46 protein-coding genes and 2 pseudogenes (1 of these 48 running past the window's edge) are annotated in these 57,671 nt (G+C 57.8%); 22 read left to right on the top strand and 26 right to left on the bottom strand.

Annotated features, from left to right (window positions below):
* Window positions 1-295: pseudogene (locus RGM3321_RS03230) on the bottom strand (McrC family protein); its annotated part reaches 809 nt to the left of the window's first position; the annotation flags it as partial.
* Window positions 292-1,845, bottom strand: a complete 1,554-nt coding sequence (locus RGM3321_RS03225; protein WP_244391586.1) for an AAA family ATPase — start codon at window positions 1,843-1,845, stop codon at window positions 292-294. The gene RGM3321_RS03225 and the pseudogene RGM3321_RS03230, both read right to left, overlap by 4 nt.
* A gap of 368 nt (window positions 1,846-2,213) precedes the next feature.
* Here RGM3321_RS03225 and RGM3321_RS03220 point away from each other — a divergent pair, with 368 nt between their 5' ends.
* The 4 genes from RGM3321_RS03220 (at window position 2,214) to RGM3321_RS03205 (ending at window position 5,806) form a co-directional block, all read left to right on the top strand.
* Window positions 2,214-3,680: a DUF6861 domain-containing protein gene (locus RGM3321_RS03220; protein ID WP_244391584.1), complete on the top strand. Its 1,467-nt coding sequence runs from the start codon at window positions 2,214-2,216 to the stop codon at window positions 3,678-3,680.
* On the top strand, window positions 3,680-4,249 hold the full coding sequence (locus RGM3321_RS03215) for a hypothetical protein (RefSeq protein ID WP_244391583.1): 570 nt from the start codon (window positions 3,680-3,682) through the stop codon (window positions 4,247-4,249). The genes RGM3321_RS03220 and RGM3321_RS03215 overlap by 1 nt, the downstream gene beginning before the upstream one ends.
* A gap of 116 nt (window positions 4,250-4,365) precedes the next feature.
* Window positions 4,366-4,926: a hypothetical protein gene (locus tag RGM3321_RS03210; protein WP_244391582.1), complete on the top strand. Its 561-nt coding sequence runs from the start codon at window positions 4,366-4,368 to the stop codon at window positions 4,924-4,926.
* 325 nt (window positions 4,927-5,251) lie between these two features.
* Window positions 5,252-5,806, top strand: a complete 555-nt coding sequence (locus RGM3321_RS03205; protein ID WP_244391581.1) for a Bro-N domain-containing protein — start codon at window positions 5,252-5,254, stop codon at window positions 5,804-5,806.
* A gap of 52 nt (window positions 5,807-5,858) precedes the next feature.
* On the opposite strand, the gene RGM3321_RS03200 is transcribed toward RGM3321_RS03205, so the two are convergent.
* From RGM3321_RS03200 to RGM3321_RS03185, 4 genes are all read right to left on the bottom strand, one after another.
* Window positions 5,859-6,149 carry a hypothetical protein gene (locus RGM3321_RS03200; RefSeq protein WP_024658640.1) on the bottom strand — a complete coding sequence of 97 codons (291 nt, stop codon included), beginning with the start codon at window positions 6,147-6,149 and terminating at the stop codon, window positions 5,859-5,861.
* 387 nt (window positions 6,150-6,536) lie between these two features.
* Window positions 6,537-9,653, bottom strand: coding sequence for an autotransporter serine protease (locus RGM3321_RS03195; protein WP_244391580.1), 3,117 nt, complete (start codon window positions 9,651-9,653; stop codon window positions 6,537-6,539).
* A gap of 106 nt (window positions 9,654-9,759) precedes the next feature.
* Window positions 9,760-12,765 (bottom strand): autotransporter serine protease, encoded by a 3,006-nt coding sequence (locus RGM3321_RS03190; protein ID WP_244391579.1) that lies wholly within the window; start codon window positions 12,763-12,765, stop codon window positions 9,760-9,762.
* 522 nt (window positions 12,766-13,287) lie between these two features.
* On the bottom strand, window positions 13,288-14,853 hold the full coding sequence (locus RGM3321_RS03185) for a PAS domain-containing methyl-accepting chemotaxis protein (protein ID WP_244391578.1): 1,566 nt from the start codon (window positions 14,851-14,853) through the stop codon (window positions 13,288-13,290).
* 249 nt (window positions 14,854-15,102) lie between these two features.
* Here RGM3321_RS03185 and RGM3321_RS03180 point away from each other — a divergent pair, with 249 nt between their 5' ends.
* Window positions 15,103-15,453, top strand: a complete 351-nt coding sequence (locus RGM3321_RS03180; protein WP_244391576.1) for a topoisomerase DNA-binding C4 zinc finger domain-containing protein — start codon at window positions 15,103-15,105, stop codon at window positions 15,451-15,453.
* 39 nt (window positions 15,454-15,492) lie between these two features.
* On the opposite strand, the gene RGM3321_RS03175 is transcribed toward RGM3321_RS03180, so the two are convergent.
* The 3 genes from RGM3321_RS03175 to recQ form a co-directional block, all read right to left on the bottom strand.
* Entirely contained in the window at window positions 15,493-17,706 is a 2,214-nt protein-coding gene (locus RGM3321_RS03175; protein WP_244391575.1) for a FimV/HubP family polar landmark protein, read from the bottom strand.
* Window positions 17,707-17,801: 95 nt separating this feature from the next.
* Entirely contained in the window at window positions 17,802-18,236 is a 435-nt protein-coding gene (locus tag RGM3321_RS03170; RefSeq protein WP_002552570.1) for a MarR family transcriptional regulator, read from the bottom strand.
* 93 nt (window positions 18,237-18,329) lie between these two features.
* Window positions 18,330-20,459 (bottom strand): DNA helicase RecQ, encoded by a 2,130-nt coding sequence (gene recQ, locus RGM3321_RS03165; RefSeq protein WP_005746239.1) that lies wholly within the window; start codon window positions 20,457-20,459, stop codon window positions 18,330-18,332.
* Between the two features lie 176 nt (window positions 20,460-20,635).
* Here recQ and RGM3321_RS03160 point away from each other — a divergent pair, with 176 nt between their 5' ends.
* Window positions 20,636-21,223, top strand: a complete 588-nt coding sequence (locus RGM3321_RS03160) for a YecA family protein (RefSeq protein WP_002552569.1) — start codon at window positions 20,636-20,638, stop codon at window positions 21,221-21,223.
* A gap of 10 nt (window positions 21,224-21,233) precedes the next feature.
* On the top strand, window positions 21,234-21,638 hold the full coding sequence (locus RGM3321_RS03155) for a YbaN family protein (RefSeq protein WP_244391573.1): 405 nt from the start codon (window positions 21,234-21,236) through the stop codon (window positions 21,636-21,638).
* Between the two features lie 52 nt (window positions 21,639-21,690).
* Here the strand turns inward: RGM3321_RS03155 and pap are convergent, their stop codons facing one another.
* Window positions 21,691-23,187, bottom strand: coding sequence for a polyphosphate:AMP phosphotransferase (gene pap / locus RGM3321_RS03150; RefSeq protein ID WP_004664251.1), 1,497 nt, complete (start codon window positions 23,185-23,187; stop codon window positions 21,691-21,693).
* Between the two features lie 162 nt (window positions 23,188-23,349).
* Between pap and mnmC the strand changes: the two genes are divergently transcribed.
* From mnmC to RGM3321_RS03130, 4 genes are all read left to right on the top strand, one after another.
* Window positions 23,350-25,332: a bifunctional tRNA (5-methylaminomethyl-2-thiouridine)(34)-methyltransferase MnmD/FAD-dependent 5-carboxymethylaminomethyl-2-thiouridine(34) oxidoreductase MnmC gene (mnmC, locus tag RGM3321_RS03145; protein ID WP_244391571.1), complete on the top strand. Its 1,983-nt coding sequence runs from the start codon at window positions 23,350-23,352 to the stop codon at window positions 25,330-25,332.
* 173 nt (window positions 25,333-25,505) lie between these two features.
* The gene (locus RGM3321_RS03140) at window positions 25,506-26,174 is read left to right on the top strand and encodes an ABC transporter ATP-binding protein (RefSeq protein WP_244391569.1); all 669 of its coding nucleotides are present in this window, start codon (window positions 25,506-25,508) and stop codon (window positions 26,172-26,174) included.
* Window positions 26,174-28,651: an FtsX-like permease family protein gene (locus tag RGM3321_RS03135; RefSeq protein ID WP_244391568.1), complete on the top strand. Its 2,478-nt coding sequence runs from the start codon at window positions 26,174-26,176 to the stop codon at window positions 28,649-28,651. The genes RGM3321_RS03140 and RGM3321_RS03135 overlap by 1 nt, the downstream gene beginning before the upstream one ends.
* Entirely contained in the window at window positions 28,641-29,720 is a 1,080-nt protein-coding gene (locus tag RGM3321_RS03130; protein WP_244391566.1) for a lipocalin-like domain-containing protein, read from the top strand. Before RGM3321_RS03135 ends, RGM3321_RS03130 begins: the two co-directional genes overlap by 11 nt.
* Window positions 29,721-29,736: 16 nt before the next feature.
* Here the strand turns inward: RGM3321_RS03130 and RGM3321_RS03125 are convergent, their stop codons facing one another.
* Window positions 29,737-30,141 (bottom strand): type II toxin-antitoxin system HicB family antitoxin, encoded by a 405-nt coding sequence (locus RGM3321_RS03125; protein ID WP_244391564.1) that lies wholly within the window; start codon window positions 30,139-30,141, stop codon window positions 29,737-29,739.
* Window positions 30,142-30,176: 35 nt separating this feature from the next.
* A pseudogene (locus RGM3321_RS03120) lies at window positions 30,177-30,360 on the bottom strand (type II toxin-antitoxin system HicA family toxin).
* Between the two features lie 283 nt (window positions 30,361-30,643).
* Here RGM3321_RS03120 and RGM3321_RS03115 point away from each other — a divergent pair.
* The 4 genes from RGM3321_RS03115 to RGM3321_RS03100 all read left to right on the top strand — a co-directional run bounded on the left by RGM3321_RS03115 (window position 30,644) and on the right by RGM3321_RS03100 (window position 35,740).
* Complete coding sequence (locus RGM3321_RS03115) at window positions 30,644-32,416, top strand: N-acetylglutaminylglutamine amidotransferase (RefSeq protein ID WP_244391562.1); 1,773 nt, start codon at window positions 30,644-30,646, stop codon at window positions 32,414-32,416.
* 3 nt (window positions 32,417-32,419) lie between these two features.
* The gene (gene ngg / locus RGM3321_RS03110; protein ID WP_244391560.1) at window positions 32,420-34,168 is read left to right on the top strand and encodes an N-acetylglutaminylglutamine synthetase; all 1,749 of its coding nucleotides are present in this window, start codon (window positions 32,420-32,422) and stop codon (window positions 34,166-34,168) included.
* 80 nt (window positions 34,169-34,248) lie between these two features.
* On the top strand, window positions 34,249-35,445 hold the full coding sequence (locus RGM3321_RS03105) for an osmoprotectant NAGGN system M42 family peptidase (protein WP_244391559.1): 1,197 nt from the start codon (window positions 34,249-34,251) through the stop codon (window positions 35,443-35,445).
* 67 nt (window positions 35,446-35,512) lie between these two features.
* Entirely contained in the window at window positions 35,513-35,740 is a 228-nt protein-coding gene (locus tag RGM3321_RS03100) for a YheU family protein (protein ID WP_003314533.1), read from the top strand.
* A gap of 47 nt (window positions 35,741-35,787) precedes the next feature.
* Here the strand turns inward: RGM3321_RS03100 and csrA are convergent, their stop codons facing one another.
* The 4 genes from csrA to RGM3321_RS03080 all read right to left on the bottom strand — a co-directional run bounded on the left by csrA (window position 35,788) and on the right by RGM3321_RS03080 (window position 37,966).
* Window positions 35,788-35,982 carry a carbon storage regulator CsrA gene (gene csrA / locus RGM3321_RS03095; protein ID WP_244391557.1) on the bottom strand — a complete coding sequence of 65 codons (195 nt, stop codon included), beginning with the start codon at window positions 35,980-35,982 and terminating at the stop codon, window positions 35,788-35,790.
* A 170-nt stretch (window positions 35,983-36,152) separates the two neighbouring features.
* Window positions 36,153-36,485 carry a YnfA family protein gene (locus RGM3321_RS03090; RefSeq protein WP_011168084.1) on the bottom strand — a complete coding sequence of 111 codons (333 nt, stop codon included), beginning with the start codon at window positions 36,483-36,485 and terminating at the stop codon, window positions 36,153-36,155.
* Between the two features lie 184 nt (window positions 36,486-36,669).
* Window positions 36,670-37,485, bottom strand: a complete 816-nt coding sequence (locus RGM3321_RS03085; protein WP_244391556.1) for an SDR family oxidoreductase — start codon at window positions 37,483-37,485, stop codon at window positions 36,670-36,672.
* A gap of 103 nt (window positions 37,486-37,588) precedes the next feature.
* On the bottom strand, window positions 37,589-37,966 hold the full coding sequence (locus RGM3321_RS03080) for a DUF2784 domain-containing protein (protein ID WP_244391554.1): 378 nt from the start codon (window positions 37,964-37,966) through the stop codon (window positions 37,589-37,591).
* Window positions 37,967-38,280: 314 nt separating this feature from the next.
* Between RGM3321_RS03080 and RGM3321_RS03075 the strand changes: the two genes are divergently transcribed.
* Window positions 38,281-38,439 carry a DUF3309 family protein gene (locus RGM3321_RS03075; protein ID WP_002552554.1) on the top strand — a complete coding sequence of 53 codons (159 nt, stop codon included), beginning with the start codon at window positions 38,281-38,283 and terminating at the stop codon, window positions 38,437-38,439.
* Between the two features lie 106 nt (window positions 38,440-38,545).
* Here RGM3321_RS03075 and RGM3321_RS03070 read toward each other — a convergent pair whose 3' ends face one another.
* From RGM3321_RS03070 to RGM3321_RS03060, 3 genes are all read right to left on the bottom strand, one after another.
* On the bottom strand, window positions 38,546-40,204 hold the full coding sequence (locus RGM3321_RS03070) for a cation acetate symporter (protein WP_244391553.1): 1,659 nt from the start codon (window positions 40,202-40,204) through the stop codon (window positions 38,546-38,548).
* The gene (locus RGM3321_RS03065) at window positions 40,201-40,512 is read right to left on the bottom strand and encodes a DUF485 domain-containing protein (RefSeq protein WP_002552552.1); all 312 of its coding nucleotides are present in this window, start codon (window positions 40,510-40,512) and stop codon (window positions 40,201-40,203) included. The genes RGM3321_RS03070 and RGM3321_RS03065 overlap by 4 nt, the downstream gene beginning before the upstream one ends.
* A gap of 234 nt (window positions 40,513-40,746) precedes the next feature.
* Complete coding sequence (locus RGM3321_RS03060; RefSeq protein WP_244391551.1) at window positions 40,747-41,601, bottom strand: glycine betaine ABC transporter substrate-binding protein; 855 nt, start codon at window positions 41,599-41,601, stop codon at window positions 40,747-40,749.
* A 1,173-nt stretch (window positions 41,602-42,774) separates the two neighbouring features.
* On the opposite strand from RGM3321_RS03060, the gene RGM3321_RS03055 reads away from it, so the two are divergent.
* The 3 genes from RGM3321_RS03055 to RGM3321_RS03045 all read left to right on the top strand — a co-directional run bounded on the left by RGM3321_RS03055 (window position 42,775) and on the right by RGM3321_RS03045 (window position 45,619).
* Window positions 42,775-44,073, top strand: a complete 1,299-nt coding sequence (locus tag RGM3321_RS03055) for a serine protein kinase PrkA (protein ID WP_005733991.1) — start codon at window positions 42,775-42,777, stop codon at window positions 44,071-44,073.
* On the top strand, window positions 44,066-44,878 hold the full coding sequence (locus RGM3321_RS03050) for a VacJ family lipoprotein (protein WP_244391549.1): 813 nt from the start codon (window positions 44,066-44,068) through the stop codon (window positions 44,876-44,878). The genes RGM3321_RS03055 and RGM3321_RS03050 overlap by 8 nt, the downstream gene beginning before the upstream one ends.
* 150 nt (window positions 44,879-45,028) lie before the next feature.
* Window positions 45,029-45,619, top strand: coding sequence for a polyribonucleotide nucleotidyltransferase (locus RGM3321_RS03045; RefSeq protein ID WP_244391547.1), 591 nt, complete (start codon window positions 45,029-45,031; stop codon window positions 45,617-45,619).
* 32 nt (window positions 45,620-45,651) lie between these two features.
* On the opposite strand, the gene RGM3321_RS03040 is transcribed toward RGM3321_RS03045, so the two are convergent.
* Entirely contained in the window at window positions 45,652-46,560 is a 909-nt protein-coding gene (locus RGM3321_RS03040; protein WP_244391545.1) for a LysR family transcriptional regulator, read from the bottom strand.
* Window positions 46,561-46,670: 110 nt separating this feature from the next.
* Here RGM3321_RS03040 and RGM3321_RS03035 point away from each other — a divergent pair, with 110 nt between their 5' ends.
* Window positions 46,671-47,873: an MFS transporter gene (locus RGM3321_RS03035; protein ID WP_244391543.1), complete on the top strand. Its 1,203-nt coding sequence runs from the start codon at window positions 46,671-46,673 to the stop codon at window positions 47,871-47,873.
* Window positions 47,874-48,158: 285 nt separating this feature from the next.
* Window positions 48,159-49,235 carry a diguanylate cyclase gene (locus RGM3321_RS03030; RefSeq protein ID WP_244391541.1) on the top strand — a complete coding sequence of 359 codons (1,077 nt, stop codon included), beginning with the start codon at window positions 48,159-48,161 and terminating at the stop codon, window positions 49,233-49,235.
* Window positions 49,236-49,239: 4 nt separating this feature from the next.
* On the opposite strand, the gene RGM3321_RS03025 is transcribed toward RGM3321_RS03030, so the two are convergent.
* The 5 genes from RGM3321_RS03025 to RGM3321_RS03005 all read right to left on the bottom strand — a co-directional run bounded on the left by RGM3321_RS03025 (window position 49,240) and on the right by RGM3321_RS03005 (window position 56,878).
* On the bottom strand, window positions 49,240-50,112 hold the full coding sequence (locus RGM3321_RS03025; protein ID WP_244391539.1) for a hypothetical protein: 873 nt from the start codon (window positions 50,110-50,112) through the stop codon (window positions 49,240-49,242).
* 1,133 nt (window positions 50,113-51,245) lie between these two features.
* Window positions 51,246-51,965, bottom strand: coding sequence for a hypothetical protein (locus tag RGM3321_RS03020; RefSeq protein WP_244391537.1), 720 nt, complete (start codon window positions 51,963-51,965; stop codon window positions 51,246-51,248).
* Between the two features lie 182 nt (window positions 51,966-52,147).
* On the bottom strand, window positions 52,148-52,417 hold the full coding sequence (locus RGM3321_RS03015; protein ID WP_122269164.1) for a LuxR C-terminal-related transcriptional regulator: 270 nt from the start codon (window positions 52,415-52,417) through the stop codon (window positions 52,148-52,150).
* Between the two features lie 473 nt (window positions 52,418-52,890).
* Window positions 52,891-54,207 (bottom strand): MFS transporter, encoded by a 1,317-nt coding sequence (locus RGM3321_RS03010; protein ID WP_244391535.1) that lies wholly within the window; start codon window positions 54,205-54,207, stop codon window positions 52,891-52,893.
* Between the two features lie 496 nt (window positions 54,208-54,703).
* Window positions 54,704-56,878, bottom strand: a complete 2,175-nt coding sequence (locus RGM3321_RS03005) for a TonB-dependent siderophore receptor (protein WP_244391533.1) — start codon at window positions 56,876-56,878, stop codon at window positions 54,704-54,706.
* 301 nt (window positions 56,879-57,179) lie between these two features.
* Here RGM3321_RS03005 and RGM3321_RS03000 point away from each other — a divergent pair, with 301 nt between their 5' ends.
* Window positions 57,180-57,488 (top strand): PepSY domain-containing protein, encoded by a 309-nt coding sequence (locus tag RGM3321_RS03000; RefSeq protein ID WP_244391531.1) that lies wholly within the window; start codon window positions 57,180-57,182, stop codon window positions 57,486-57,488.
* Between the two features lie 84 nt (window positions 57,489-57,572).
* On the opposite strand, the gene RGM3321_RS02995 is transcribed toward RGM3321_RS03000, so the two are convergent.
* On the bottom strand, window positions 57,573-57,671 hold a 99-nt coding region (locus RGM3321_RS02995), incomplete at its 5' end, for an IS3 family transposase (protein WP_244391585.1).

The raw sequence follows: 57,671 nt of genomic DNA, 5'->3' as shown, positions 1-57,671 counted from the left end.
TGCGTCTCAGCAAAGCTCGGCTTTGCTGGATGCAGTCACCTTGTTCGAAGTACTTGGGTAAGATTTCGATCCGCGTGCCGCAGGGTGTTTCCAGCGCGCCAACGTAGTTGTCGAGTTTAAGCCAGCGGCGGCCTTCGACTTGAACCAGTGCCGCACCCGCTTTGCTAAAGCGGGAACTGGCTTCGCAGAGCCAGTCGAAAGCAGTGGTAGACACTTGGGCTACATCGAGCGTCGGGTTGGGAATATTGCTGGTGGTTAGTCGAGCATATTCACGGACCGTGACAGTGGTTTTCACCCCTGATGCTCGCTGAGAAACTTAACGATCTTGCGTCCGAGGCTTCGCGTATTCAGCTCGCTACCCGACGCGGACGTAATGGAGATGCCGTGCTTGCTCGCAAGTTCGCGCAACAGCGGCTTTGCGGGCTTAATGTGCTGACCTCCGCGATACACATCGATACGACCATCGGCAGACTGCCTTATATCGATCCCGTCTGTTCTGACGTTTTTTGCTTCCAGCGGCGCACCGACTTTCAGGTTGTGATCAATCACACCCAGGTACGATTCAATCTTCTGGAACGCTGGCAAATTCAACTCCCAACGCTCATTGCTCTGGCCAACCGTGACCGTATCCCCAAACAACGCAATGAGGTCTTGGCCCGGCTGAATCAGAAAACTATTCTCTGGAGCCTTGCGCTGATCGTTGAGAACCCACTGAATGCGCTGCCAATCTTCGAAGAAATATTCCTGAAGCAGCGGCAGGATTTGCTCACGGAAGATGCCTTCCAACCGCTCCAACGTAGGCTCATCCTTGAGCCGCATAAAGTACGCGTGGCCAAGGCAGTGGTCTCGATCAAGCAGGGCCGCTATGCGTTGATTCATCACGCTGAGCAATTCGTCGATGGCGATGCCATCAACTTCTACTTCATCAAGCAACTCGGGATTAGGCGGGACTTCGATGAAGGTGAAGCGACGACGCAGGGCGATATCCAGCGCGGCCAAGGATCGGTCAGCGGTGTTCATGGTGCCGATCAGGTGAATGTTGCTGGGGATGCTGAAACGTTCTTTTGAGTAAGGCAGCGTGACTTCTAAAGCCTCGTCTGCGCCTGCTCGCTTGGAGGGTTCGATGAGCGTAATCAGCTCACCAAAGATGCGCGAGACGTTGCCTCGGTTTATCTCATCGATGATCAGCACCTTGGCGTCGCTATGTTGAACGGGGGCAGGCTCAAATAAGCCCTCCTCGTTTTTGCCCAGCATGTGCTCGACCATAGATGGCAGGAAGTTCTTATAGCCATTCACCAAAAAAGGATCAAGGACGGAGCCCGGCACTTTCTTGTCCCAGCGACCATTGCCCAGTTCTTCGATTGTGAAGGTGCCAGCGTCCACATAAGAAGCGAGCGTATTCAGCAAACTCATGCCGATGGGAAGGTGTTTACCTTGGGGCTTCTCTATCTCAACCACGTCAGGCGTGGCGCGGGTCACTTTGTAGCCTGTGCCGTAGCGATCACCGACCTTGAATGCACGATACTTTCCGCTCAGTTCAGTCGCAACTGACTCGCAAAGGCTCTTGAAGACGCCAGATACCACTTCGTAACGGATCTGACCTTGCTCGTCAGTTGTAGCGCGTAGGCCTTCGACAAAATCTTCATAGCTGAAGCTCTGATGAAAGGTCACAAAGCGCACGTCGCCTGCTGCGAGCAGTTCGTCGAAACGAACCTTCAGCGCTGATCGGCTACAAGCATTTTTAGCAAGAAAAGGCTGATCAAGGATCTGCAACGTCGCTTCGACTGTGGCGTAGGTTTTCCCCGTACCGGGCGGACCGAAGAAAATCTGATTGAGCGAAGGCATTGCCGAACGTCCCTGTAGGAAAAGTCCGGCAACAGTATCTAGATTGCCAGCATGGGTAAAGCGAAGTCCCGAGAACAGCCGCTCTGGATGAGGCATGCGAGCAGTCCGCCAAAGGTGCAGCACTTCTCTTTTTTGATAACCCACCGAAAATTTTTTAAAGCGTTACGCTCAGATAAAATGTAGATAAATCAAGGCACAGCGGTCGATATGTCTCTGACGATATCGAATGATGACTTATTGAGATCATTGCCGTCCGTTGTCCTGATGAGAAAAATGGTGTGGCCCGAAACCGTATCGGGCACGTTAGAATTCGATGGCTCAGGGAGCGAGGCTCGGGACTTACCTCTTTCAAGGACAGGGATGAGTGAATGGATCTTTTAGCCAATGTTCCCAGGTGGGACGATGTCGAGCGAAATCTCGAAAACAAATTCAGCCATCTGAATCAGTCTTTCGATCAAGACTGGGAAAGCGCTTACGATGGTTGGAACGGCTTCACGCGACGGGTCAGTAACGAGGCCACGCTGGCCTTCGGCAGTATCGGCGGAAACCGCATCGAGTCGGTGAGATCGGCGATGGCTAAGTCCTACCCGATCATTCAGCTGAATCTGATGCGCAAGTGGGCTTCCATTGATATCACGGAAATCCTTCCTGTCTTGCTGCAACTGGTCAAAGAGGTCGCCATGATCATGGGCGGCAGCGTGGCCGTCGGGACTCTCGTTGGTGGCGCTGCTGGATCGCTTGCATTCGGAGTGGGTGCTTTACCCGGAGCCATAGTCGGTGGTGGCATAGGCGCTCAAGTAGGCAACTTGATTCTTCTGGGCATGGGGCTTTCAGCCATCGCCGAGTATTTCTATCAAGGGCTGCCTGCTTGTCTCGCAACCATTTATGACGGCATGGTCACAGCCTGGAACGCAGAAGAAGGTGTCAAACCGCCAGGGCTTGATCCCACAGGGGCTTCTGCATGGTTGATTGATGAGCGTATAGACGCAGCCGCGCGGCAACTTGCCAGAGGTCAGGAGCAATTAGTCATGCTCTTACTGACCGCTATTGTTACCTACATCACACGAGGTCAGATCAAGGCCGGGGTCGTAGGCAGCCTGGATGGCATTGCGGCACGCAGCGCGAAGCTTCAAGCGGACATGACCAACAAGCAAATTGCAGGTTGGTTGGCTCGCAACGAGCAGAAGCTGCTGGCGCATCCAGAATTGCGGGTTACGGAATCAACGCCGCTAAAAATGGCAGAGCCCAGATCTGACAGCATTGGCCGACCGTCAAACACTAGCAACGACGCGGTCAAAAATCCCGAACCAATACCTAAACCGGTCTACGAGAAACCGAAACTTCCAGAAGAGATGCCGGATGAAATTCCGGCAACCTCCGCTCTCGCCAGAGACGGTTTGCGTGAGGACTTGGCTGAACAGGCAGGTATACCTCGAAACATCGTGGACAAACCTGAGAGTATTTGGGGAAAAACCATAGAGGATATCAAGCAGTCGTTTACGATGGATGGCGCAACAGTGACTGATGTGCCGCCTAGGGCTGGCTCATCTCAGAATGCTCAAATATTTGAAATTGAAGGCAGTGCTACAGGGATAAAGAAAATTCAATACAGCCCTTCAACTGTCGGAAAACAAATTGATTCAGACCACATTGGCGAATATTATAAAATATCTTACAACGACGGCAGCCAAATAAAAGTTGTAGAACCCAACACATATAGACCAACATTTTTCGGTAGAGGACAAGTGATCTACGATAAAAATACTGTATATTTAAATCCTAAGGGGCAAAAGGTAACTTTCAACCCTTCCAACAATACATGGATACCAGAATAATGTCAGACTCAACCTTTAAAATCTCGTGGAGCGCTCCGATCATACCTTGCAAATCACTAGCAGGCATACCACTTCACATCAGCGCAGACGTAGTAGAATCCTCTCTCGCCGAATATATAATCGACAAGCAAAATAATTTATATCAATTTGAAAACTCACCTATCCTCCGATTAACAAAGAATGAAATAGACATAGACGGCGATGGCGGTTACAAATTTTTTCTTCTTGACGATCACATTATAGATATAAGTAACAAAGTATTACCCGCCTTATCCATCGCAATAAAAAACAGAAAGGTTTTTGTCATAAAAGTGTATAACTTTAGCTTTCCTGGTGACTTAGCGGAGGATTTCATCTACAAAGGAGAGCTACCCGGCGGCCTGACTTTAGGCAGTAAAGTATCTGAATTTCTACCGCTTACAGAGTTGGAATTCGACGATGGTCTAGGATGGTTTTATACAGACAGTCACTATGGAGAAGTCGAAATAGGAGGATGGAGTGCTTCTCTTGAAGACCAACCCGATCAGATAATCACTAGCATATGCATCATACCTGCACCCGCCATATAATATGCAAATCTTTAAATCACCATTTACGCCCACTGCAAAACTATATCATGATAGTAAAAAAAGGTAAAACCACCACAAGCGCGATATTCCATTAATAGAGCAGAGACACCAATACGATGATAAATGAAGACTTTAAAATCTCATGGAAAGCGCCCATTATTCCATGTAAATCGCTGGCTGGCATCCCCATGCATGCCAGTGCAAAACTCTTGAAATCTGTGCTCGCTCGGTATGTGGTGGATGAAGAGGGCCTGCTGTATCAGTTTGGAGACTCTCCAATTCTAAAGGTGGAAATTTACGAGCCTGATTCAAATGGCGATAGTGGCTACGCATTCTCGCTTTCTGACGACACGGTAATAAACAGACTACTTAAGGGTAAGCCAGCGCTGTCCATTTCATTGAGAAGCGATAGAGTTACCTTTATAAAGATTTATAATTTTAGTTTCTCTGGAGATACAGCTCAAAACCATATTTACAAAGGAACTCTTCCTAGGGGTATAGGGCTTGGGAGTCTAGTTTCCGAGCTTCTACCCTACACCCGGCTTGAGCTCGATGAAACCGAAGAGTTCTTCTACACTGATGATAACTACGGAGCGGTCGAAATCACCGGACTGGGCGTCCCTCTTGAAGACATACCAGATCAGCACATCACAGCGATTTGCATTATACCTAACTGAAGGCGACGCCCAAAAAGCTGATGCTTCGGATATTTTCAGAAAAGTCCTACACAATTTAGCCTTCCACAACGATAAAGCGTGCCCTACCCTTACACCGCGCCTAAGAAACGCCCAAGAAACTCAAATGTAGCGGCCTGACCGCTTCCGATAAAATGCGGCTTTTTTGTACCTGCGGCTTTCGGCTGCGCGTCCTAAAATCTCTGATATGTCGGGAGTGGACCAATACAAGACCCGCAAGGGGAATACGTCCGGCCTTTTCTACATTGGGGTTTCTTAGCTCCCGACGCCTAGCTCTCAAAAAGCTAAAAATGTAGAGATTACCTAGATGCCTCACATCGCAAGCCTAAATCAGACAACGCCGCACACCCCAACCCCCTTCCACCGCCACAACCGCCAACTCCTCGCCCTCCTCCTCGAAAACCAACCCTGGTTCAGCGCCCGTGATCTCGGTCGCATGATCGGCTGGCCTTTGAACGAGCGAACGCTGCGCAAGCTAGACGCTGACCAGCACCGGATGATCACGCTCGACCTGCATGGCGAAGCTGAGCCGGAACTGATGGTCAGTGAGTCGGGCGCGTACGCGATGATGGTGCATCACTATCACGCGGAAAATCGCGGGTTGCGGCAGTGGATTACCAATGAGGTGGTGCCTGCGTTGCGGTATGGGCAGGTGCCGTTTGATGACTCTACGCCGAACCTGAGCATGTTGCAGTGGCCGGGGTTGTCGGTGAGCATGTTGCACTGGCACAGCGAGCCGTGGATACGGTTGCGGGATATGCCGATGCTGTTGGCGCACCCGCAGATGCAGGTTGATGCGCGGCCGCATCGCTTGGCGCGGTCGTGGTGGCGGGCGGTGTTACCTGCCTCTCGGTTGAGTTGAATGCGGAGTGATGGCCGTGCCGTGTGGGTGACGGCCATCCTGCCTCATCGGATCAGTCTTTCAGGCGGCGTCGGTAGTCGCTGATCATTTCTTTGGTAACGTCTTCCTTGAAGCAGGTGGGTGCCTCCCCTCCTTCACGGCTGTACGCACTGCGCTTGCCACATCGGCTGCCATTGCGGGCGGAGTTGTAGGGGCAAGGGCAGTTGCCGGAGTAGCTGTCGATGGATTCCTGGATGATGGCGTTGACGATTGAGGCGTCTGTTACCTGGGTTTCTCTGGCCTGCACGGTGAAGGCACAGAGCAATGCGAGTATGGCGAAGAGGCCTGTCCCTGTTTTTTTCATGGCTATTCCTTAGCGAGTGCAGACGGGTGTCTGTTGCAAGGTTTTACCATGATGTTATTGGGCCATCAAATTTTGTTTGTTGAGGTGGTTGTTGGGATTTGGGTTGTTTGAGAGATATTTTTGGGAGAGGTTTGAATAGCCCGACCTTGAGACTTGGTTTACAGAGGACGTACCGCATGCACCGGTTTTGCTGCCGGTTCCCGGCAGATCGCGAACAAGTTCGCTCCTACGCCCTCCGGGCAGAAGCTTGGATTCGGGTAATCTGATATTTGCCTGATGGCTTGGATGTGACGCGGAGCGTCACGAAATGCGTGCCAACGCGGAGCATTGGCACGATAGGTATTACCGAGTGCCTGCGGGGCCACTACACCCCGCAAGCATCCCCCATCAGAACTGCCAATCCAGCGACAGCCCCACGCCGTGGGTTTTATCCCGCGCACCCAGCAAACCGTTGTAGTCGAGGTTGATGCGTGCGTCCCTGCCCAGGGCCAGGCTGGCGCGGGCACCGACTACGGCGGCGTCGCGGTCCATGGAGACGCTTTGTACGTTGAAGCTGTTGCCAGCGCTGGCGAAGGCCAGGTGTTGTTCCGACGAGGTGTCGCTCAGGTTGTGCTGCCAGCCGAGGGTGGCGGAGACGTCGAGTTTTTGTGTGTCGTTGAGGTTGAAGCGGTTACCAGCGCGTATGCCCAGGGTCGAGAGCACGGTGTCGCGGGTGTCGTCGCTGCCTTTGAGGGCCGTGGCGCCGCCTTTTTCGGTGAAGCTGTCGCTGTCGAAGTGGACGTAAGCCAGGTTGGCGAATGGCTCCAGTGCCAGCGGTTGCAGGTTCAGACGGTAGGCGGCTTCGGTGAACACCTGGCTCGACTGGGCGTCGCGCTTGACTTTCTGGCGGTCGGAGAACGCGCCGAATTGCAGGTCGCGTTTCACGTCGATGCGGTGCCAGCTGTGCGATGCGCCTGCGGTGAGGCGCAAGGCGCCTTGTTCGTGACCGATGTAGGCGCCCAAGTGGTAGCTGTCTGCCGATGCACGCGAGTGGGTGTCGTCCCCGAGGCTCAGCGAGGTGTCGCTGTAACCTGCCATCGCGCCCAAACGGGTGTGCTCGCTGATCAGGCCGTCGACGCCTGCCAGCAGGCCGCCCAGCGATGAGGTCGAACTGGCGCTGTCGCTGCTGCCGCTGTTTTTGCCCCACGCGCCGAGCGCTTTGACCCACACCGAATTGTCTTCGCTGCCAGGTGCTGGCTGGTCGTACAGCCCTTCGACGCGCAGGCGATCACCTACGGCGTCGCGCAGTTGACGGCTGTCGTTGATCAATTGTGTGGCGATGGCCGGGTGCACTTCGCCGGACAGTTGGGTGAATGCGCGGCGTGCGCTGGCGGCGTCCTGGCTGAGGATGATGCTCTCATAGACGGAATTGCCCGCACTCAGTTGCTCAATGGCCTGTGCCACGCTGCGTTGATTGGACGTTTGCGCCGCGCTGGCGAAGCTGTCGCCGTTGCGCTCAAGAGCGAGTGTCACGCCGGTGCCGCTGTAGGCCAGGTTGCCGTCCAGGAATGCGTAGTTATCGGTCACAGAACCGAACTGACCCTGAACGCCGCCAGCCGCCTGCAGCACGTTGAACCGCTGACCCAGAACGCTGCGGGTCTGGTTGCTACTGAGCAGTGCGGGGTTGTCGTTTTCCAGAGACAGGGCCATGTTGGCGCCGCTCACGGTCACGGTGCCGCCGACCACGATGCGGTCGCTGGCAGTGGGCGAGAACTCAACAGCGTAGGTCGAGCCCGGTGCCAGGTTGAGGTTGCCCGCCACTTGCAGGGTGCCGATGGAGTTGCCCGGTGCAATTGTGCCGCCACGGTTGGCGGTCAACGACGCGACGCTGCCGTTGCCACCCAGTATGCCGCCGTTGTTGACGGTGACGGCAGAGGCCAGCGAGCCGTTGATGGCCAGGCGTCCTTGATTGACCAGCGTCGGGCCGCTGTAGCTGTTGGCCCCGTTCAGCACCAGGGTGCCGATGCCTTGTTTGGTCAGGCCGCCGTGACCGGAGATGCCGTTGTTCCACACATCCAGCCCGCATTGCGGCCCGGTGCAAGTGCGTTGGGTCGGTTTTCCTGCGTCGACAATCGCACCGACGCCGGGCAGGTCAGCGACGAACTGGCTGTCGCCGTAGGCGCCGTCGATGCGGAACTCGGCAGGAATATCTGCCTCGGTCACAAACATGCTCGGGCCGTTGACTGCCTTGCCGAGGTTGATCATGCCCCAGCCGTACAGCGCGTCGACACCCGGTGCGCCAAGGTCAGTGGCGGTAGTTTTCAACACGTCGGCGACCTGCGCGCCGGTCATGTACGGGAAGCGCTCCATCAGCACGGCCATGCTGCCAGCCACGTGCGGCGCGGCCATCGAGGTGCCGTTCTTGTTGGCCCAGCCGACGGTCAGGTCTGCAAGGCTGGTGCCGTTGAGCACCGAGCTGTAGATGCGCGTGCCCGGTGCCGAAACGCAGAAGCTGGCGGTGTAGCCGCAGCGCGACGAGAAGGTGCTCAGCGTGTAGGGCGTGGTTGCAGCTGCGGTGGCGTCGGGGTTTTGTTGCAGGGCGGCGACGGTCAGCCAGTTGGGGGCGATCTCCGGTACGAAATAGCCGAGCCCGGCCATTGCGTCAGGGTTGTTGAGGTTGTAGTCGTTACCTGCGGCAAAGATGGTCACCACGCCGCTGCGTGCTGCGTCGATCGCCCCCTGATACGCGCCACCCGGACGCGTGCCGAGGATCTGGCGAATCTGGTCGAACTGCACTTGCGCGTCCTGCACGGTGAAGTGCGGGAACGCCGGATCGCGACCGCCTTTGTCAAAGCGGTCGGTGATGCCGATGCCCCAGCTGTTGTTGATGACCCGTGCGCCGCTGTTGACCAGTGCGTTCCAGCCAGCCTGATACACCGCGCCGTCGTTGCCCAGCACGATGCCGTCTTCCGGGCCCGGGTCGCCGTTGTCGGCGCTGATGATTTGCGCGTTGTAAGCCACGCCATGCATCGGCCCGCCATCACGATCGCCACCGGCGATGCCGCCCACGTGGGTGCCGTGGTTACCGAGTTTGCCACCGGAGTCCAGAGTCGGTGCGCCGTCGTAGCGGAACGCGTCGCCCGCCTTCACCGGGATGTACGGGTCGGTGTATTCGCGGATGCCGCTGGTGACCAGATTGACCACCTTGTTGGGGCTGGCAAATTCCGGGTGCGGGGCATAGACCGGCTGGTCGAAGATGCCCAGTTTGATGCCCTTGCCGGAGTAGCCAGCGGCGTAGGTTTGATCGGCATTGATCGCGCCCAGCCCCCAGTCGGCGTTGAATTCGGCGCTGCGCCAGCTGGCAGCATTGCCGGCCTGACCTGCTTCCACATACGGCGCGGCATGAGCCACGCCCAAGGTCGCGAGGTAGCAGGCCAGTGCGCCGCAAGAGGCGCGGTTGATGGCGCGAATGGCCTGACCGAGGGGTTTGACAGAGGTGTGTCGGGTGATGGATGCATCTTTCATCAAGCTACCGTCCTTAGTTAACGCGCACGAATCTCCGCGCGCATGCATCTGCATGCGCGTCGTTTTTTTTGGTTTGAGGGTTGGTTTGGGTTGGGTACTGCCGGGGTTAGAACTGCCAGTTGAGGCTCAGGCCGACACCGTGGCTTTTTTCCCGGCGGGCCAGTTGGCCGCTGTAGTCGAGGCTGACCCTGGCGTCCTTGCTCAACGCAGCGCTGGCATGAGCACCGACCAGCGCTGCGTCACGGACCAGCGGTGAGCTTTCGATAGCGAAGCTACTGCCACCAGAGGCAAAGGCCAGATGCTGTTCGGAATCGGTGTTGCTCAGGTTGTGCTGCCAGCCGAGGCTGCCCGACAGGTCGATTTTCTGTCGGTCGCTGATCGCGATGGTTTTCAGCGCCCGCACGCCGAGAGTGCTCAGTACTGCATCGCGGTTATCGCTACCGGCAGACAGCGCCGCCGCGTCGCCCTTCTCGGTGAAGCTGTCGGTGTTGAGGTGGACGTAGGCCAGATTGGCGAACGGCTCAAGGGTCGCGGGTTGCAAGTGGACGCGATACGCCGCCTCGGTGAACACTTGCGTGCTCTGGGCATCGTGCTTGGTTTTCTCTTTGCCAGCAGCACCGCCGACCTGCACGTCGCGCTGTGCGTCGATACGATGCCAACTGTGTGCGCCGCCGAGTGTCAGGCGCAGTGCGCCGATTTCATGGCCGAGGTAAGCGCCCAGATGGTAGCTGTCCACCGAAGCCCGGGAGTGCGTGCCGGAGCCCATGTTCAACGAGCTGTCGCTGTAGCCCGCGACCACGCCCAGACGCGTGTCATCGGCAAGGTTGCCATCGGCACCGGCCAGCAGGCCGCCAATCGAGGTGGTGTAACCGGCGGTATCGTCACGCGAGTCGGTCTTGCCCCAGGCACCCAGGGCTTTGATCCAGACATTGTCTTGTGCGGCCGTGTTGCCATCAGTGCCGAATACGCTGGCCCCAAGACGCTCACCCACTGCATCGCGGATCTGGCGGCTGTCGTTGATCAGCACGCTGCCGATAGCCGGGTAAATTTCGCCGGACAATTGCTGGAAGCTATCGCGTGCGGAGGCAGCGCTCTGGGTAAGCAGCAGGTTTTCGTACACCGCGTTACCGGCGCCGAGTTGTTCGGCGGCAGTCGCCACGGCAGCCTGATTAGGGGTTTGCGCCACGCTGTTGAAAGCGGCGGTTTGCTCGACGTTCAGTGCCACGCCGGTGGCTGAGTAGTCGAGTCGGCCACCGAGGAAGGCGTAGTTGGAAGAGACGCTGCCAAACTGGCCGTTGATACCGTTGGCGGCTTGCAGCACGTTGTACTGGCGACCTACCACGCTTTGGATCGGTGCAGAACTCAAGGCCACTGGCGTTGTATTCTCCAGAGCCAGCGTCAGGTTCGCGCCTGATACGGTAGCGCTTCCGGTGGCAACGATGCGGTCACTGGCGGTGGGCGAAAGCTCCACGGCGTAGGTCGAACCCGGTTGCAGGGTGACATCACCGTTCACCTGCAACGTACCGATGGAATTACCCGGCGCAACGATACCGCCACTGCGCGCCGTCAGCCCGCCGATCTGGCCGTTACCGCCCAGCGTGCCGCCCGCATTGACCTGCACAGCGGAAACCAGCGAGCCGTTGACCGACAGCAAGCCGCCATTGACCAGGGTATCGCCACGGTAGGTGTTGGCACCTTGCAGAATCAGTCGACCGGCACCGGATTTGACCAGGCTGCCTTGGTACTGACGCTGATCGGCTGCGGCAGCACGCGCGGTGCCGGTTGCGTAATCAGCCTGATCCTGCTGGCTGGCGGTACTGGCAACGCCGTTTTGCCAGCCTTTGCTGATCAGGGTTTGCTGCCAGGTGGCCTGCTCGGCAGTGTCTTCGGCCTGACGCTGAAGCAGCGCCTGATCGGAAATATCGTTGCTCCATACATCGCTCACACCGGACCCCAGGTTGGCATCGAAGGTGCCGAGCAATTGACCGGGACCGCGCATCGCCCGCTCAAGATTGGCCACGCCCCAGCCCACGCTGTTGGTCGGTGCCTGAGTGACCGAGCCATCGAGCTGGGTGGCGGTGGTCAGCAACACTTGCAGCGCCTGCTCGTTGGTCATGTACGGGAAGCGTTCCATCACCAGCGCCAGCGCGCCAGTGGCATGCGGCGCGGACATGGAAGTGCCGGATTTAATGCCGTAGCCACCGCCCGGCACGGTGCTGTTGACCAGCCGACCGGGCATGGTGATGCACCAGTATTTGGACAGGCCGCACTGGTTGTAGCGTTGACCGTTGGTGCTGTCGAGGCCCGACACGGCCAGCCAGTGGCCTTCGAGGTCCGGCTCGAAATACGGCAGCGACGCACGCACGCTGGCATTGGCGTAACCGCTGTTGCCGGCGCTGAACACGTTGATCACACCCTTGCGCGAGACATTCGCCGCTTCGTCCAGCCAGGTGCCGCGGTTGTAGTGCTGAGCGTAGGCAGCGCGCACACCTGCTTCGGTGGCGTAGGTCACGTCGGCCGGCTGGCTGCCCCAGCTGTTGTTGATGGCGCGCACGCCGGCATCCGCCAAGGCGCCGTACACCGCTTTGAAATACTGCGGGTCGGGGTTGGGACCGAACAGGAAGCTGTCATTCTGGTTGGTGTTGCCGACGTAGATCTGAGCGTTGTACGCCACGCCGTGCATGCCGACGCCATCGCGCGCCGCGCCCATGGTGCCGGTGACGTGCGTGCCATGGGTGTCATTGTTCGGGTTGATGGCGCCGCTGATGCTGAACGGCGAGCCGTCAACGTAAGTACCGGTAGCGGTGACTGCGTGGTAGCGGGATGGTGTGGCTTCCGGGTGGGACGGGTCGAAACCCGAGTCCAGCGCACCGATCTTGACGCCGGCCCCGGTGATGCCAGCGGCGTAAGCCTGATCAGCCTGGATACGGCCCAGCCCCCAATCGCTCTGGAATTCTGCCGACCGCCAACTGGCAGCGTCACCCGGCTTGCCCTGTTCGACATAGTCAGCATAAGCCGAGCAGCCAAACGTAAAAGACAGCGCACAAAGCGCGCCTGTTGCTACAGGCTTGAACGAATAACGGACAACACCCACGCACTTCGACTTTCGCATCCCTGCACACCTGATAGTGGTCGGCTCTTGATTGAGCGATTCCAGAACATAGTCTGCAGTTATGCACTTGGCAACAGATTTATTTCAATTCTGATACAAGTTGCAGGACATAAGAGTAATGCATCGTGGGATATATAGCTTAGTGATATCCAATTGAATCTATTGAATTTGTTTTGTTTTTTGATATGGAGATTATCGAATTTGGTAGTGGCGATTTAATTGCACACTCTCCTCTTTTCTCTAGTTTCCTGCCAATACCTTCAACAACTTCAGTTAAGCGTCTTATTTATTCGGATGAAAGAATAATTGTCCGACAATAATGGATAGTCACCCAAATGGAGCCTTCGCTACGGCAAACCGATGACGCAGAGCGTCATGAACTGCATGCCCACGCGGAGCGATGGGCACGATAGGTGGTGGGGTTAAGATTTGTGTAAACGCACCCAGGCGCAATGCCCTGACTCTCGTTACCACGCGCGCGTGGTAATGCCGTTCTGGACGCTCTGCGTCCTCTGCGTATGCTTAGCGACTGAACCGCTCGGCCAGGCTGTGCAGGTACTGCGCCATTTCTTCCAGTTCGCCGCTGATCTGCGAGCCTTGCTGCGCCTGACTGGCACTCTCGTCGCAGAGTTGCGCGATACGGGTAATCTGCTGGCTGATGTTTTCCGCAACGTGGCTCTGCTCTTCAGACGCCGAGGCCATTTGCTGACTCATACCGGTGATGCGGGTCACAGACTGGCTGATGCCGTCCAGAGCCTTTTGCACGGCTTCAACGCTGGCAACGCTTTCCTGGGAGATCTGCTCGCCTTTGTTGGCGGTCTGCACCGCACGGTCGGCACCATCACGCAGCGAGGTGATGATTTGCTGGATCTGCTCGGTCGAGGACTGCGTACGGGAAGCCAGCGAGCGAACCTCGTCGGCCACCACCGCAAAGCCACGCCCCTGCTCACCGGCACGGGCCGCTTCGATGGCTGCGTTAAGCGCCAGCAGGTTGGTTTGTTGAGCGATGGCGGTGATCACATCAACCACGCTGCCGATTGATTGCGTCGCGCTTGCCAGTTCACCCACAGCGTTGCCGATGTCGGTGACCGAGTTAGCCATGTGCCGAATCGCCAGCAGGCTTTCATCGGCCAGACCACGCCCCTGTTGCGCCAGTTTGTCGGCTTCTTCGGCGGCGTGGGCAGTGTTCTGTACGTTGTGGGTCACTTCCTGAATGGTCGCCGCCATCTGATTGATGGCCGTGGCCGACTGATCGGCCTCACTGCGCTGCTGGTCCAGCGACTCGGCCTGACGCAACGACAATTGCGCAGACCGCCCGGCGTGCTGGCGTACGCTCTCGCCGGTATCGGCCAGGCGCGTCAAAGCGGTTTGCAGGCGGGCCTCTTCGCTGAGCATGGCCAGATCGAGTTGCGCCTGCGGGCCCCGGTTGTCGCTGTAGGTCAGCGCAACCAAAGAACTGGTGAACGCTTTGGGATGTTCTTCAAGGGTGTTGCGAATGCTGCGGCGCTGACGCATTTCCAGAAAACCGCCCAACACCACCATCACAATCGGAATCATGATGATCGAAGGCAGATCGTCCAGCAGATAGACGCCGGCAGCGAGTGCCAGGGCGCAGAGGATCATCGGTAACTGGCGAATCAAGTGATAGGCCGCCGAGCTGGTCGCCGACACCGCCGATTTGCCGGCACGCAGCCGTGCATACAATGCTTCTGCCCGACGAACCTGATCGCGGGTCGGCAACGAGCGTACGGACTCATAGCCGACGATTCGACCGTTTTCATACACCGCCGTCACGTAGGCGCTGACCCAGTAATAATCACCTTGCTTGGAGCGATTCTTGACCACACCCATCCACGGCTTGCCCTGCTTGATGGTTTCCCACATATGGGCGAACACCGAAGCCGGCATATCCGGATGGCGCACAAGGTTATGCGGCTGCCCGACCAGTTCTTCGCGGGTAAAGCCGCTCAACGCGACGAAGGCGTCGTTGCAGTAGGTAATGTGGCTATTTAGGTCGGTGGTGGAGATGAGGCGTTCAGATGCCGGAAAAGTCCGTTCAGTCTGCGTGATTGGCATGTTGACGCGCATTAATAATTCACTCCGTGATAATGCTTGATATGCCGGGCGTGTGTTGAAGGTGTAGCACAACCTATCAGGGTGGCAACCGGCAGTCCCCGTGCACTGTTATCGCCCACAAAACGCAGGGCTTTAGCCACAGGCGGCAATTGCGCGTGTCGCAGAACAGCAGACGGGCATGATTGCCACGCCGAAGTTTGCGTCCTGACGAGGATGCCTGCACCATGCCGCCCCTGAACGCAACGCGACTCAAGGCACCTTATGGCACGCAACACGACATCTGCTCTGGCAGCACTGATCCGCTCGTTTCGCAGGCTACTGCGCAGGGTTGCCGGTCAGACAGCGGATCAGCAAAAGCATGTGCAGCCTGTCACACCCGCAGTTCAATCATCGCAACCGCGAAAGCCTGTCAAAACCAGCCGCGCCAAACGCCCGGAAAAGCTTCGCGAACCGGCTGCACCCAAGCCGCCAGCAAAGCCCGCAGCGCCTGCGTGTCCGCACTGTAAAAAAACCATGGTGATCAAGGTGGCCCGCACCGGCAAGAATGCCGGTGAGTTTTGGGGCTGTGTGGCGTATCCGAAATGCCGGGGCATTCGACCGATCTTTCGTTGAACGCCAGACCGGTCACGCCTGCCCAGAGAAAAAACGGGTTCAGCTGATGCCCGCCAACAGCTCCCGCGCCATGCGCCGATGCTCCTCGTCGGATTCGGCAATGACCTGTTGCAGAATTTCACGAGCCGACTCGATATCGCCCTCCTCGATCAGCACTTGCGCCTGATTAATCTGGCTAAGCGGTGGCTCTTCAAGGTCCAGCAGGTCGAAATCTGCGTCGTCGCTCATGAAACTGTCGAGAAAGTCATCGCTCAGGTCGTCAGCGGCGGCAGGTGCCACCACTTCGATGGGCTCGATGACATCGGGCTCGGAGAAATCGCTGAGAAACTGCTCATCCGAGAGCTCAAAGACTTCCGGAAGTTGAGTCAGGTCCGAAGAAAAACCAGGGTCGACGTCAGCGGGAGCTGGCGCAGCAGTCGCCGCTGCTGGCTTGATGCGCGGCGGCGGGCTGTCGAACGGATCGACCAGATCCCAGTCGGCGTCCATCGACAGGTCATCGAGGTTCAACTGAAACTCGTCAGCATGCTGCGGATTCAGCGCCGCTGCGGCGGTTTCGTCCAGCTGCGCCGCAGGTTCAGGCTCCAGATCGGGCTGCAGATAGGCCGAAGATTCTGGCTCGGGCTCGGTTTTCTCGAAAGACAGCGCGGTAGCCGCGACCGCAGCAGCGGGGATGACTGCCGCCAAAGGCGCAACTTCGGCGGCCTTGATTTGTGGAAAGCGGTCGCGGATGTCTTGGATGGTCTGCGGATCAACGCCGTGCTCCAGCGCTGATTGCTCTTCACGAACAAAACCACTGCCGTCGCCCTGCTCCGCCAGCAATTCCAGAAGGCGGATGCGAATGTCATCGCGCTCCGGCTGCTTTTCCAAGGCGCTGCGCAGAATGCCCATCGCCTCGGTGAATCGCCCGTAGGCGATGTAAATGCTGACGCCGTCCAGCGCATCCGGCGTAGAGCCAGCCGAACGCTGCGCTGCCGGTGGCTTGGTCGCTGCCGGGGTAGGTGGCGTCTGCACCGCAGGCTGTGGCGCAACGGCGGGCACTTCGAACACCGGAAGCATGGTCGCCTGAGCAGGCTTGATCAGTTGATCATCCGGTACAACAGCAGGCGCTGCGGACTGTTTGCGCTGCTGGCGTCGTTTCGAATAAGCAAACGCCACAAGCAGAAGCACAATCAACACGGCAGCAAGCAGTATCGGCAGGCTCAGGAATGAATCGGTGCTCGGCGTATCGGCAACGGCAGGCTGAACGGGAGTGGCCGGGGTTATTGCAGGTGTGGCAAGCGTGGCAGGTCGGGAAGCGGATTGCGCAACGGCAAGATCACTGCGCAACGCGGTGATTTGCTTGTCCTTGCCACTCATCTGCTCTTGCAGTTCTTGAGTCTGGGCTTTGAGCGCCTCCAGCGATTGAGCCAGTTGCTGGTTTTCGATGGCGGCCGCCGACAGTTGCTCGGCGGTGCGCTGCAGCTCGGCAGGCTTGGGTGAAGACGCCTCCGGGCTGGCGGCAGGCGCAGCGGCACTTGGCAATACCGCGGAATCGGGCAGCAACAAATCCTGGCCGACTTTAAGCGCGGAACCGGCACCCGCCGCGAATGCCTGCGGGTTGAGCAAACGAATGCCGTCTGCCAGCTGGCTTGCCGAAACCTTGTTACCTGGCCCTTGCAAACGGCTGGCAATACCATTCAGGGTATCGCCACTGGCAACCGTGTAATGCTTGCCCTGCACGGCGGCCGGTGGCGCGACCGGCATGCGGCTTTCCTGTGCCGAGGCCGTCGAACGTTGCGCGTGGCGGCTGCGCGTGGCGGCCAGACCTTGCGGTGAGGTGGCAGGATCGAGCAGCAGGGTGTATTCGTGCAGCAAATCGCCATTCGGGCGCGCCAGCTGGACGAGAAAGCTCAGGTAGGGTTCGGTGACCGGTTTACTGGAAACCACCCGGATCACGCCGCGATCGCCGCGCAGCACAGGGGTGAAGCGCAGGTCGTTGAGAAAGAACACCCGCTCTATGCCCGCCTTGGCAAAAGCCTCGGGCGACGCGAGCCTGGCAACAACGTCTTCGTTGCTCAGACCGCCAGTCTCCAGCAACTGGATCTCGGCATTCAACGGTTGGTTGAGCGCCGAGTGCAAGGTGATTTCACCCAGCCCCAACGCAGACGCCAGCGTAGAGAAGGCCAGCAATGACGCCGCTATGACGCTCTTGCAAAACACCACGCGCGCCCTGCGACCTGCACCTTCGACAGCAGCCAATGAACTCTTCAGCATGCGAACCCTTATAGAAACCACAGCAGGCTTCTCACGTAATCAGTTGGACTTCAGTATCCGTTGCACGATTATGGTTGAGAACGCCCGGCTTCGTCTCAGGATCTTTCCAGATTGGCCAGAATCTGCGAGTGCACCCGCATGCTGACGCGCAAATCTTCCTCGCTCACGCCCTCGAACAGCTCGATACGCAGCACATTGGCGATGGTTTCAATCTTTTCAATCAGTGGCAAGGCAGTATCACTGAGCAGGATCTTTTTCGCGCGTCGATCCTCGACTACCGCCTGGCGCTGAACCAGGCCCTGCTTTTCAAGACTGTCGAGCAAACGCGCCAGAGTCGGCCCTTCGACTCCCACGCTTTGCGCAAGCTCGCGCTGGGTGGGCGGCTCGGTGAAACGGGCGAGGTGCAGCAGGACCAGCCAGCGCGCCTGAGACAGGCCAAGATCGGCAAGTCGACGATCCAGTTCGGCGCGCCAGCCCCGGGTGAGATGTCCGAGTTGCATCCCGAAACGGTGTTCATCAGTCAATGGCATAAGGAAACTCATGATTCAAACTAATTATTAGCGAGCTAAGCATGGTCCTTATGTTCAGGCAAGCGCGGGACGGTGACGTTTCGTCGCACGCCGTTATACCTCAAATTCCGATTGCAACGCCGCTCGCACGCAATACAAAACGCCCTCCGGCACCCGACCGGCAAATTGCTCGGCAATCGCCGACACCGGTGGCAGTTCTCCTTCGCCATCGAGAAAGGCATCCTGAACCTCGCCCAACAAGTCTTCCGGTAAATCCAGTGCCTGCTCGATGGATAGCTGCTGCTTGCCGATGGCCTCGGCCAACAGGGTGTAGACATTCTTTTCCGAGCACTGCAACTGGCCAGCGATCTGCGTGGGGGTCATACCGGCACGCGCCAGGCTGATCAGCTCGTGGCGTACATCGGCCACCACCCGTGGTGCTTCGGCCTTGCCACTGAGCACTTCAAGAAAGGCCTCGCCGTAACGCTCCAGCTTGCGCGCGCCCACGCCGCCCACCCTGGCCATCTCGGCCATCGATCCAGGTTTGCTGCGCAGCATTTCCAGCAGGGTCGAGTCCGGGAAAATGACGTATGGCGGCACAGCATGTTCTTCGGCCAGCTTACGCCGCAAGGCACGCAAGGCTTCCCACTGCTCGCGCTCTTCGCCGCGCACCAGTTGGCTCGCCGGGCTGCCGGAACTGCTCTTTGAAGTGGTTTGTGGCTTGAGGTCGCGGCGCAGTTCCAGAGTAACTTCGCCACGCAGCAAAGGCCGGCACGTGTCGCTCAGGCGCAAGCCGCCATAGCCTTCAAGGTCGATGTCTGCCAGCCCGCGCGCCACCAGTTGGCGGAACAACGAGCGCCATTCGGCCTCGGTGCGTGCCTTGCCGACTCCGAACACCGACAGATGCTGATGGCCGAAGCTTTCTACCTTGTCGTTGGATTTGCCCAGCAGCACATCGACCAGATGACCGACGCCATAACGCTGGCCGGTGCGGTAGATGGCCGACAGCGCCTGACGCGCAGGCTCGGTGGCATCCCAGGTCTGCACGCCATCGACGCAATTGTCGCAATGCCCACACGGGTTGGGCATGTCTTCGTCGAAATAGGCCAGCAGGGTCTGCCGCCGGCAACGGGTTTCTTCGCACAGGGCTAGCATGGCGTCGAGCTTGTGCTGCTCCAGACGCTTGTGGCGCTCGTCGCCTTCGGAGTTCTGCAACATCTGCTTGAGCATCAGTACATCTTGCAGACCGTAGGCCATCCAGGCATCGGCAGGCAGACCATCACGCCCGGCCCGGCCGGTTTCCTGATAGTAGGCCTCGAGCGATTTGGGCAGGTCCATGTGCGCAACAAAACGCACGTTGGGTTTGTCGATGCCCATGCCGAACGCGATGGTCGCCACCATGATCAGCCCTTCCTCATTAAGGAAGCGTTTCTGGTTGGCAGCACGGGTTTCCGAGGGCAGCCCGGCGTGATACGGCAGCGCGGGATAGCCGTTTTCGCTCAGAAAAACGGCCACTTCATCGACTTTCTTGCGCGACAGGCAGTAGACGATACCGGCATCGCTGCGCCGTTCGGACAGAAACGCCAGCAGCTGTTTGCGCGGCTGTTCCTTGGGCACGATGCGATAGAAGATATTTGGCCGGTCGAAGCTGGACAGAAAGCGCTCGGCGTTCTGCAGGTGCAGGCGCGTGACGATTTCTTCGCGGGTACGCTTGTCGGCGGTGGCAGTCAGCGCGATGCGCGGCACATCCGGAAACAGCTCGGCCAGTTGCCCCAGTTGCAGGTACTCAGGGCGAAAATCATGACCCCACTGCGATACGCAGTGCGCTTCATCGATGGCAAACAGGGCAATTTGAAGGTTTTGCAGGAACGACAGCATGCGCGGCTGCACCAGGCGCTCCGGGGCGAGGTAGAGCATTTTCACTTCGCCCAGGCGAATGCGGTTGGCCAGCTCACGCTGTTGCTCGGCACTGAGGGTAGAGTTGAGTGCAGCAGCGGACACACCCAGTTCATCCAGTGTGGCAACCTGATCGTCCATCAGCGCGATAAGCGGCGAGACGACCACACAGAGCCCCTCACGCAACAGCCCCGGCACCTGAAAACACAGGGACTTGCCACCACCGGTCGGCATCAGCACCAGTGCATCGCCACCGTTGGCTACACGCTCGATAATGGCACCCTGGCGACCACGAAAGCTGTCGTAACCGAAGATGTCTTTAAGTACGCGTTGTGCCTGCTCAAGCATAAAAACCCCGGAATATCCTGCTGCACTGCAAAACGGGGGAGTATACCCGAGCGCTCGAGAGCAATGGATGGCTCGGACATGAGCGGTCGAAATTAACCGCAATTGGCCTGCGCGCTGGCGCCAAGGACGCTCAGGGCCTAGAATCCAGCATCGTTTATTTTCAAGGTAGCGCTTCCATGTCCTTCGCTGAGCAATTAACCCGCCTGCAAGTCTTCCTCGATGCAGATGAACTGCACGAAGAAGCACTGGACTACGTGGCCGCTCATGGCTACCTGACCGCCCTGTCCATCTGTGCCGAAGACGTGCCGGAGCGCGAGTGGATCGACGCGCTGTTCTCCGAGCCGCCGCAGTACAGCAGCGAGGCGCAACAGACAGAAGTCGAAGCCACGCTGATTGCACTCAAGGCACACATTGCCCGTCAGCTGGCGTCGGACGAAGAGTTCGAACTGCCGTGTGATCTGGATCTGGGCGACGACCCGGATGATTCGGACCTGCGTGGCTGGTGTATCGGCTTCATGGAAGGCGTGTTCCTGCGTGAAAACGCTTGGTTCGAAAGTGCCGAGGAAGAAGTCAGTGAAATGCTCCTGCCGATCATGGTCGGTTCGGGCCTGTTCGATGAACAGCCGGAGTTCGCCGACATCGCCCAGGACGCCAACCTGATGGACGATATGATCGTGCAGATCCCCGAAGCGCTGACCGCCCTGTACCTGCTCTGCCAGGCCCCGGACGAAAAGCCGGCGATCCTCAAGCCCCGCCACCACTGAGTCGGCGCCTATGGCGCAAGACCCACCGCGCACCAGCCCTCACCGCTCGGTGCGCTATCTGCTGATAGCGGTTGGTTGGCTGAGCGTGGTACTGGGCGTCGTCGGTATTTTTCTGCCGGTGCTGCCCACCACGCCCTTTCTGCTGCTGGCCGCCGCCTGCTTCGCCCGCAGCTCTCCGCGCTTCTACGACTGGCTGGTCAACCACCCGCAACTCGGTCCGTGGATTCGTGATTACCTCGAAGGCAATGGCATCCCGCTCAAGGGCAAGGTGTACGCAATCGGCCTGATGTGGCTGAGCATCGGCCTTTCGTGCTACCTGATCGCACAACCCTGGGCAAGAGCGTTCATGCTGACCAGCGCGGTGCTGGTGACCATTTACATCGTCAGGCAGAAAACGCGCCCGCCTCGCAAATGATGCCCCGCTGCGCCCGACAGTGCCGATGCAGGCAGACACGCGGTTCAGACGATCACTTCTTTTTGTCTTTACCAAACGCCTTTTCCAGCGCCTCGTTGATAGTGCGTAACACCTTTACCCTCGCCCAGCGCTTGTCGTTGGCCTCGATCAGCGTCCACGGCGCGATTTCGGTGCTGGTGCGATCCACCATGTCACCCACTGCCTGGCGGTAATCAGGCCATTTCTTGCGGTTGCGCCAGTCGTCTTCGGTGATCTTGTAACGCTTGAACGGGATCTTTTCGCGCTCTTGAAAACGTTCCAGCTGGGTCTGCTGATCGATGGCCAGCCAGAACTTGACCACCACAATGCCTGCGTCCGTGAGCTGCTCTTCGAAGTCATTGATTTCGGCGTAGGCGCGCTTCCAGTCGGACTCGCTGCAAAAGCCCTCGACCCGCTCGACCAGCACCCGGCCGTACCACGAGCGGTCAAAGATGGTGAATTTGCCGCGCGCCGGTATCTGGCGCCAGAAACGCCACAAATAGGGCTGAGCGCGTTCATCCTGAGTCGGCGCGGCAATCGGCACGATAGCGTATTGGCGCGGGTCGAGCGCCGCTGCAACACGGCGTATCGCGCCGCCTTTGCCTGCCGCGTCGTTGCCTTCGAACACGGCCACCAGCGCATGGCTTTTCATGCGTTTGTCGCGCATGTTGCCGGACAGGCGCGCCTGCTCGGTGATGAGCTGCTGCTGGTAGTCGTCCTTGCTCAGGTGCAGGCTCAGGTCGAGGCTGTCCAGCAGGGTCAGCTCGTTGTCATGGATCGCCAGCGGGCCGACGGTCAGCGCAGCGGGCTCGGGTTCGACCTTGTTCAGTGCAGCCTGCATGCCTTCCAGCAGAAGGCGGCCAACCGTCAGGCTGCGGTAGTTGGCGTCCACGCCTTCGATCACATGCCAGGGCGCATATTCGCGGCTGGTGCGACGCAACACCCGCTCACCGAAGCGCACGAACTTGTCGTAAGTCTTGGACTGCTGCCAGTCCAGCGGGCTGATGCGCCAGCTGTGCAGCGGATCATCCTTAAGGGTTTTGAGGCGCAGCTTCATCTGCTTCTTGGACAGGTGGAACCAGAATTTGAAGATCAGCGCGCCTTCGTCACAGAGCATCTTTTCCAGGCGCTCGGCGCCGCTGATGGCTTGGTCGAGCACCGCGTCCTTGAAACGCCCGTGGACCCTGCCCTGCAACATCTGGCTGTACCAGTTACCAAAGAAAATCCCCATGCGCCCCTTGGCAGGCAGTTGCCGCCAGTAACGCCAGGCGGGCGGATGGGCCAATTCTTCGTCGGTCTGCTGATCGAAGGTGCGCACCTCGATCAGTCGCGGGTCCATCCATTCGCTGAGCAGTTTGACGGTCTCGCCCTTGCCCGCGCCCTCAATGCCGTTGATCAGCACGATGATCTGCCGACCGGCCTGCTCATGCAGGTCTATCTGCGCTTCCAGCAAGGCTTCGCGTAATTCGGGCAAAGCAGCTTCGTAGGTCTCGTCGTCAATGGCATGACCGATTTCAGCGGATTCAAACATGCACAACTCCTGATTGGGGATGGCTCAGAGAACGCCCGGTGGGCAACCCTCAGTGAGCATTCTGACCACCGATTGCAGGCATCGGTCAATCGGGGCAGCAGTGATCGCACTTTTATCCTCGCACACGGCTAAAATGCGCCCACTGCCACCGCTGAGCCTGACATGACCATTACCCGCCACGCCCGGATAGACTGGGACGAACAAGGCAACCCGCGTTCCCGCGATTTCTCCGATGTCTACTTTTCCACCGAGTCCGGCCTGGACGAGACGCGCCATGTGTTTCTGGTGCAGAACGACCTGCGCCGGCGCTTCACCGAGTTGCCGGACGACGGCAGGCTGATCATTGGTGAAACCGGCTTTGGCACCGGGTTGAATTTCCTCTGTGCCTGGCAGTTGTTCGATGAATGCGCGCCCGCCAATGCGCGCCTGCAGTTCGTCAGCGTCGAGAAATACCCGTTGAGCCGTGCCGACCTGCAACGCGCGTTGGCATTGTGGCCGGAGCTGTCAACGTTCGCTCGGCAGTTGCTCGACCATTACGTAGCCGTGCATGAAGGTTTTCAGCGCCTGATATTCGATAACGGCCGCGTGACCCTGACCCTGCTGATTGGCGATGCGCTGCAGATGCTGCCGCAGTTGGATGGGCAGATTGATGCGTGGTTTCTCGACGGTTTTGCGCCAGCGAAAAACCCGGAGATGTGGACACCCGAACTGTTTGCCGAGCTGGCGCGGCTGTCTGCACCGAACGCCACGATAGGCACGTTTACCAGCACCGGTTGGGTGCGCCGCTCGCTGAACGCAGCAGGCTTCAAAATGAAGCGGGTTCCGGGCATCGGCCATAAATGGGAAGTGCTGCGCGGCGCGTTTATCGCGTGGCCAGAGGACGTGGCGCACCCGGCTGCTGCCAAGCCCTGGTTCGCCCGCCCCGCTCCGATTAGCGGCGAGCGCAAGGCGCTGGTAATCGGTGCTGGGCTGGCAGGCTGCGCCACCGCGCAGAGCCTGGCGCAGCGGGGTTGGCAGGTCAGCCTGCTGGAGCGCCACGCCGCACCCGCGCAGGAAGCATCCGGCAACCCGCAGGGCGTGCTGTACCTGAAACTATCGGCGCATGGCACAGCGCTTTCACAGTTGATCCTCAGCGGTTTTGGCCACACCAGAAGGCTGCTTGAACGCTTGCAGCGCGGAGTCGACTGGGACGCTTGCGGGGTGCTGCAACTGACCTTCGATGACAAGGAAGCGCTGCGTCAGAAACAGCTGGCCGATGCTTTCCCCGAATCTCTCCTGCACCTGCTCGACCAGCCTGCGGCCGAAGCACAGAGCGGCGTTGCGCTGAACAGTGGCGGGCTGTTTTACCCCGAGGGCGGCTGGGTTCATCCGCCAGCCTTGTGCAATGCGCAGGTCGAGCACCCGAATATTCGTCTGATTGCCCATCATCAGGCGTTGGAACTGCGACGTGTGGAAGGTCAATGGCAGGCCTGGAACGCAGAGCAACTGATCGCCAGCGCGCCGGTCGTCGTGCTGGCCGGGGCGGCGGATATCAAACAGTTTTCGCAGAGCGCCGATTTACCGCTCAAACGCATCCGCGGGCAGATCACCAGCCTGCCGCAGACAAAGGCGAGCGCAATATTGAGCACCGTGGTCTGCGCCGAAGGTTATGTCGCGCCCGCGCGCCTCGGCGAACATACGCTGGGGGCCAGTTTCGATTTCAACAGTACTGACCTGACCTCTAACCTGGCCGATCATCTGGACAATCTGGAGCTGTTGCGGGAGATTTCAGAAGACCTCACTTCGCGCCTCGATACTGCCGATTTGTCGCCCGAGCAATTGCAGGGTCGCGCAGCCTTTCGCTGTACCAGCCCGGATTACCTGCCCATCGTCGGTCCGCTGGCCGACCGCGAGGCGTTCATGCAGGCCTATGCCGCGCTGGGCAAGGACGCACGTCAGGTGCCGGACGTCGCCTGCCCGTGGCTGGACGGCCTGTACGTCAACAGCGGCCACGGTTCACGCGGGCTGATCACCGCGCCGCTGTGTGGCGAACTGATCGCCGCTTGGCTCGATAACGAACCCCTGCCCTTGCCGCGCAGCGTCGCCGAAGCCTGTCACCCCAACCGGTTTGCCCTGCGCGGGTTGATTCGCGGCGGCGGGAAGTAGCTTTATGATTGTCGTTCGGGAATGCTGGTCGCGACGCTTTGCGTAGCAAGAGGACGCAGAGCATCCTGAACGGCATGGCGACGCGGAGCGTCGCACGATAGCTGATATCTGGTCGCGACGCGCTTGCGCTCAGGCGCTACTCTTTTAACTTAGTCAGAACCATTGAGCCGCTCATGCTGCAAGTGCGAAACGTATTCAAGCGCTACACCACGGCACTGGGGCCGCTGAATGTATTAAGGGGCGTGGACCTGCACCTGACACAGGGCGAAAGCCTGGCGTTGATGGGCGAATCCGGCAGTGGCAAAAGCACCTTGCTGCATCTGGTCGCGGGCCTTGATCAAGTCGATGACGGCAGCATCGAGATTGCCGGCCAACGCCTGGACCTGATGAGCGAAAGCCAGCTGGCGAACTGGCGGCGGACTGAAATCGGTCTGGTGTTTCAGCAGTTCAACCTGATCGGCAGCCTGAAAATAGCTGACAATCTGGCTTTCCAGGCACGACTGGCCGGGCGATTCGATGCAGTCTGGCAGACGCACTTGATCGAGCGTCTGGGTCTGGGCACGCTGCTGAATCGCTATCCCGAGCAACTGTCCGGCGGACAACAGCAGCGGGTAGCGATAGGCCGCGCCCTCGCCTCTCGACCCGGTCTGCTGCTGGCTGACGAACCCACCGGCAATCTCGACGAAGCCACCAGCGACGAGGTGCTGCAACTGCTGCTGGATATCCTCGCCGATAGCCCTACCAGCCTGCTGATGGTCACCCACAGCCCGCGCGTGGCGCAGCGGCTGTCGCGTAAAGTGGTGCTGCATATGGGGCGTCTGGCTGACGAAGGCGAAGACTGATGCGGGTTTTCTATTGGACGCTACGCGCCCTGCTGAGCCACTGGCGACGTCACCCCGTGCAGTTTTTCAGCGTGCTGACCGGCCTGTGGCTGGCCACCGCGCTGCTCACCGGTGTGCAGGCGCTCAATAGCCAGGCGCGGGAAAGCTACCAACGGGCCAGCCAGTTGATTGGCGGCGAGCCGCAGACCACCATCGCAGCGCCTGGCGGCGGGCTGTTTGCTCAGAAACTGTTCGTCCAGCTACGCCTTGAAGGCTGGCCGGTGTCGCCAGTCATACGCGGACGAATCACGCTTAAGGGACTGGAAAGCCAGCGCTTGCAATTGCTCGGCATCGAGCCGCTGACGTTGCCGAACAGCACACTGGCCGGACAGACACTGGACTCCGATCAGGTCGTTGATTTTCTCACCCCACCGGGTGCGACCTGGGTATCACAGCAGACCCTTGAGTCGCTCGGCCTTGAAGAGGGCCAGCAGCCACTGGACGAAAATGGCGTTGCCTTGCCGCCGCTGCGCGTCAAACCGGATATGGCCCCCGGCGTGCTGCTCACTGACATCGGTTTTGCTCAAGCATTGCTCGGCCAGCCCGATGAATTGTCCGGCCTGCTGCTGCACAAGGACTTCGCGGCACGCAACCCGCAGTTGCCGACAGCGCTGAACGGTCAGTTGGTCATCAGCAAGACGGGGGAAGAAAACAACCTGCAACGGCTGACAGAAAGCTTTCACCTGAACCTGAGCGCCTTGGGCGTTCTGTCGTTTGGAGTGGGCCTGTTTATCGTACACGCTGCCATTGGCCTGGCACTGGAACAACGCCGCAGCCTGCTGCGCAACCTGCGTGCCTGTGGTGTCAGTGCGCGAATGCTGATTACGGCCTTGAGCGTCGAACTGGGCGCCATGGCCCTGCTCGGGGGTGTACTGGGAGTGGTCAGCGGCTACTTGCTGGCCAGCTTGTTGCTGCCGGATGTCGTGGCCAGTTTGCGCGGTCTTTACGGTGCCGAAGTCGCTGGTCAACTGAACCTCAGCCTATGGTGGTGGCTCAGCGGCATCGGGCTGAGCCTGCTTGGCGCACTGCTGGCCGGCATCAACAGCCTGTTGCGTGCGGCACGCCTGCCCTTGCTTGCCTTGGCGGATGCCCAGGCATGGCAACAGGCTCATGCACGCTGGCTGCGGCGACAAGCCTGGGTTGCAGCCGCCGGAGCGCTCGTCGCAATAATGGCTTTGCTGTTCGGCAACAGCCTGTTACTGGGTTTTGTGTTGATGTCCGCGGTGTTATTCAGTGCAGGGCTCGGCCTGCCGGTACTGCTGGATGCCATGCTCGGCGGCCTGCTGACACGCAGTCGTTCGGTACTGGGGCAATGGTTTCTAGCCGATTGCAGACAACAACTGCCCGCGCTAAGCCTGGCATTGATGGCCTTGCTGCTGGCGATGGCGGCCAATATCGGCGTAGGCAGCATGACCTCGGGCTTTCGCCAGACCTTCAATAGCTGGCTGGAGCAGCGGCTGACTGCCGAGCTCTACGTTAGCCCGCAAGACCCGACGCAGGCTCACCCCTTACAAACCTGGCTGAGCCAGCAAGCACACATCAGCGCAGTGCTACCCAACTGGCAAGTAGCGGTGCAGGTTCAGGGATGGCCCGCCGATCTGTTCGGCGTGGTCGATCACACCACCTACCGCCAGCACTGGGAGCTGCTTGAATCAGTAAAGGGTGATCCGTGGAGTCTTCTGCGTGACGGCGATACGGTGATGCTCAGCGAACAACTGGCGCGCCGTCTCAAGCTGACGCTCAACGATACGTTGAACATCCCCGTGCCCAGCGGCCAATGGACCCCGCGCATCGTCGGGATCTACGCCGACTATGGCAACCCCAAGGGCCATCTGCTAGTCAACGAAAAACACCTGCTCGCCCACTGGCCGCAACTGAACCCGTTCCGTTTCAACCTGAGGGTCGATCAGGCAGCGATTCCGCCTCTGGTGAAGCAACTGCAAGACCGCTTTGCGCTCGACGAGAATCACATTGTTGATCAAAGCCAGATCAAGCGTTGGTCAACCCAGATCTTCGAACGTACATTCTCAGCCACCGCCGCCCTCAATAGCCTGACGCTGGGTGTGGCGGGCGTGGCGCTGTTCATCAGCCTGCTGACCCAGAGCCAGAGTCGCCTCGGGCAGCTCGCGCCGTTGTGGGCATTGGGCGTGACACGACGGCAACTGATGTTGCTCAACCTGGGGCAAACCTGGCTATTAGCCCTGCTTACACTGGCATTCTCCATACCGCTGGGCCTGATGATCGCGTGGTGTCTGGATGCGGTGATCAATGTTCAGGCGTTCGGCTGGCGCCTGCCACTGCAAGTCTTCCCGCTGCAATTGCTGCAACTCATGTCTCTGGCAATACTGGCAACCCTGCTGGCGTCAGCCTGGCCGCTGCTGAAGCTGCATCGCAGCCGCCCAGCGGATTTACTGAGGACCTTTGCCGGTGAACATTAAGTGGCTGATGCCATTGGCGGTCGCGGTGATGCTCGTCGCCTGCGATGACAAACAGCAACCCGAAAGCGGTTTCGCCGGGCTGGGCAATGAAGCCGATGCCTACACGCAGGTCAAACCGGGCCGGGTATTTTCCTTCCCCGAGGACCACGGCCAGCACCCTGGCTTTCGCATTGAATGGTGGTATGTCACGGCCACGCTGAAGGACGACGCTGGCCAGCAGTTTGGCGTGCAATGGACCCTGTTTCGCAGCGCCCTGCGACCCGGCACACAGACCGGCAGTGGCTGGAACGAAGGCACGATCTGGCTGGGCCATGCAGCAGCCACATCGAGCAGCGGTCATTACGTGGCAGAACGTTACGCACGGGGTGGAGTCGGCCAGGCAAACGTGACGTCGGCGCCCTTCTCGGCGTGGATCGACGATTGGGCATTCACCAGCACAGCTCAAACCGGAGACCCGCTCGCATCGATGCACCTCAAGGCAAGCGGCAAGGACTTCCGCTACGACCTGCACCTGAACTCCAGCAAGCCACTGGTGTTGCAGGGCGAACAAGGCTACAGCCAGAAATCGGAAGCGGGCCAGGCGTCGTACTACTACAGCCAGCCATTCTTCGACGCCAAAGGCAGCGTGGTAATTGAAGGAAAAACCTATCAGGTCACCGGTAACGCCTGGCTGGACCGGGAGTGGAGCAGCCAGCCACTGACCGCCAATCAGAGCGGCTGGGACTGGTTCTCGCTGCAACTGGCAGACGGCGACCGTCTGATGCTATACCGCATCCGTCACAAAAAAGGCGACCCGTACCTGACCGGCAACTGGATCAGCGCCGATGGCACCACCCGGATGCTGCACGCCAACGAGATCAGCCTGGAGCCACTGAAAGAAACATTGATCGGCGAGCATAAGGTGCCCACCCGCTGGAGAGTCAGGGTCCCCGGCAAAAACCTGGACATCACAACCGATGCGCTGAACCCGGCCGCCTGGATGGGCGTGAGCATTCCCTACTGGGAGGGGCCGGTGAGGTTCAGCGGGAGTCAGGGAGGCGTGGGGTATCTGGAGATGACCGGGTATTGAGCACTCCGATTAGCCGTCATGCCCGGCCCAGTTTTTCCAGCGCCGCGTCGGCCAGGAAGGTGGAACGACTCTTGATGCTGTGATCCCGTACATAGCGATCGATCTGCTTGATCACGAAACCAGGCAGTGTGACGTTGACCTTCTCCGTCTTACCAAGATAAGGCGTTACGTCAATCTCGATCATACCCCAGCCCATTCCGGCGAAATCGGCATTCCTGGCGTGCTCGGCAACAGTGCCGGCCTTGGGTATGGTTCCACCACCAGTTGCTATTTCCTGCAGCATGATATGAGCAATCTCCACCGCCGCGGCGTGGGCTTCCTCGAACGTATCGCCTGCGGTTACGGCACCTGGGATATCGGGAATCTGGATACCAAACGCCGTGGTTTCGCTTCCCCATTCTATGCACATTGGATATTTCATTTTTTTCTCCAAAAGGGTATCAGGGCAAAACTGGACTAAACCAGCCCGGCAAGCTTTTTGATGGCCCGCACCGTTCCGAATGGCAAGTCTTTCTTGGGATGCGGCACGGGGACTGTCTGAAGTTTTTTCAGGATGCTTGAACATATGGTGACTGCCCGAAACACGATCCAGAACCCATCCATCTGCTTCAAGCTCCTTTATCAATTGCCTGCTCTGCACCCCCACCTCCAGTCATTCGACTTAAAAAATATAACCCTGGGCGTATGTTAAGACAATACAAAAAAGGCACTCAGAGTTATCTTTTTTATTCCTTCACAACTTATTTCGCGAAGGCTAGCCCGTGTTTGCCTGGCTCGACGAGGGAGCCAGCCAATGCAGCCAAACCAGCTGAAAACAAACGCTTATAACTTTTTGATCTAAAACTACCATGCCCCCACTGGGTCAGTTTCTGGGTGACTGCACTTTCTCAGTCACCTCCCCAACGGAAACCCGGTAAGGACTTATGTGCGGATTAGCAGGTGAACTTCGTTTTGACCATCAACCAGCGGACCTAGCCGCTGTTGAACGCATTACCCATGAGCTGGCGCCTCGCGGCCCGGATGCGTGGGGGTTTCACAGCCAGGGGCCGGTTGCCCTTGGTCATCGCCGTCTGAAAATCATGGACCTGTCGGATGGCTCGGCGCAGCCGATGATCGACAGTCACCTGGGCTTGTCCATGGCCTTCAACGGTGCGATTTATAACTTCCCGGAATTGCGTGCCGAGTTGGAAAGCCTTGGCTATCAGTTTCATTCCGATGGCGACACCGAGGTGTTGCTCAAGGGCTATCACGCCTGGGGCGCAGACATGCTGCCCAAGCTCAATGGCATGTTCGCCTTTGCCATCTGGGAGCGTGACAGCAAGCAGCTGTTCATCGCCCGTGACCGCCTCGGCGTAAAGCCGTTGTACCTGTCGAAAACCGACAAGCGCCTGCGCTTCGCGTCTTCGCTGCCTGCCCTGCTCAAGGGTGGTGATATCAGCGGAATGCTTGATCCAGTGGCGCTCAACCATTACCTCAACTTCCACGCCGTGGTGCCTGCACCGCGCACGTTGTTGGCGGGCGTCGAGAAGTTGCCGCCAGCCAGCTGGATGCGCATCGACGCCAGCGGCAAGGTCGAGCAGAAAGTTTGGTGGACCCTGCCTTACGGCCCTCATGAAGACGAGAAAAACCTCACGCTCGAAGACTGGCGCGACCGCGTACTGGACAGCACCCGTGAAGCGGTGGCGATTCGTCAGCGCGCTGCGGTGGATGTCGGCGTGCTGCTTTCCGGCGGTGTCGACTCCAGCATGCTGGTCGGCCTGTTGCGGGAAGTGGGGGTCGAAGACCTGTCGACCTTCTCCATCGGCTTTCAGGATGCCGGTGGCGAGCGTGGCGACGAATTTCAGTATTCCGACCTGATCGCCAAGCATTACGGCACACGCCACCATCAGTTGCGTATTCAGGAAAGCGAGATCATCGAGCAGCTGCCTGCGGCGTTCCGCGCCATGAGCGAGCCGATGGTCAGCCACGATTGCATCGCCTTCTACCTGCTGTCGCGTGAAGTGTCCGAGCATTGCAAGGTAGTACAGAGCGGCCAGGGCGCTGACGAACTGTTCGCCGGTTACCACTGGTACCCGCAAGTGGATGGCGCGAGCGACCCGGTTGCGGCCTACCGCGATGCCTTTGTCGACCGCAGCTACGCCGAATACGCCGAGACGGTGCAGCCGAAATGGCGCACAGCCAACGACGCAGCCGGTGATTTCGTTCGCGATCACTTCGCCCAGCCCGGTGCCAGCGCGGCGGTCGACAAGGCGCTGCGCCTGGACAGTACGGTGATGCTGGTCGATGACCCGGTCAAACGAGTCGACAACATGACTATGGCCTGGGGCCTGGAAGCGCGTACGCCGTTCCTTGACTACCGTCTGGTCGAGCTGTCGGCTCGCATCCCGGGTAAATTCAAGCTGCCCGACGGTGGCAAACAGGTGCTGAAAGAAGCCGCGCGTATGGTCATTCCTTCGGAAGTGATCGACCGCAAAAAAGGCTACTTCCCAGTCCCAGGCCTCAAACACTTGCAGGGCGACACGCTTAACTGGGTGCGCGAACTGCTGACCGACTCCAGTCAGGATCGCGGCCTGTTCAATCCGGCCATGGTCGATAAGTTGCTGACCAACCCCGAGGGCCAGCTCACGCCATTGCGCGGCTCCAAGCTGTGGCAACTGGCAGCGCTGAACCTGTGGCTCAGCGAACAAGGACTGTGATTGATGAAACAGAACGCGACGACTTATAGCCAGCGCCTGTTGCGTGGCCAGTCGCCCTCGTACGAACGTCTGCAAGCGCGCCTCGCCGAAGATGGCAGCCAGATAGATGCAGAGCCTTTGGCGCTGCACTGTGGCTGGGGTCGCTTGCTGATCGGTCACACTTACCCTGATCCGGCAGCATTGGCGCAGGATCTGCTCAACGAAAAGCCAGGCGAGCGTGACATTGCTCTGTATGTGGCTGCGCCGCAGCAGGTATTGGCGCAATCGCCGCAGCAGCTGTTTCTCGACCCGTCGGACACGCTTCGTCTGTGGTTCAGCGACTACCGACCAGCGCACCGGGTGTTTCGCGGGTATCGCATACGCCGGGCGCACAATGAAGCCGACTGGCAAGCCATCAACAACCTGTATCTGGCACGCGGCATGTTGCCTATCGACCCGGCCCTGCTTACCCCTCGCCATGAAGGCGGCCCTGTATATTGGGTGGCCGAAGATGAGGGCAGCAATACGATCATCGGCAGCGTCATGGGCCTTAATCATCAGAAAGCCTTCAATGACCCGGAAAAAGGCAGCAGCCTCTGGTGCCTGGCGGTTGACCCGCAATGTACGCGGCCCGGTGTGGGTGAGGTGCTGGTACGGCATTTGATCGAGCACTTCATGAGCCGAGGTCTTAGCTACCTTGATCTGTCGGTGTTGCATGACAACGATCAGGCAAAGGCGCTGTACGCCAAGCTGAATTTCCGCAACCTGCCGACCTTCGCCATCAAGCGCAAGAACGGCATCAACGAGTCATTGTTTCTCGGCCCTGGCCCGCAGGCGGACTTCAATCCATATGCGCGAATCATCGTAGAGGAAGCCCATCGTCGTGGTATTGACGTGCAGGTGGATGACGCCGATGCCGGCCTGTTTACCCTCAGCTACGGCGGTCGCCGTATCCGCTGCCGCGAGTCGTTGAGCGATTTGACCAGCGCAGTGAGCATGACCCTGTGTCAGGACAAGAGCCTGACCCATCGTACGTTGAAGGCTGCCGGTCTGCGCTTGCCCGAGCAGCAACGGGCAGGCAGTGCAGATGACAATCTGGCGTTTCTTGAAGAGCACGGGCAAATCGTGGTCAAGCCGCTGGATGGCGAGCAAGGCCAGGGCGTTGCTGTTGATCTGCGGACCATCGAAGACGTTCAAAGCGCTATCGAACAGGCCCGTCAGTTCGACACGCGCGTCATTCTGGAAAGCTTTCATGAAGGCCTCGACCTGCGCATCGTGGTGATCGGCTTTCAGGTGGTGGCTGCAGCGATCCGTCGTCCGGCTGAGGTCATTGGTGATGGCCGCCATACCATCAAACAGTTGATCGAGGCCCAGAGCCGTCGCCGCGCCGCCGCGACCGATGGCGAAAGCCGTATTCCGATGGACCAGGAGACCGAGCGCACAGTGCGCGAGGCCGGCTTTGACTATGCCGATATCCTGCCAATGGATCAGCGTCTGGCTGTGCGCCGCGCTGCAAACCTGCACACTGGCGGCTGCCTGGAAGATGTCACGGCCATTCTGCACCCGGTGCTCAGCGATGCAGCAGTACGTGCAGCGCGGGCGCTGGACATCCCGGTCGTCGGCCTTGACCTGATGGTGCCGGCCGCCGATCAGCCCGAGTACGTGTTCATCGAAGCCAATGAACGCGTGGGCCTTGCCAACCACGAACCGCAACCCACCGCCGAACGTTTCGTCGATCTGTTGTTTCCGCACAGCCTGCCTGTGCATATCTGATCGCAGTTGCGGGCACAGGCTGTAAAAGGGCTATCAGCCCTTGCAGCCTGTGGCTTGCAACTGTTCCATAAGGAGCATCCATGACCCCTGCAAATATCCCCGATCCGGATCTGAAATACCTGCAGAAAGTTCTGTTGGAAATGCTCGCGATTCCAAGTCCGACCGGTTTTACCGACACTATCGTGCGTTACGTGGCCGAGCGTCTTGAAGAACTGGGCATCCCGTTCGAGCTGACCCGCCGCGGCACGATCCGCGCCACGCTCAAGGGCAAGCAGAACAGCCCTGACCGTGCGGTATCGGCGCACGTGGACACCATCGGTGCCAGTGTTCGGGAAGTCAAGGACAATGGCCGCCTGGCGCTGGCGGCAGTCGGTTGCTGGTCAAGCCGGTTTGCTGAAGGCAGCCGGGTCAGTGTATTCACCGACACGGGTGTGATTCGTGGCAGCGTCCTGCCGTTGATGGCGTCCGGTCATGCGTTCAACACCGCCGTAGACGAGATGCCGATCAGTTGGGATCACGTCGAGCTGCGTCTGGATGCCTACTGCACTACACGTGCCGACTGCGAATCGCTGGGCATCGGCATCGGCGACTTCGTGGCGTTCGACCCGCTGCCGGAGTTCACCGAAAGCGGCCACATCAGCGCACGCCATCTGGATGACAAGGCCGGTGTCGCGGCGCTGCTTGCAGCGCTGAAATCCATTGTCGACAGCGGCGCCGAGCCGTTGATCGATTGTCACCCGCTGTTCACCATCACCGAAGAAACCGGTACGGGCGCAGCAGGCGTATTGCCCTGGGACGTAAGCGAGTTCGTCGGTATCGACATCGCGCCTGTTGCACCGGGCCAGCACTCCAGTGAGCATGCGGTGAGCGTGGCGATGCAGGACTCGGGCGGTCCGTATGACTACCATCTGTCCCGCCACTTGCTGCGTCTGGGCGTGGAGAACGAACTGCCAGTACGCCGTGACCTGTTTCGCTATTACTACAGCGATGCGCATTCGGCAGTGACTTCGGGGCACGACATTCGCACTGCCCTGTTGGCCTTCGGCTGCGACGCAACTCACGGGTATGAGCGTACGCACATCGATAGTCTGGCGGCGCTGAGCAAACTGCTGGGTGCTTACATATTGAGCCCACCGGTGTTCGCCAGCGATGCCAAACCGGCCCAGAGTTCACTGGAGCGGTTCAGCCATCAGATCGAGCATGATGCGCAGATGGAATCCGACACCCGTGTGCCACCGGTCGACAGCCTGATCGGGCAGAATCGCGAGGAGAGTTGAGGGCCTGTGAATTGCGGTGCCTGGCACCGCAGTTCTATCATCGCTGCTCATCGACACGAGAACCGTCATGCTGATCCCCTACGACCAACTGGAACCCGACACCCTCACCCGCCTGATCGAGGATTTCGTCACGCGTGAGGGCACTGACAATGGCGACGAGACGCCACTGCAAACCCGCGTACTGCGCGTGCGTCATGCGCTGACCAAGGGCCAGGCGGTGATCTTTTTCGATCTTGAGAGCCAGCAATGTCAGTTGATGCTCAAGCACGATGTGCCCAAGGAGTTTTTTGAATAACCTTGAGCGGGCCTGAATCGGGTTTTCAATAAAGCGAACAACGTCGCCTATTGAAGTGGCGTTGTCGCTTGTTGCGAAAGTTTTTTGGCGATGCGCTTGTAGACCTCGGCTCGGTGAACCTTGACGTCTTTCGGGGCATTGATCCCGAGCCTGACCTGATTGCCGTTGATACCCAGAATCTGCACGGTGATGTCATCACCGATTGAAAACGTTTCGCCGATTTCCCGCGTCAGTACCAGCATTTTCCCCACCCTTCTCGTTGCGTAAAAAGGCAGGGTGCATCGCGAAATCGAGCGCTTCAATGCGCTGATGGCAAATCAGTAAAGCCCTTCAACCGCATCGGAAAAGACTGAAGGAAGCGTCTTACTTTCTAGCCAAATCTGTAGGAAATATCGTTGGCAGCTGCAATTTTTCATGCAGCAGACCAGCGCGGGCCCAGCAGAATGATGGTCGCGCCAATCACGCAGAAAGCCAGACCCAGCCAGTCCGTGCCCAGCGGCCTGACCCGCTCGACCAGACCCAGCCAGGCAATCGACGCGACGATGTAAATCCCGCCATACGCCGCATAGGCCCGGCCTGCATAGGCAGCTTCCACACGTGTCAGCAACAGCGCGAACAGTGTCAGACTGATGAGTGCCGGAATGACCCACAGCGCGCTTTTGCCTTGGCGCAGCCATAGCCAGAAGGCATAGCAGCCGAATATCTCGAACAGTGCTGCGAGAAAGAACCACAGGTAATTGAGCACGATGGACTCGCTGAAAGGGGCTTAAAAGAGGGGCGTAACCCTATCAGAAAAAAGCGCGGTCATGACCTTGATGACCTTGAACACGCAACGCGGCGCCACTCAAGAGGACGCAGAGCGTCCGGAACGGCATGCGACGCGGAGCGTCGCACGATAGTGAAATGTTCGCGTCCGCTTCCGGGCGGCGTCAGGCGTGCCCTTTCTGCGCCTTGGCGCGCATCTTTGCGCACATGACGGTCATTTCGTCATACATCGCCTGTGGCTGTTTGCGTTTCAAGTCCCAAGCCATTCGGCCTTCTTCGTGGGGCAGGATCATGAACTCGCCTTCGGCTACCTGCCTGAAGATGTAGTCGGCAATATCTGCGGCAGTGATCGGTGACTTCTCCAGCAGTCTGCCGATCTGCGCTTTCATGGCAGGTGTCGGGCCTCGAAATGAATCCAGCAGGTTAGTCTGAAAGAACGACGGACAGACCACATGCACGCCGACGCCCTGATCATGCAGTTCAACCAGCAGGCTTTCGGAAAGCGCTACAACCCCTGCCTTGGCGACGTTGTAATTGCTCATGGCCGGGGCCTGCATTAGCGCCGCCATCGACGCAATATTGATGATTTTGCCTTTGCTGGCCTGCAACATAGGCAAAAACGCCTTACAGCCTTTGACCACTCCCATCAGGTTGATCGCGATCTGCCAGTCCCAGTCTTCCAGCGACAGTTCGTTGAAGAAGCCACCCGATGCTACACCCGCGTTATTGACGATGATGTCGATGCCGCCCAGTCGCTCTTCACATGCCTGAGCAAACGCCGTGAGCTGACTATAATCGCGAACATCGCAACGCTGAACGAACCCTTCACCACCCGTCTCGCGCACCAGCGTCAGGGTCTCCTGCAGACCGGCATCGTTGATGTCCGACAGCGCCAGCCGCCAGCCTTCGCGCGCCCAGCGCAGTGCAATTTCACGACCCAGACCTGAGCCGGCGCCAGTAATCATGATGCGGTTTTGCATAGCCGAGTGCCTTGTGATGTGCAGGAGTTGCCTGAGTGTAATCACAGCCGGGGCCCTATAACCCCACCATCAAGGCGCTGAATGCCTGGAGCAAACCCGCAGCTTATGAATGCCGCACACGTGATACAAAACGCATCAACAACAGGCCGTACACCGACACATTGACCAACAGCACAATGCCCCCCAGCCACAGCTGTATGCCCGGCGTAAGCCCGGCCGGGTAGATCAGCGGAATCAGGTAATGCTCGACGAAGCCGCCGTCATATCCCTGCTCACCGGCTGTGCTGCGCAGTGTGTTTTCCAGCGGTGTCAGCGGGCAATACAGGTGCAGAAACTCGACCGCAGCCCCCCACGCAGCTGCCGGAACGTGCAGTAATGCCAGCCACGGCCTGCTCACTACCAGCAGACCGCCGAAGAGGACGAATACGATGAACAGTAGATGAAACGCGACCACGGCATCTGCCGCCACTCGATAAAGCATCTGCGTACCCTCTGCTGGACTTCAATCAGGTTACCTGTGCAAATCAGCCGAGATTTTTCACGTCTTTTAGTTCAATTATTTTTAAGACCATTTTAGGCATTTTCTGTCAACTAGAACCGAATTATTGTCCGACAAAAACACATCAAGCCCATGATTTTAATGATTTTTCAGATATGTAAGAAATTATTAAAAATAGATGAAACCTTTCCTGAGCGACCGCAGTCGGATGAGTCAGGCAGGCAAACTCAATACCATTGGGTATGAAAGTTTGTACTGCATCGGTTAACTAACTTAAATGAAAGAGGGAACTCGTCATGGGCATCGGCACTATTCTTATCATCGTTCTGATTCTGTTGCTGGTTGGCGGTCTGCCGGTATTCCCGCACTCGCGCAGCTGGGGCTACGGTCCGTCGGGTATCATCGGTACTATTCTGGTGATCCTGCTGATTCTGGTATTGCTCGGCAAGATATAACCTGTTGCTTCAAACAGCAGGCATAAGCCCCGCCTCTCCAGGCGGGGCTTTTTTTATGGCCCATGAAAAAGCAGCCCGAAGGCTGCTTCGTTCACTGCTTCAGCACTTAGTGCGAAACCGCACCGCTGGCACCCAGGCCTGTTTGTGACCGCACGAACTGCGGGTAGAACAAGGCGCGCTCGCCCTCTGCCGCTTTCGACTTGTCGGTGATGGAGAAGAACCAGATACCTACGAAGGCGATGGCGATAGAAAACAGCGCCGGGTATTCGTAAGGGAAAATGGCTTTCTCGTGATGCAGGATCTGCACCCAGATGGTTGGCCCCAGGATCATCAGCACCACCGCGCTGATCAGGCCCATCCAGCCGCCAATCATGGCGCCACGGGTGGTCAGGTTTTTCCAGTACATGGAAAGCAGCAGGATCGGGAAGTTGCAGCTTGCAGCGACCGAGAACGCCAGGCCCACCATGAACGCGATGTTCTGACTTTCGAAGGCAATACCCAGAAGGATCGCCACGACTGCCAGTGCAATGGTGGTGATTTTCGAGATACGGATCTCGTCTTTCTCGTTGGCCTTGCCCGCCTTGATCACGCTGGCATACAGGTCATGGGAGACTGCCGAAGCGCCTGCCAAGGTCAGACCGGCAACCACTGCCAGAATGGTGGCGAAGGCTACTGCAGAGATGAAGCCCAGGAACAGGCTGCCACCGACCGCATCGGCCAGGTGAACCGCTGCCATGTTGTTACCGCCCAGCAAGGCACCCGCTGCATCCTTGAACACCGGATTGGTGCTGACCAGCAGGATCGCGCCAAAACCGATGATGAAGGTCAGAATGTAGAAGTAGCCGATGAAGCCGGTTGCGTACAGCACGGACTTGCGGGCTTCCTTGGCATCGCTCACGGTGAAGAAGCGCATCAGAATGTGCGGCAGGCCAGCAGTACCGAACATCAGCGCCAGACCCAGCGAGAACGCTGAAATCGGGTCTTTCACCAGACCGCCAGGGCTCATGATCGCTTCACCTTTAGGGTGAACCTTGATCGCCTCGGAGAACAGCATGTTGAAGTCGAAGTTAACGTGTTTCATGACCATCAGGGCCATGAACGACGCACCGGACAGCAACATGACCGCCTTGATGATCTGCACCCAGGTAGTGGCCAGCATGCCGCCGAACAATACGTAAAGGCACATCAGGATACCGACCAGTACCACCGCAACCGTGTAGTCCAGACCGAACAGCAGCTGGATCAATTTGCCGGCACCGACCATTTGCGCAATCAGGTAGAACGCCACTACCACCAGCGAGCCGCAGGCGGACAAGGTGCGAATCTCCTTTTGCTTGAGGCGATACGACGCAACGTCGGCAAACGTGTATTTACCCAGGTTGCGCAAGCGTTCGGCGATCAGGAACAGAATGATCGGCCAGCCCACCAGGAAGCCGATCGAGTAGATCAGGCCGTCGTAACCGGAGGTGTAGACCAGTGCGGAAATACCCAGAAAGGACGCTGCCGACATGTAGTCACCGGCAATTGCCAGACCGTTCTGGAAACCGGTGATCTTGCCGCCTGCCGAGTAGTAGTCCGACGCGGTCTTGTTCTTTTTCGACGCCCAGTAAGTGATGTACAGCGTGAAGGCGACAAATACCACGAACATGATAATCGCGGCGATGTTCAGGGGTTGCTTCTGCACTGCGCCCGTCAATGCGTCTGCCGCCCAGAGAGTCGGCGCGAATGCGGCCAGGCCAAGTGCTGCTGATAGGCGCCGGATCATTGCTGAGCCTCCTTCAGGATGGCGTTGTTCAGGTCATCGAATTCGCCATTGGCACGGCGAACATAGATGGCGGTCAGCACAAACGCGGAAAGGATCAGCCCTACGCCTATCGGCATTCCCCAGGTAATGGTTGAAGTCGGGCTCAACTTGGCCCCCAGAATATGGGGTCCGTACGCAATCAAAAGAATAAAGGCCGCATACAGGCCAAGCATGATCGCCGAGAGAATCCAGGCGAACCGCTCTCTTTTGGATACCAGCTCCTTGAAACGCGGGCTGTTTTGAATCGAGAGGTAAATGCTGTCGTTCATTGTTTTTGTCCTCGCAGCACAGATGAGATGTCACGTAACGCACTTTAGTCGGGTCCTGCGCGCACTCCAGACGACCTTAGTATTAGAACGACATTAGCTGTGGATACCTCTTTTCGCACGACCTGAACCCACCGGCAGTCGCTCGCACCAAAAATACTCCGGGGCAGAAAAACAAAAGGCCGTCTGGCGATAACACCAGACGGCCTTGAGAACGGCTATTCAGACACCTTGCGACTATTTGGCAGTCCATGCAGCAACCCGATCCGGGTGCTTGGCTACCCAGTCCTTGGCTGCAGCTTCAGGTTTGGCACCGTCCTGAATCGCCAGCATCACCTCACCGATTTCATCCTTGGATGCCCACTGGAATTTTTTCAGGAAGGCCACGACCTCAGGGGCTTTTTTCTCCAGGCCCAGGCTGCCAACGTTGTCTACGGTTTCAGCCTCACCGTAGACACCTTTCGAGTCGTCGAGGAAACGCAGCTTCCATTTGGCGAACATCCAGTGCGGCACCCAGCCGGTGACGACGATGGATTTCTTCGCCTTCTCGGCGCGGGTCAGCTCGGCAATCATGCCTGCGCCGGAGCTCGCCTGTAGTTTATAGCCGTCCAGACCATAGTCCTTGATAGCCTGATCGGTCTTGAGCATCACGCCCGAGCCCGCATCGATCCCGGTGATCTTCTTGTTGAAGGAAGCATCGGTCTTGAGGTCTTCAATGGTTTTGGCCTTCACGTATTCAGGCACGATCAGGCCGATCTTGGCGTCCTTGAAGTTGGGCCCGTAGTTGACGACCTGATCCTTGTACTTGGTGTAGTACTCGCCGTGGGTGCCCGGAAGCCAGGCAGACAACATCAGGTCGAGCTTGTCGGTGGCCACGGCCTGCCACATGATCCCGGCCGCGACAGATTGCAGTTTGACGTCGTAGCCAAGCTTCTGCTTGATCACTTCGGAGGCCACGAACGTGGTGGCGACGCTATCGGACCAGCCTTCCACATAGCCGATGGTCAGGGTTTTGGTTTCAGCAATCGCCAGCGTGGAGCTGACAGCAAGCACCAGAGCGGCACCCGCCCCCAGTATTTTTCGCATCATCATTGTCGCTTCCCCGGAAGTCTGCACCGACGGTTGTCGGCACTGGTTAACGTTGTTTTCAAGACCGCACCCACGCACGGCTTTGGGGCAAGCTGCGCCCTGCACGTTTTGATCGCTGCCACGCGCAGTGACACGCACCGCAACGCCACCTTGATCATCGACTTGCTGCGCAAGCAGACATGCTCTGTCTGCGACACCGGGGCAACGGGAAACGACAACAACGAGCCATTAGCGACAACGCTCACCTAAAAGCGTCTTGCCCGACCCTGCCTGTACCTTTCAGAACGGTATGCGTACCCGCCCCCCACACACCGATACGATCGTCGTATAGACGCAGGAGATCTGAGGCGCACCACTCTGGCTCATTCAGCAAAGGAAACAGGATGTGTTACCGCAGCCTGGTGAACAACGCTTCGAACGGGTAACACGGAAACATTTTTAATGGCGTCAGGCCCCCATGAGCGACACCAATAATCGTAACCTTATGATTTAAAAGCACTTTAAAAAGTTGGCACAGCTTCTGCTATCTCTCTTGTACAACAAAAACAAGAAACGAAGCGGCAAACCAATAAAAACAAGACGTAACGGCTCTGACATAACAAGAACAAAACGGACAGAGGCGTAGCTAACAGATTTTTTTGGAGTGGATCAGCTTTACAGGGACCTTTCGGTGAAAGGCCTCGCGACCGGACAGAGAACAATAAAACTACCTTCAGGTAGCTCCCGAACCGGTGGGATCACGATGTTGTGCAGACAGGTGATTAAAGCGAGTCAGCGTTCAAAAAAATACGTTTGCTCTTGACCCCGAATGGGGGTCGCCCAACAACGCTGTAAAGGGATTGGCCGCCAACAACAATAACAGGCCGCCCTACAACAATAAAAAGAGCAGGTAAAACACATTGGAGGAGAGCTACGGCTCTCCTTTGTGTTTTTCGTCCCCGACAAGCTGCAGCGTAGCTGGATGTAGCGGCAGTCAGTCCCCCGCTTGCATGATCAAAGCGCGCCAATCTACGCCGCCTGCGAAAAATAAACCGCATAACTGCGTTGCAAAATCCAAAGAACGTGTATTGTTCCGTAATAATTTACACGGTTAACCGGTGGATGCGGCACTTTGGCACTACACCTTGGTCATAGCCTGCGTATCTCATCAGCACTTCTTTCCCAAGGGATTTAGTCATGCTCCGTTTTCTGCGCTTCGCTACCGTTATAGGTGGCTTGTGTTTAAGTGCGTCCGCTCTGGCAACCACCGTCGACTCTGCCACCTATGGCTACCCGCTGACTAATCCGTTTGAAGCGACCATTGCAACCACACCGCCCGATCTGCGCCCCGATCTGCCTGACGATGAAGATATCGATCAGGACGTCTACACCCTGAACCTGCACCCCGAGCGCGAGTTCACCCTGCCCGACAACTTCTGGGCGGTAAAAAAGCTGCACTATCGCCTGGCGAAGCAGGACCACGCTGCCCCGCTGATCTTCCTGATCGCCGGCACGGGCGCGCCTTATAACAGCACCATCAATGAATTTCTCAAGAAGCTCTACTACGGCGCGGGCTACCACGTCGTGCAGCTGTCTTCGCCCACCAGCTATGACTTCATGAGTTCGGCCTCGCGCTTTGCCACTCCAGGCGTATCCACTGACGACGCAGAAGACATTTATCGCGTCATGCAGGCCATTCGGGCTCAGCAGGCGCAACTGCCGGTAACCGACTATTACCTGACCGGTTACAGCCTCGGCGCACTGAATGCCGCCTTCGTCAGCAAGCTGGATGAAACCCGCCGCAGCTTCAACTTCAAGAAAGTGCTGCTGCTCAACCCGCCGGTCAACCTTTACACTTCGATCAGCAACCTCGACAAACTGGTGCAGACCAACGTCAAGGGGATCAACAACACCACCACGTTCTATGAACTGGTGCTGGCCAAGCTGACCCGTTACTTCCGGCAAAAGGGTTACATCGACCTTAACGATGCGCTGCTGTTCGACTTCCAGCAGTCCAAGCAGCATTTGACCAATGAGCAGATGGCGATGCTGATCGGTACGTCATTCCGCTTCTCGTCTGCTGACATCGCGTTCACCTCGGACCTGATAAACCGCCGCGGCCTGATCACGCCACCGAAATTCCCTATCTCTGAAGGCACCAGCCTGACGCCGTTCCTCAAGCGTGCCCTGCAGTGCGACTTCGATTGCTACCTGACCGAACAGGTCATTCCAATGTGGCGCGCCCGCACTGACGGCGGTAGCCTGCTGCAGCTGGTCGATCAGGTCAGCCTTTACGCACTCAAGGATTACTTGCACAGCAACACCAAGATTGCCGTCATGCACAACGCTGACGATGTGATTCTGGGCTCGGGCGATCTGGGCTTCCTGCGCAAGACCTTCGGGGATCGTCTGACCGTTTATCCGTACGGCGGGCATTGCGGCAACCTTAATTACCGCGTCAACACCGACGCCATGCTGGAGTTTTTCCGTGGCTAAACGTCTTTTACTTCTTGCCGCTCTGCTCTGTGCCGGCACAGTCCAGGCCGCTGACGCGGATACCAGCAACAAGGCCCAGCACCCGGCCACTGTGGCACGTCAGACCGATGCTGACGGTTTCACTCAGCCGCTGAAGTCGCTGCAATTCAACCCAGGGCTGGATCAGCGTGAGTTCGAGCGCGCCTCCATTAACGCGCTGGAAGTCTACGACCCGCTGGAATCCTGGAACCGTCGGGTGTACCACTTCAACTACCGCTTTGATGAATGGGTATTCCTGCCGGTCGTGGACGGCTATCGCTACGTCACACCCGGCTTCGTGCGCAGCGGCGTGAGCAACTTTTTCAGTAACCTGGGCGACATCTCCAACCTGCTGAACAGCCTGCTGCAGTTCAAGGGCGAGCGTTCGCTGGACACCACTGGCCGTCTGCTGCTCAACACCACCATCGGCATCGCCGGTCTGTGGGACCCGGCGACCATGATGGGACTGCCGCGCCAGAGCGAAGACTTCGGTCAGACGCTGGGCTTCTATGGTGTTCCTGCCGGCCCTTATCTGGTGCTGCCATTGTTCGGCCCATCGAACCTGCGTGACACTGGCGGCATGCTGTTCGACTACACGGCTGAAAACCAGATCAACTTCCTGAACGTTGCCGAAGTCAGCGACGACCATCCGGAAATCACCGTGCTGCGTGCGGTTGATCGCCGGTATGTCACCAGCTTCCGTTATGGCCAGTTGAACTCGCCATTCGAGTACGAGAAAGTGCGCTACGTCTATACCGAGTCACGCAAGATGCAGATCGCCGAATAAGCGAAACGCAGTAAAAGGACGGCCAGCCGGAGTGATCTTGCTGGTCGTTTTTTTATGGGCACTTTTACCTGCCGGGCCACTCACATTCCTCGGGCACACAGGCCTCGATCCATTTACTCGATCCATTTAACAGACAAAAAAGGAATTTCCATGCGGTCTTTCGGTTTCAAGGCAATCGTTGTGTGTGTCGCACTGGCAGCCTGCCAGAGCATGGTCAGCGTTCAGGCCGCGACCAAGCCCCAAGCCCCTGCGCCTGCTGCCGCTGCGGTACAAAAGGCCTCGCTGCTGGGTGGCAAACTGGCGTTTACCATTCCTGCGGGCTACGTGCAGGGCGAGATGCCCGAGATTGACGCGAAGGCCAAGGCTCAGGGGGTGACGGGTGCGCTCTACACCAATGCCGCTGAAAAGCGCGTGCTGATCGTTACCGAGACGCCCATGCCAATGGGCGTTCAGGCAAGCGACAACGACGGCGTAGTGCTTGATGGCCTGGTCACCGGGATACTTGCCCAGCAGAGTACCGGCTACAAAGACTTCAAAAAGCTGGGTGACAAGAAGATCGTCAAGAAAAACGGTCTGGGTGTACGGCAGCTGGATACCTCGGCGACCATGAGCGACGCCCAGGTTCTGAGCACCTCGATCGTTGCCGCTTCGGGTGCCCGCGCAGCCGTGCTGAACGTGGTCTCCAACGCGAAAAACCCGAAGGAACACGCAGCGCTGGTTAAGGCCGTCATAGGCGAATGATTCGAGCATCGGGTGGCTCTGACCAGTGTGGCTTAATCCACCCGCAACGCCTCTGACAGTCGCTCGACCAGCGCCTGCACCTTGGGCAATGACTCGCGGTTGCGCGGCCAGGCCAGATGCAGCGCCAAACCGTCAGTGGCCAGTTGTGGAAGGATCTCCACCAACTCGCCACGCTGCAACTGCTCCCTGATCAGCCAGGTCGCCAGCTGCGCAATGCCCCACGCCGAAGTCACCGCAGCCACCTGGGCTTCGCCGTTGCCGATAACCAGCCGCGCTTCGACAGCGCGCGCCTCACGCTGCCCTTGGTCGTCAACAAACAACCAGGGGCTGGTGCTGCCATCGCCACGACCAAACAGAATGCACGCGTGACTGGCGAGGTCCTCGAACGTCGTCGGTACGCCGTGGCGCTCCAGATAAGCCGGTGCCGCGCAGAAGATCACCCGTTCGGTGCCCAGGTAACGGTGCGCCACGCCCGCGGGCCAGACAGGCGGACCGCCGATGCGCACGGCCAGGTCGATACCTTCCTCGAGAATGTCGACGAAACGATCAGTGAAGGTTATTCGCGGGCGCAGCTTGTGATGCTGCCCGGTGAGGGCGAGGATCAGTGGCAGCGCGTGCAAACGACCAAAGGTCGCAGGCAGATCGATACGCAATTGTCCGGCAGGTTCTGTGCGCTGCGCCGCCAGTGCGGTTTCGGCAGCCTCCAGGTCGGCAAGCATGCGCGTGCACACAGCGTGATAGGCCGCCCCCTCCTCCGTCAGCGCCAGACTTCGGGTAGTGTGCTCAAACAGACGCATGCCCAGGCGGCTCTCCAGGCGTGCAACGCTTTTGCTGACTGCGGAATTGGTCAGACTCAAGCGGTCAGCGGCTGCCGTAAAGCTCCCTGCATTGGCAACGGCGACAAACGTTTCGATGCCCTTGAGGCGGTCGGTGGACAGCACGTGGATTACCCATTAGTGAATTCAATTCCGCAATGTAATGAATATTTGCCAAAGATAGGAATCCTTTTCTGCAATAAGCTGGCGAACTTATTTTTTCATGGGTTCGTATCATGCCGTCTCTGGAAACTGCCGCCTCCGGCACCAAGAGCGAAAGCTCGACCGGTGCAGGCTTGTCCATCGCGATTCTGGCGCTGGCTGGCTTCGTAATCGTCACCACTGAATTTCTCATCATAGGACTGCTGCCTTCACTGGCCCGCGATTTGGGGATTTCCATTTCTACTGCCGGTTTGCTGGTCACGCTATTCGCCTTCACGGTGATGCTGTTTGGCCCGCCGCTGACAGCCATGCTTTCGCACCTGGACCGCAAGCGTACGTTCATCGTCATCCTGCTGATCTTCGCAGCCTCCAACGCTCTGGCTGCGGTGTCGAGCAACATCTGGGTGCTGGCACTGGCGCGATTCATTCCGGCACTGGCGCTGCCGGTGTTCTGGGGCACCGCCAGTGAAACCGCAAGCCTGCTGGCCGGACCGAAGCGCGCCGGCAAGGCAGTGGCGCAGGTCTACCTCGGTATCTCCGCCGCCATGCTGTTCGGTATCCCGCTGGGCACCGTATTTGCCGATGCAGTGGGCTGGCGCGGCGCGTTCTGGGCGCTGACGCTGCTGTCTGCATTAATGGCTGTGCTGCTGGCGTTATCGATGCCACGCATTGAACCTACCGCAAAGGTCGGCCTCGCCGAGCAGGCAAAAATCCTGCGTGATCCGCTGTTCCTCGCCAACTTGCTGCTGTCCATCTTGCTGTTCACTGCCATGTTCGGGGCTTACACCTACCTGGCAGATACACTGGAACGCATCGCAGGTATCGAGTCGGCTCAAGTGGGCTGGTGGTTGATGGGCTTTGGTGCAGTCGGCCTGATCGGCAATGCGCTGGGTGGCCGTTATGTAGACCGTAGCCCGCTGGGTTCGACCATGGTGTTTGCCCTGCTGCTGGCGCTGGGCATGACCGCAAGCGTACCTGCCGCAGGCTCGATGCCGTTGCTGGCCGTGGTGCTGGTGATTTGGGGCATTGCCCACACAGCGTTGTTCCCTATCTGTCAAATCAGGGTGATGAAAGCGGCACCGCAGGCCCAGGCATTGGCAGGAACCTTGAATGTCTCGGCGGCCAATGCAGGTATAGGTCTGGGATCGATCATTGGCGGCCTGACCATTGAGCATCTGGGCCTGAATGCGGTGGGGTATGTCGCAGCCGTCGTTGCGTTACTGGCCATTGCAGTTGCCTGGATGACCGGGATTCAGAAAAACAAGGCAGGCGCATAAACTGACCTGATGTCACCGGGCAGTGTTTTTGCAAGAACGCAACCACACTGCCCGGTTATTCCAGAGTGCCGCTGGTGGTATGTTTCGTCATATTTTTGAACCTGTTTCCTGGCTGTTTTTGTCAGTTAATTGACTCTAAAACAAGCACCCTCCCAATGTGCAGCTAATTGACACAGCACTGCAAAATGCTCTTCCCATGACACTGGCGAACGCTCAAACTCCAGCCTTTCGGTCAAGGAGTGATGGTTTCTGACCGATTCAAGACGTTATGTTCGGTAAGGAACTATGAGCTCATATCACCGCAAGGGACTGGCATTTGCCAAGCGGATCTACGCGCCGAGATCACTCGGTGTCAGCGTTGGCTTTATTACTGTCGCTGTGTCTTTGTATTACGTGAATGCTGCACACTGGCTTTGGACGCTGGCGCTGCTCAATGCCCTGATCTGGCCGCATGTTGCTTACCAGATTGCGAAAAAATCGCGCGAACCCTATCAGGCTGAATGGCGCAATCTACTCTTCGATTCGTTGATGGGCGGGTTCTGGATTGGCGCGATGGGCTTCAGTGCCGTGCCCAGCGTTACGGTCATCGCAATGATGGCCATGCATAATATGGCTGCTGCCGGGCCACGCCTGATGCTGCAAGGCTTGTGCGCACAGGCGCTGGGGGTGCTGATCTCGCTGGCCGTGCTTAACCCCGCGGTCAATCTGCATGGCAACATGGCACAGATCTACGCCTGCCTTCCCGTCCTGGTGATTTACCCTATTTTCATCGGCTGGATGAGCCATCAGGTCACCCTGAAGCTTTGGGAGCATCGCAACATCCTGCGCAAAATTAGCCGCACCGACAGCCTCACCGGACTGCTCAATCATGGCGCATGGAAAGACCTGCTTGATCTGGAGTATGCAAAAAGCCAGAACCAGCATCAGCAGTGCGTCGTCGCACTGATCGACATTGACCATTTCAAAGTTATCAACGATACCTATGGCCACCTCATGGGCGATACAGTGCTGCAGAACATCAGTGAAGCACTGATGGAAAACCTGCGTGACTCGGATCTGATCGGCCGCTGTGGCGGGGATGAGTTCTGCGTCATTCTGCCGGACACCTGCTTGTTTCAAGCGAGGGAAATCCTGGAGCGCACGCGTCTGGCGATAGATGAAATGACCTACTCTCTGCAGCGCGATCTCAAGGTCAGCCTCAGTATAGGCATAGCCGCCTACTCTCCTGAACTACCGGATGCCTCATCCTGGTTGCACGAAGCAGACAAGGCGCTGTACCTCGCCAAAAGCACCGGTCGCAACTGCGTGGCCAGCGCTCAGGATATGCCGTCAGAGCTCCAGCCACTGAGTGCCGATGCCTGACCGGTCAACGCCGGTTCTTGAACAGAACGTCAAACAGGGATGAGAAGTTCTTGATGCCCATCGCCTTCATGAACGAGTTGCGCATGTCTTCTCGCAGGCTTTCCAGGGTGATTTCCTTGGGTTTTGTGTTTTTTTGAGCGGGGATGCCGGTTTTGTGCCTGTCATCGTTGTCGGGTTTGCGTCTTTCCCCCGAGCGGGTCTCTATGAAATTGTTTTTTATATAAGTGTATCGAGAGAAGTCGCCACTCAGGGGCAATTGTTGATCTTCTCCTTTGGCAGAAAAGCGATTGATCACCTGTTCCAGAAAATTAAAGTCCGGGTGCGACAAAGCGCTATAGTCCTTGTCAGTGAGGTACCCAATAAATTTCTGATCGAGCCGCGTGGTCTTGTAGGCCTCACTCTGTAAAATTCGTTCGGCCGTTGCGGCGTCCCTGTCGGTAAAACGCTGATAGATCGTATAGCCCTCACCATCTCGAGTTTTACCTTGATTGGCCCGCATGCATATTCTGCCATCGTCATTTTCCCGGTAGCGTGCCAGGCTTAATCCCAATGCATCAACATAAGTCAGGTCAGCACCTTGATCTTGAGCCCACTCATAAACGCTGCCAAGTAGACGTCTGTCATCACGATTCAAAAAAGCGATGTCCTGAAGGTTCTTTCCGCACAGGTTTCTACCTAGCATCGGTGCCGCGCGATGGCTATCGGTAATATTGTAAAGCCTTTGCCGCAAAAGCGCGTCTCCACTGATAGACACTGTTGAACCACGATCAACCGATTTCCCTGATAGGGAAAGTGACGGAATTTTATCGTTCAACGAAGCACGACTTTCGTCCGGACGTTGCAGAATCACAGGGAGGCCAGAACTGATAACTCGCATAGTATTCCCTCGCAATAACCCCTGGCAGAACTCTGCCAGGGGCGCTCATCAATAACTCAGATGAAAGGTAACTTTGTTAGCCGCCAGAGGTCGACTTACCGGAGCTGCTCGGGGTGCCTTATGCCGAACAAAAACAGTGGACGCGAAATTAAACCCAAAGCTGTTAAAACTTTCCGTTTCACCGGTCGTTCCAGGCTGGGCAGTCAGGCAACTTATATTGTCCACTCCGTCCAACTGATAACAAATATCGACGACCTCATTCTCAGCAGTCGGAAAAGAGGTTAAATCCCAAGACACCCTTCTAAGCCGAGAATTCGTTGCTGCACCGTACGGGTAGTCGGAGAACCGTAATCGGTGCAAATTTACAGAAGCAGGTGAAGGCATTAACATAATTCTGGGCACTTTCGTGGTCGTAACAGAAAAATCGGCTGCGACACAGTTAACAGAACAGAGCAACAGCATCAGAGGTACTATTTTTTTCATAAAATTTAATCCGTAAGCTTATTGAAGTTAAATTCAAGCCACACGAACGCTTCGATATAAAAGTCGTCGAGCGATCATAATTTTTTACATCAAACCAAGAGCTGAGGACTATAGCGCCCCTCCAAAGTTTTAAATTTCTTTATCATAAAACTTAAAAACACTGCATTACCAAAATGAAAAATTTTTCCTACTCACTTAAATAGTCAGCAGAAATAAAAAGTTAACCTTTCAAACAACACATCAAACAGGGATGAGTTGCATACATCTTCTTGCAGGCTTTCCAGTTTTTTAACGTTGTGCTTTTGCCCTTGGGCGCCCGGACGTTCACGCCTGATAAATCAGGAGGACGAGACAGATTGCTCAATGCCTTTGGCGGCGAACCTGTCAACGAGCGCTTCCATAAAATTAAAACCATTATGCAAACCAGCACCACAGCCTTTACCCGTGATGTATTTTACAAAGTCATGATCAAGCGTTGTGGTATTTAATGCTTCATGTCCAAGAATACGGTAGGCAGTGGCAGCCTCTTTATCGGGTAAACAGCGGACAATCTTGCGCCTCGCTCAACACGTGATTAACCATTGCTCATTTTCATAGCCTGCGTTAGATATAATATCTGACGTACCTTTCTACCGTTTCTGAATACGCGCTCAATCAATCGAAAACTCAAAAGAGGAAAGATTTTCCAACAGCCATGCAGGGGTATGTACTTCAAGCAGTGCGCTAATGGGCTGCTCCATGATCAACTTGCCGTAGAGGGTTTCTTCCTGCTCCAGATGGGCAAGCTGGGTGGCGCGGTAATTGAGCGGATAGATGCTTTTTTCGATCGGCAGTAATCGGTCGAAGTGTTCAAGCAAGCCGTGGAAGACGATTCGTCGCTCGACGGTGTTCCGTGTGGTGGCAATGAGTTTGACGAAGTATTCGCTGTCCTGGTGCCGCAGTGCTTCACCGGCAGTGTAACGCTCGACCAGCGTGTGCAGCGATGCGTCATCGAACACGATGCAGCACAGGTCTTCGCGCAACAGGCCTTTGAACGGGTTGTCGACCGCTGGCCGGCGGCCGTGCAAGCCCAGGATGAACTGCACGGCCTGCTCGGCCAGCCACTTGCGCTTGCGCCCCTCAAGCCGCTCGACCTCTTCGATCAACACGGCCTGGCGTCCATGCGAACGAACCTGTCGGCAGAGCTTGGCAAACAGGCCAACGGGGCCGGAGAGTTTTTTCTGTTGCTCGGCAAGTTGCGTCACCGAAAGTGCCGACTGCCGGGTTGCCAGGCGATGGAAGTCTGTTGTGAGATTCAAACCGGGCCGATGCGGATCCAGCCGCAATGACTGATCGGACTCAGACCGGCCCCGAACAAAACAAACGGTCATGATTGCTCCTTTTTATTCTTAACGGTTTGCCGTAAGGACGGACTTTAGAACCATCTGTTCCGTGCAACCAGATAGCCGACCACCAGAAAGCAACCGTAGTGCAATATTGAAATTATTGACCTTGGGGCACTATCCCGATAACGCTGATCGCCCTGACAAGATGTATTCTGTGACAAGACACATTATGTATGTGCTGACTCGTTGCGCAATCCGACAGATGTAGGGGGTCGGTTATTTTTTCCAGGAAGCAATAAAGAAACACAACGCGCCATGAGCTCGGCACGCGTCTTTACACGGCTCTTTCTTAGTAGCGAGGACACGTGATCGCGAACCGTATAGTCACTGATACGGAGCTGCCTGGCGATTTCCTTGTTCGTACAGCCCTGCAACAGCAGGCCAAGAACCTCTTGCTCTCTCATTGTCACCTCCATGCTACTTCCCCTTGCCATCATTTTGCCCTAGAGCAAATTTGTAGGATGTTTCTTACACACGTCTTCCATGACCTAAAAAGTAAATCGGCACAGAAACCATTTTATTTAGTATTGTTTTTCATTAAACCCAAATAGAAACCAAAATCCTGCCAAAAATAAAGACCTGTGAGAATAATCATAAAGCAATAAACTATCGAAGAATTCTCCTACAGAAAATACAGAACAATTACCTCTATCAATTTAACGAAATCATAAATAACCCACCAGCCGAGACACGTCGGAATCGTGTCAGCCAAGAGCAAAACAGCTCAATAAATAAAAATAATATAGAGGTGCGCAAGATAGACTTGAGCAAACAGAATTACAATCACTTGTTACAATTGACCGCGCCTGACTTGAGGAACTTTCTTGATATTTTTCATTTGCGCAAACCGCCCATATAGATGAGCGGCTGCTTGCGAGAAAGAGGCGCGCCAGCAGAAACAGGCTTGACGCTAACCGTTTCGGCCGGTTGCAATGTCATCTGCCACCACACCCCGGCGCAGGCCGAATACCGCAGCGGTCGTAAGACCCACAATTCCCATGACCAGGCTGTAAAGCACGCAAACCCAGATATTCCAGGGCATCAGCGTAATGAGCAGCAATGGCGTGGTGCTCGCCCAAAAAGCGTAGGCGATGTTGTAAGTGAACGAGATGCCAGACACCCGGATGTTCGCAGGGAACAGTCCGACCATCACCGAAGGCACCACGCCGACAACCCCGCAGGCCAGCCCTGCAATGGCGTAGGCGATCCCCAGCGGCATCCATTGCTGGATGAGGCTGGCGTAAAGCACGCCTATACCCAGCGGCAGCAGCAGGCTGTAGATGATGATGCCGCGCCACGCACCGATGCGGTCAACCAGCATGCCTGCCAACACGCAGCCGATATTGAGGAAGACGATGCCCACCGCACTCAGGGCAAACGTAGTGCTCGCGCTGATGCCGAAGCGCTGCTGCATGACCGTCGGCGTGATTACTACCAGCACGACAACTGCGGAAGTCAGCACGAAGGTCAACAGCGCGGCCGGCAGCAAGGATTGGCGATGATCGCGCAGGACCTGGCCAAGCGGCAGTGTCGGCAGGTTTTCACACTGGGCGTGCATGGCGATGAACACTGGCGTTTCGTTCAGCCAGCGGCGTAACCAGACGCCTACTACGCCGAAAACACCGCCAAGCAGAAACGGAATGCGCCACGCCCAGTCAAGGATCTCACCCGGGCTGAAGACCCTTGCCAGCCATGTTGCGGTCAGCGCACCGAGCAGGTATCCAAACGTCAGGCCGGCTTGCAACACCCCGAGTGCGTAGCCGCGATGCCCCTGGGGTGCGTGCTCTGCCACGAAGACCCAGGCACTGGGTACTTCGCCGCCGACCGCTGCGCCTTGCAGAATGCGTAACGCCAGCAACACCAGTGGTGCCCAGTAACCAATCTGTGCGTAGGTGGGCATGACGCCGATCAGCAGACAAGGCAGGGCCATCATCAGAATACTCAGGCTGAACACCCGCTTGCGCCCCAGCCGGTCGGCAAAATGCGCCATCAGAATGCCGCCCAGCGGGCGTGCGAGATAGCCTGTCACGAAGATCCCGAAGCTTTGCAGCAGACGCAGCCACTCGGGCATGTCGGGCGGGAAAAACAGCTGGCTGAGGGTCAGCGCGAAGAATACGAAGATGATGAAGTCGTAGATTTCCAGCGCGCCACCCAGCGCCGCAAGACTCAGGGTCTTGTAGTCGCCTTTGGTGAAAGGTTGCGGAGTGGATTGAACGATGGCCGTCATGAAGCCCCCGAAACATGGCTGAAAAAAGCGCCTGGCGCTCACAGGGCGCGAAGAATAGCAAAGCTTGCGGGCGCACTGATACGGAGCTGAGGCCTGTAGCGGGAACGATGATCGCAACTATCGTGCGACGCTCTGCGTCGCATGCCGTGCCGGACGCTCCGCGTCCTCTTGACGACGCAGAGCGTCGAGAACTGCATTCCCACGCTGGAGCGTGCGGAACGAGATCGCAACTATCGTGCGTCGCTCTGCGTCGCATGCCGTTTCTGGACGCTCCGCGTCCTCTTGACGACGCAGAGCGTCGTGAACTGCACTCCCACGCTGGAACGTGTGGAACGAGATCGCAACTATCGTGCGTCGCTCTGCGTCGCATGCCGTTTCTGGACGCTCCGCGTCCTCTTGACGACGCAGAGCGTCGTGAACTGCACTCCCACGCTGGAGCGTGTGGAACGAGAATCCCGACGATCGTGCAAACGCTCCGTGCAGTAGAGCCCATCCACTAAAAGTTGACGGTGGCCGACAATCTCGCCGTTCTGGGTGCGCCCATGAATAGGTAGTCGTCACCCAGATACTCCCCGGCATCACGCCAGTAGCGTTTGTCGAAGAGGTTGTCGACGGTCAGGCGCAGGACCGTGTCGTAGCCGCTGATTCGGGTGCTGTAACGGCTGCCGATGTTGAATAGCGCGTAGTCATTGACCTGCACCGTACCTTCACGGTTGGCGTATTTGCTGGCGCTGTATTGCACCCCGCCGAGCAACGCAAGCCCAGGGACCGGCAAGCTGTAGTCGGCTTGCAGGGTGCCACGGTATCTGGGCACGTTAAGGGCTTGGTGATCGTCGTAGGCGTCAGTGCCGCTGCCTTCGACCCGCGCCCGAATGGCCGCCGCACTGGCGGATAGCTGCAGACGATCCGTCAGCCAGCCACTCGCGCCCAGTTCCAGGCCGGTGTTCTTCTGCTCGCCCTGCTGGACGTAGGTAAACGTGCCGTCATCGTTGGGTCTGGAATACTGGTAGGCCTGACGGGCCTGAAACACTGCTGCCGTCAGGCTTATACGCTGCCAGTCATACTTGATGCCCGCTTCCAGTTGTCGAGATACGGTGGGCGCAAGGATTTCACTGGCATTGGTGGTGAACCAGGCAGCTGTCCCGCCCAGCGACAGGCCTTTGCTGTAGCTGGTGTAGAGCGAAAGGTTGTCCACCGGTTTGTAGATCAATGCCGCCTGCGGCAGGAACACGTAACGCTCGGTGTGTCTTGCATCGCTGCCGTCTTCGGTAAACGCCTGCTCGTCGAGCCGCACCTGCCGCCCGCCCAGCACGGTTTGCCAGTGCTCGTTGAAACTGATCCGGTCGGAGATAAACAGCCCGTACTGACGGCTGTCCAGGCGGCGCTCGGTATGGGGCAACGTCAAAGGCGACGGTGCCACCGATTCAGGCGACTCGTTGATCGTGCCCGAGCCGACGAATTCATTGAAGGTCCCGCGCGTATCGACGGTGCGGCGGTAGGCGCTGGTGCCGAAGGTCAGCTCGTGCCCCAGTGATCCGGTAGTGAAAGTACCGGACATTGCCGCTTCGATCTCATCGTTACGCCGCGTATCGTCCGGGCTGCGGAAGTCGTAGATGTCGTAGCCACCCTCGGCGCTGAAGTGGTTGGGCACCGCTTCGGCCGCGCAACTGGCCGAGCCGTAACAGCCCCACGCAAAGGCGCTGTAGTCATCAATGACCACGCGACTGCGCGACGCACTCAGGCTGCCCTTCCAGCTATCGTTGAACCGGTATTCGAAACGCCCGTTCATGTTCAGCGAATCGATGCCCACCGGGTTGGACCAGTTTTGATAGCCCAGCAGCTTGCGTGGCGAGGCGTCGTGAGGCAGCGCCGTACCGCCAAGCAGTTGATAACCGGGCACCGAACGCTGTTCTTTGCTCTGATACTCGACGTCCAGTTGCAGCACGGCGCGCTCACTGATGTTCCAGTCGAAAGCCAGCGAGGCGAAATCGCGTTGGCCGTCGGCGTGCTCGACGTACGAGCGAATGTCTTCATGAGCGAGGTTGGCGCGTAACCCGAACTGCTGTTCGCTGCCGAACCAGCCGCCGACATCAGTCGCGAGGTAGCGCTCGCCGTGTTCGTTGGTAGAGACCGTGACCGAGCGGACATCCTGCGCGCGCCTGGTCTGGTAGTTGATGACACCACCGGGCTCTGAAACGCCGCTCTGCAAGCCGGACAGCCCCTTGAGCAACTCGACCTGCTGCTTGTTCTCCAGCGCCACGTTCTGCTCGCCGGCAATGCTGCGGCCGTTGATGCGATAACTGTTGGCTGCGTTCAACGAGAAGCCGCGCACCACAAAGTTTTCGTAATAGCCTACCGGCGCGTAGCCATCACCGACCGAGGCATCGTTGCGCAACACGTCGCTCAGCAGTTTTGCCTGACGGTCCTTGATCAGCGCTTCGCTGAACACTGAAACCGAGGCAGGCGTGTCCAGCAGCGAAGCCTGATCAACCCCGTAAATCGACGCCCGACCAGCTTTATAGTCGCTGGCACCTTCCTGTTCGCTGAAACCGGTCACGTTGACCGCGTCCAGAGTGAGCGGATCCGCAGCCATTAGCGGCGAGGCAACAGCCATGCCCAACGGTAACAATCGCCAGGCATGACGCATGGCAGGTCGGTAGGGCGTACTCATCGATCAGACTCCGCAAGGACAGGTGCCTGGACAGACGCGATGCACCTTCCGGCAGGGGGCCAATCTTTTACGTTCACCGCCGGTTTTTTTCAACCTTTACGTGACGGTCTGCCTGTAAACGAATGACACGGGAAAACTTTACTTACGAATCGGCAGAGCAAGACAGGCTTGAAACGCATAGCGCACCGGAATAATTAAGCGTGAATTAAGTAAGCGTGGATAATCTGAGTTCAACAAAACCGCTGAACCATTCAGCGTGTGACGAATCCATTAAAACAGATCAATCAGAAAGGAATACACCATGAAACTTATTTCTGCCGTCTTCGCCGCTGTTGCCCTCACTGCTGTTGCAGGTGCCGCCCAGGCCGACGTTGGTCCCGATGAAGTGATCCGCCTTTACAAGTCTCAGGCATTGGGTGACTTTGAACAGTTCAACAAGCAGGCCGTTGCCAAGCACACAGGCTTCACAGTCCACGATACCGAGCTGGAAAAAGAACGCGACGGCCGCCTGGTCTATAAGATCGAACTGAAAGACGCCAAGGGTGTGGAGTGGAACTACGACGTCGATGCCAAGACGGGCGAAGTGGTACGTGACGCAAAGGATAATTGATCCGACTGCCCTAACGGTTAACACAGCAAGAAACCGTAAGAGAATTCCCACAATATTGGACTGCCCCCCGAAAGTTGGACAGTTTTAGCGCGCCGCCTGAGCCCTGTATTTTACGGGGCTCAAGCCGTTTAGCTTCAGCTTGATGCGGTCATTGTTGTAGTAGCGGATGTACTCATCCAGACC

It is taken from the genome of Pseudomonas sp. RGM 3321 (genome assembly GCF_022836805.1).
In the GTDB taxonomy this organism is placed as follows: domain Bacteria; phylum Pseudomonadota; class Gammaproteobacteria; order Pseudomonadales; family Pseudomonadaceae; genus Aquipseudomonas.
This window is presented reverse-complemented; position numbering and strand designations above follow the sequence as displayed.

Excerpts from the sequence above, each read along its gene's own strand:
- RGM3321_RS03225 (WP_244391586.1), bottom strand. The coding sequence starts at position 1,845 with ATGCCTTCGCTCAATCAGATTTTCTTCGGTCCGCCCGGTACGGGGAAA.
- RGM3321_RS03220 (WP_244391584.1), top strand. The coding sequence starts at position 2,214 with ATGGATCTTTTAGCCAATGTTCCCAGGTGGGACGATGTCGAGCGAAAT.
- RGM3321_RS03215 (WP_244391583.1), top strand. The coding sequence starts at position 3,680 with ATGTCAGACTCAACCTTTAAAATCTCGTGGAGCGCTCCGATCATACCT.
- RGM3321_RS03210 (WP_244391582.1), top strand. The coding sequence starts at position 4,366 with ATGATAAATGAAGACTTTAAAATCTCATGGAAAGCGCCCATTATTCCA.
- RGM3321_RS03205 (WP_244391581.1), top strand. The coding sequence starts at position 5,252 with ATGCCTCACATCGCAAGCCTAAATCAGACAACGCCGCACACCCCAACC.
- RGM3321_RS03200 (WP_024658640.1), bottom strand. The coding sequence starts at position 6,149 with ATGAAAAAAACAGGGACAGGCCTCTTCGCCATACTCGCATTGCTCTGT.
- RGM3321_RS03195 (WP_244391580.1), bottom strand. The coding sequence starts at position 9,653 with ATGAAAGATGCATCCATCACCCGACACACCTCTGTCAAACCCCTCGGT.
- RGM3321_RS03190 (WP_244391579.1), bottom strand. The coding sequence starts at position 12,765 with ATGCGAAAGTCGAAGTGCGTGGGTGTTGTCCGTTATTCGTTCAAGCCT.
- RGM3321_RS03185 (WP_244391578.1), bottom strand. The coding sequence starts at position 14,853 with ATGCGCGTCAACATGCCAATCACGCAGACTGAACGGACTTTTCCGGCA.
- RGM3321_RS03180 (WP_244391576.1), top strand. The coding sequence starts at position 15,103 with ATGGCACGCAACACGACATCTGCTCTGGCAGCACTGATCCGCTCGTTT.
- RGM3321_RS03175 (WP_244391575.1), bottom strand. The coding sequence starts at position 17,706 with ATGCTGAAGAGTTCATTGGCTGCTGTCGAAGGTGCAGGTCGCAGGGCG.
- RGM3321_RS03170 (WP_002552570.1), bottom strand. The coding sequence starts at position 18,236 with ATGCCATTGACTGATGAACACCGTTTCGGGATGCAACTCGGACATCTC.
- recQ (WP_005746239.1), bottom strand. The coding sequence starts at position 20,459 with ATGCTTGAGCAGGCACAACGCGTACTTAAAGACATCTTCGGTTACGAC.
- RGM3321_RS03160 (WP_002552569.1), top strand. The coding sequence starts at position 20,636 with ATGTCCTTCGCTGAGCAATTAACCCGCCTGCAAGTCTTCCTCGATGCA.
- RGM3321_RS03155 (WP_244391573.1), top strand. The coding sequence starts at position 21,234 with ATGGCGCAAGACCCACCGCGCACCAGCCCTCACCGCTCGGTGCGCTAT.
- pap (WP_004664251.1), bottom strand. The coding sequence starts at position 23,187 with ATGTTTGAATCCGCTGAAATCGGTCATGCCATTGACGACGAGACCTAC.
- mnmC (WP_244391571.1), top strand. The coding sequence starts at position 23,350 with ATGACCATTACCCGCCACGCCCGGATAGACTGGGACGAACAAGGCAAC.
- RGM3321_RS03140 (WP_244391569.1), top strand. The coding sequence starts at position 25,506 with ATGCTGCAAGTGCGAAACGTATTCAAGCGCTACACCACGGCACTGGGG.
- RGM3321_RS03135 (WP_244391568.1), top strand. The coding sequence starts at position 26,174 with ATGCGGGTTTTCTATTGGACGCTACGCGCCCTGCTGAGCCACTGGCGA.
- RGM3321_RS03125 (WP_244391564.1), bottom strand. The coding sequence starts at position 30,141 with ATGAAATATCCAATGTGCATAGAATGGGGAAGCGAAACCACGGCGTTT.
- RGM3321_RS03115 (WP_244391562.1), top strand. The coding sequence starts at position 30,644 with ATGTGCGGATTAGCAGGTGAACTTCGTTTTGACCATCAACCAGCGGAC.
- ngg (WP_244391560.1), top strand. The coding sequence starts at position 32,420 with ATGAAACAGAACGCGACGACTTATAGCCAGCGCCTGTTGCGTGGCCAG.
- RGM3321_RS03105 (WP_244391559.1), top strand. The coding sequence starts at position 34,249 with ATGACCCCTGCAAATATCCCCGATCCGGATCTGAAATACCTGCAGAAA.
- RGM3321_RS03100 (WP_003314533.1), top strand. The coding sequence starts at position 35,513 with ATGCTGATCCCCTACGACCAACTGGAACCCGACACCCTCACCCGCCTG.
- csrA (WP_244391557.1), bottom strand. The coding sequence starts at position 35,982 with ATGCTGGTACTGACGCGGGAAATCGGCGAAACGTTTTCAATCGGTGAT.
- RGM3321_RS03085 (WP_244391556.1), bottom strand. The coding sequence starts at position 37,485 with ATGCAAAACCGCATCATGATTACTGGCGCCGGCTCAGGTCTGGGTCGT.
- RGM3321_RS03080 (WP_244391554.1), bottom strand. The coding sequence starts at position 37,966 with ATGCTTTATCGAGTGGCGGCAGATGCCGTGGTCGCGTTTCATCTACTG.
- RGM3321_RS03075 (WP_002552554.1), top strand. The coding sequence starts at position 38,281 with ATGGGCATCGGCACTATTCTTATCATCGTTCTGATTCTGTTGCTGGTT.
- RGM3321_RS03070 (WP_244391553.1), bottom strand. The coding sequence starts at position 40,204 with ATGATCCGGCGCCTATCAGCAGCACTTGGCCTGGCCGCATTCGCGCCG.
- RGM3321_RS03065 (WP_002552552.1), bottom strand. The coding sequence starts at position 40,512 with ATGAACGACAGCATTTACCTCTCGATTCAAAACAGCCCGCGTTTCAAG.
- RGM3321_RS03060 (WP_244391551.1), bottom strand. The coding sequence starts at position 41,601 with ATGATGATGCGAAAAATACTGGGGGCGGGTGCCGCTCTGGTGCTTGCT.
- RGM3321_RS03055 (WP_005733991.1), top strand. The coding sequence starts at position 42,775 with ATGCTCCGTTTTCTGCGCTTCGCTACCGTTATAGGTGGCTTGTGTTTA.
- RGM3321_RS03045 (WP_244391547.1), top strand. The coding sequence starts at position 45,029 with ATGCGGTCTTTCGGTTTCAAGGCAATCGTTGTGTGTGTCGCACTGGCA.
- RGM3321_RS03035 (WP_244391543.1), top strand. The coding sequence starts at position 46,671 with ATGCCGTCTCTGGAAACTGCCGCCTCCGGCACCAAGAGCGAAAGCTCG.
- RGM3321_RS03030 (WP_244391541.1), top strand. The coding sequence starts at position 48,159 with ATGAGCTCATATCACCGCAAGGGACTGGCATTTGCCAAGCGGATCTAC.
- RGM3321_RS03025 (WP_244391539.1), bottom strand. The coding sequence starts at position 50,112 with ATGCGAGTTATCAGTTCTGGCCTCCCTGTGATTCTGCAACGTCCGGAC.
- RGM3321_RS03020 (WP_244391537.1), bottom strand. The coding sequence starts at position 51,965 with ATGACCGTTTGTTTTGTTCGGGGCCGGTCTGAGTCCGATCAGTCATTG.
- RGM3321_RS03015 (WP_122269164.1), bottom strand. The coding sequence starts at position 52,417 with ATGATGGCAAGGGGAAGTAGCATGGAGGTGACAATGAGAGAGCAAGAG.
- RGM3321_RS03010 (WP_244391535.1), bottom strand. The coding sequence starts at position 54,207 with ATGACGGCCATCGTTCAATCCACTCCGCAACCTTTCACCAAAGGCGAC.
- RGM3321_RS03005 (WP_244391533.1), bottom strand. The coding sequence starts at position 56,878 with ATGAGTACGCCCTACCGACCTGCCATGCGTCATGCCTGGCGATTGTTA.
- RGM3321_RS03000 (WP_244391531.1), top strand. The coding sequence starts at position 57,180 with ATGAAACTTATTTCTGCCGTCTTCGCCGCTGTTGCCCTCACTGCTGTT.